Genomic DNA, 57,100 nt, shown 5'->3' with positions numbered 1-57,100 from the left:
GATCCATCGAGCTGCAACAAGCGCTCATGCACCTGGCTATCCTGAACGCGATGCCAGATCTCATGGGTAGAAAAACTACCGTTACGTTCGTAGATAAACGTGCCCTGGTAGCTTTGCTGCCCTGCCCGCCCAAGGCGCTTCAGCCAATCCTGGCCTTCGTCGGCTTGGGCAGGAGCTGCAATCCAGCCACTGAGCAAAAGCGCAAGGAGCGGTATGGCTCGCATAAAGCTCCTTAGCGGTTTAGCGGTTTTCCAGGTTTGCAGCGCGAGCGTAAGGCAATGCACTTTCAGTGCCTTTTACCGCAGACTCCTGAGCGTGTTGACGCAGGTAGCCAGGCAGACGCTGGTCCTGCCAGCCGGATTGCCCTTGAAGCACGCCATTGGCCATCGGACCCGGAGCGTCAGAACTTTCCTTATAGCCGGCCAGTACAGCCGGACCCTTGACCTGCGGACCAGCCATGACCGGTTGCTGGGTTTGCTGAGCCAGTTCGGCACCGGCGATCTCATCCTGGTTGTACAGGCGTACACCAGCCAGTACGGCCACAGTTACCGAGGCAGCGACTGCGAGGCGACCCAGGCTACGCCAAGGACCACGTGCAGCTTTTGCCGGAACGGCTTCATCGGCCAGCGCAGCAGAAACGGCCGCAGCAATATCCAGACGAGGGATTAGTAGATCCTTGTGCATCACCGCCCGAGCGACTTGGTAACGAGACCAGGTATCACGGGTTTCGGCGTCATCAAATGCATTGAGCACTCGACGAAGTTCCAGTTCATCCGCTTCGTTATCCATCACTGCGGACAGCGATTCCTGCAGGGCATCACGACTCATGGCGGTTCCTCTCTTGGCTGTCGCCGCTGTCTTTAGTTTTCCTGCAACAACGGCTGCAGGGCTTTATCGATGGCTTCCCGAGCCCGGAAAATCCGGGAGCGTACGGTCCCCACCGGACATTGCATGACGCTCGCAATGTCCTCGTAACTCAGACCATCGAATTCACGTAAAGTTAACGCCGTACGCAAATCTTCTGGCAGTTGCTGAATAGTGCGATGGACAGTGCCTTCGATCTCGTCGCGCAGCAATGCACGCTCCGGCGACTCGAGATCTTTGAGGCCGTGATCACCATCGTAAAATTCTGCATCTTCCGAACTCACATCACTATCTGGCGGGCGACGACCGCGAGAAACCAGATAGTTCTTCGCCGTGTTGATGGCGATGCGGTACAGCCACGTGTAGAACGCACTGTCACCGCGGAAATTACCGAGTGCACGGTACGCCTTGATAAAGGCTTCCTGTGCAACGTCCTGCGCTTCATGGGTGTCGTGCACAAACCGCACGATCAACCCGAGAATTTTGTGCTGGTATTTCAGCACTAGCAGATCAAATGCTCGCTTGTCGCCGCGTTGAACGCGCTCAACAAGCTGCTGATCCTCTTCCTGGGTTAGCATGAACACTCCTCGTTGTACTTGAAGGAGGCTTGCATAACTAAACGATCAGGCTTGCAAACATAGACTAGGACTTTTCGCAAAAGTTCTCCCCCTTCAAGCAAGTTTCCGGTGGGCTCTGTTTTGGCACACACGAAAAACGCAGCGCGGGCATAGCCGGCTGCGTGAATAATCTTGTCGCCGGTTTTCTGACGCTCCCATGCTCCAGGCCAATCAGTAAAACCAACGTTTTCCCAGCTTTCGGGCATCCTGTAATGGAGTCGGGAGGGATGTAAAAGTTCCCATATCGATACCGGACCGCCTCATCAAAGCCGTGCAGTTCGTTCACCGTAGTCTCACAATGCCACGAATGCCCGGCTATTGTGCCGATAGCCCCCTCTATATACTAGTGGGCCGTGTGACCCTTTGATTCGCCGATCCAGGCGTCCTGTTTGCGCCACCCCTTCGGATCGCTTTTTGCGGAATCCCATAAATGAGCCAACAGTTTCAACACGATGTCCTGGTGATTGGTAGCGGCGCCGCAGGCCTGAGCCTTGCGCTGACCCTGCCGAGCCATCTGCGCGTAGCCGTACTGAGCAAGGGCGACCTGGCCAACGGCTCGACATTCTGGGCCCAGGGCGGAGTTGCCGCCGTGCTGGACGACACCGACACAGTGCAATCGCACGTTGAAGACACCCTCAACGCCGGCGGCGGCCTGTGTAATGAAGAAGCGGTGCGTTTCACCGTCGAGCACAGCCGCGAAGCCATTCAGTGGCTGATCGACCAGGGCGTGCCGTTTACCCGTGATGAGCATGCGGGCAGTGATGACGGCGGTTTCGAGTTCCACCTAACCCGTGAAGGCGGCCACAGCCACCGGCGTATCATCCATGCCGCCGATGCCACCGGCGCCGCGATCTTCAAGACCCTGCTGGCCCAGGCCCGGCAACGGCCGAATATCGAGCTGCTGGAGCAACGGGTCGCCGTCGACCTGATCACCGAAAAGCGCCTGGGCCTGGCCGGCGAGCGTTGCCTGGGGGCCTACGTCCTCAACCGCGCCAGTGGTGAAGTCGATACCTATGGCGCACGCTTCACCATCCTGGCGTCAGGGGGCGCCGCCAAAGTCTACCTCTACACCAGCAACCCCGATGGTGCCTGTGGAGATGGCATCGCCATGGCCTGGCGGTCGGGCTGCCGGGTGGCGAACCTGGAGTTCAACCAGTTTCACCCCACCTGCCTGTATCACCCCCAGGCCAAGAGTTTCCTGATCACCGAAGCCCTGCGGGGTGAAGGCGCACACCTGAAGCTACCCAACGGCGAGCGCTTCATGCAGCGCTTTGACCCACGCGCCGAACTGGCACCACGGGATATCGTGGCCCGCGCCATCGACCACGAGATGAAGCGCCTGGGCATCGATTGCGTCTACCTGGACATCAGCCACAAACCTGCCGACTTCATCAAGACCCACTTCCCGACGGTCTACGAACGCTGCCTGGCCTTCAATATCGATATCACCAAGGGGCCGATACCGGTCGTTCCGGCAGCGCATTACACCTGTGGCGGGGTGATGGTCGACCAGCGAGGCCGTACCGATGTGCCCGGCCTGTATGCCATCGGCGAGACCAGCTTCACCGGCCTGCACGGTGCCAACCGCATGGCCAGCAACTCGCTGCTCGAATGCTTCGTCTACGCCCGCTCCGCAGCCGCCGATATCCTCGAACAAATGCCGCGCATTCCGGTACCGGCCGCCCTGCCCCGCTGGGATGCCAGCCAGGTCACAGACTCGGACGAGGACGTGATCATCGCCCACAACTGGGACGAGTTGCGGCGCTTCATGTGGGACTACGTGGGGATCGTGCGCACCAACAAGCGCTTGGCGCGGGCGCAGCATCGTGTGCGGTTGCTGCTGGATGAAATCGACGAGTTCTACAGCAACTACAAGGTCAGCCGTGACCTGATCGAGTTGCGCAACCTGGCCCAGGTCGCCGAGCTGATGATCCGCTCGGCCATGGAGCGCAAGGAAAGCCGAGGCCTGCATTACACCCTCGACTACCCGCAGATGCTGCCTGAGGCCCTCGACACTATCCTGGTGCCAGCCACCTACGGCGACTGAACTTCAAGCGCACCCGCAGGCGCCGATGGACATCGGCGGCCTGCGAACCACGCGGTACGCACACCGAGCGCACCTGCCACTCCCCCGGCAACCGGTAGCGCAATACCACGATCAGCGGCAACGCCAGGCTGTCAGGGCACAACTGTACTGCGTGCCAGCCGTGCGCCGCGCTCCACAACTGCCAGCCATCGGTATTGCGGCGCAGGCCACGAACCGACGAACGGTGGGTCAAGCGAATATGGCGCGGCAGCGCCCACAGGGCATGGGCCAGGCACGCCAGCACACCGAGTGCAGCCATCGAGAAAGGTACGACCAGCAGGCACAGCGCAACGAATGCAAGCAACTGGGCAAGGAGATACGCCGCCAGCAACAGCCCGCAGGCCTGCCAGCGGCATTCGAAGGTATTACTTGGGCTGGACACGATCCAGGATCATCCGGACCATGCGCTGCAGCTCCGGATCTTCCGATTCAGCACGCTCCATGAACCAGCCGAACATGTCCTGGTCTTCGCAGGTCAGCAGCCGGACGTAGAGGTCGCGATCCACCTTATTGAGAGTGGCGTAAACCTCTTTGGTGAAAGGCACCAGCAACACATCCAACTCCAGCATGCCGCGACGGCTGTGCCAGTACAGGCGATTGATTTCTACATCTTCGACCATGGAGCGCTCCTCAAATAGGGCGCAAGTATACAGGCCCACGCCCCTCGGAACAGTCGGCTTTGGTCGGGCTTATGAAACTACCCATTTAGCGGGCGCCCCTCTATGATGCACCCATGACTTTCCAACTGCGATGACCCATGGCTGACTCTGCTTTCTTCTGCCCCCTGTCCCACGAAGGCGTCCTGGCCGTTCGCGGCGCTGACGCGGCCAAGTTCCTCCAGGGGCAACTGACCTGCAACCTCAACTACCTCAACGATACCCACGCCAGCCTCGGCGCGCGCTGCACCCAAAAGGGGCGTATGCAGTCGAGCTTCCGTATCGTGCTGCAAGGCGATGGTGTGCTGCTGGCCATGGCCAGCGAACTGCTGGAGCCGCAACTGGCGGACCTGAAGAAATACGCCGTATTTTCCAAGTCCAAGCTCACGGACGAAAGCGCCGCCTGGGTCCGCTTCGGCCTGGCCGACGCCGATCAGGCAATCGCCAGTCTCGGCCTGGATTTGCCGGCCGAGACCAACAGTGTGGCGCGCCATGAAGAACTGCTGGCCATTCGCGTCTCCCCAGGCCGCGCCGAACTCTGGGCGCCCGCCGCGCAAGCCGAATCCCTGCGCACCCAACTGGCCGCCACCCTTGCCGAAGGCGATCTCAATGCCTGGCTGCTGGGGCAGGTGCGCGCCGGCATCGGCCAGGTCATGGCCCAGACGCGCGAGTTGTTCATCCCGCAGATGCTCAACCTGCAAGCGGTCGGTGGCGTAAGTTTCAAGAAAGGCTGCTACACCGGCCAGGAAATCGTCGCCCGCATGCAATACCTGGGCAAACTCAAGCGCCGCCTGTACCGCCTGAGCCTGGACGGCGACGCATTGCCCGAGCCCGGCACACCACTGTTTGCGCCCAGCCATAACAGTGCCATCGGCGAGGTGGTGATCGCCGCCCGGGCCGACGAAGGGATTGAACTTCTGGCGGTACTGCAAGCCGAAGCAGCCGACAGTGGCGATGTGCATTTAGGTACGCTGGAAGGCCCAGGCCTCACGTTACTCGACCTGCCCTACCAACTGGACCGTGATCGCGAGATCCAGCGTTAATCGCCATACCCTTTTGCAGCACCCTAGAGAGCATGAATGAACAAACTGGCGGAAAAAGTCCAACAGGCGTTGGTGATGGCCATCGATAACGATGACCTGGTTCTGCCCACGTTACCGGAAGTGGCCCTGAAAATTCGTCAGGCCGCCGAAGACCCCGAAGTCAGCATCAGTCATTTAAGCAAAGTCATCAGCCGCGATACCGCCCTGACGGCGCGGCTGATCAAGGTCGTCAACAGCCCACTGTTGCGCGCCACCCAGGAGGTCACCGACCTGCACACCGCCATCACGCGCCTGGGCACCAACTACAGCAGCAACCTGTCGATTGGCCTGGTGATGGAGCAAATCTTCCATGCCCGCTCAGACGTCGTCGAACAGAAGATGCGTGACGTCTGGCGCCGCAGCCTGGAAGTGGCGGGCGTCTGCTACGCCTTGTGCCGCAACCACAGCCAGCTCAAGCCGGACCAGGCGGCACTCGGCGGGCTGGTGCACCAGATCGGCGTACTGCCGATCCTGACCTACGCCGAAGATCACTATGAACTGCTCTCGGACCCGGTCAGCCTCAACCATGTGATCGATAGCATCCACCCGCTGCTGGGGGACAAGCTGCTGCGGGGCTGGGACTTCCCGGAAATGCTGGTGAGTGTGCCTGCGCACTACCAGGACCTTGAGCGCGACTCGGCCAGCCTGGACTATGTCGACCTGGTGCAAGTGGCCGTGCTGTATTGCCACAAGAACACCAACCATCCCTTGGCCCACACTGCGTTGTCGAACTTGCCGGCGTTCAAGAAGCTGCGCATCGACCCGCTCAATGAAGCGGTGCGCACCGAGCTGGACGAAGCGCGCTCGATGTTCTACTGAAACCCCACCGCCCCGGTAGCAGCCGGCGGCATAGGTATGCCAGCAGATAGGGCTGTTGTGGCGAGCGGGCTTGCTCGCGAAAGCAGTGGGTCAGTCAACATCAATGTTTGCTGAGCCGACGTCTTCGCGAGCAAGCCCGCTCCCACATTTATTCTTCGCTGCTTTAAGCATTGCGTTCACTTAACTGAACGGCAGTAGGGCTTGCCACGGGGAAGTTCATCAGTTTCTGAACGTTGTGTAGATACTCAGCCCGCGATAAAACTTACCCGTACCTTGAGCCCTTTGAGCTCGCCATCATGCAGGCTGATCTGGGCCAGATGCGCACGGCAGATTTCGCCGACGATCGCCAACCCCAGGCCTGAACCCGCGCCCTGCTGGTTACGCCGATAAAAGCGCTCGAACACCCGATCCCGTTCGTCCAGCGGAATGCCCGGGCCATCATCCTCCACTTCCAGCACCGCTGGCGCCGTGACCCGCAGGATCACGTTGCCACCGGATGGCGTGTGTGCCAGGGCGTTATCCACCAGGTTGCTCAACAGCTCGTTCAGCAAGGTCGGCTCGCCGCGCAACCACACCGGCTGATCCGCCTCCAATGCCAATGCCACGCCGCGGGCGTGGGCCAGAGGCGCCATGGCCATGCCCAATTCACGGGCCAGTTGACTGAGGTCGAGCAACTGCGCCCCCCCTTCAGCAATCGCCCGCGCACCGTTTTCGATGCGTGCCAGGGACAGCAATTGATTGGCCAGGTGGGTCAAGCGATCCGTACCTTGCGCCGCCGTCTCCAGGGTGCTGCGCCAGATCGCCGGTTCCTCGGCGCGCAGGCCCAACTCCAGTCGAGCCTTGAGCGCGGCCAGTGGGGTGCGCAATTCGTGGGAAGCATCGGCGATAAACTGGGCCTGGCGCTCGAACTGCCCACGCAGGCGTTCGGTAAAGTGATTCAAGGCCCGCACCAGCGGCCCAAGTTCGTGCTGCACTTCAACCAACGGCAGCGGCCGCAGATCATCCGGCTGACGTTCTTCCACCGCCGTGCGCAAACGCTCCAGCGGGCGCAGCGCTGCACTCACCGCAAACCACACCAGCAGCAAGGCGCCGATGGCCAGCATGCCCAGGCGCAGCAGGGTGTCGGCCATCAGGCTGCGGGCCATGCTGACGCGGGCTTCGTCGGTTTCGGCCACACGGATTTCGGCCATGCCATTCATGTTCGGCTCCGACACGGCCTTGAGCAGGCTCACCACCCGCACATTCTGCCCCTGGTACTTGGCGTTATAGAAACGCGCCAAGGCCGGATAATCGTCGGTGCGCGGTGTGCCGGGTGGTGGCCCTGGCAGGTGTTCGTAGCCGGAAATCAGCTTCTGGTGAATGTCATTGACCTGGTAATAAATCCGCCCGGCGCTGTCATAGGCGAAGGTGTCCAACGCCACGTAGGGCACATCGGCGCTGAGAGTGCCGTCGCGCTGGGACAGGCCGGCAGCGATGGTCCGCGCCGAGGCCAGGAGCGTGCGGTCGTAGGCCGTGTCTGCCGCCTCGCGACCATTCCAGTAGGCGCTCAAGCCACTGGCCAGCATCAGCACCACCAACAGCAATGCCAGGTTCCACAGCAGGCGCCAACGCAGGCTGCTGTGCTTACGCATCGCGGGCTTCCAGCAAGTAGCCGAGGCCGCGGAAGGTGACGATGGCGACCGGCTGACCATCGAGTTTCTTGCGCAAGCGGTGCACATAGATTTCGATGGCATCGGGGCTGGCCTCCTCATCCAGGCCGAAGACCTGGGACGCCAGTTGCTCCTTGCTCATGACGCGGCCAGGGCGGGCGATCAGCGCCTCGAGCACCGCCTGCTCGCGTGAGGTCAACGTCAGCAATTCACCGCCGAGGGTGAAGCGCCGGGTTTCCACGTCATACACCAGCACGCCACAGGTCTGCTGGCGCTCGCCACCCAGCACGCTGCGGCGCAACAGCGCCTTGACCCTGGCTTCCAGCTCGGTCAGCTCGAAAGGTTTGGCCAGATAATCATCGGCACCCAGGTTGAGGCCATGCACCCGATCCTTTACATCGCTGCGGGCGGTAAGCATCAGCACTGGCAGATTTTTCCCACGGGCCCGCAGGCGCGCCAGCACCTCGAAACCATCCATGCGCGGCAAGCCCACATCGAGAATCGCCACGGCGTATTCCTCGCTGCTCAGGGCCAGGTCCGCCGCCACGCCATCGTGCAACACATCCACCGTCAACCCCGTGCTCTTGAGCGCCTGAGCCACACTTTCGGCCAGTTGCAGATGGTCTTCAACGAGCAGGACACGCATGGATTTGTACCTCGTTAAGGGGTGACCGGTGCCACCCTTTGTTTACCAACTCGCGGCGCAGTTTACAGCCGCGGCCTGTGCTGTGAAGCCCGAAAACATTGAAAGGACGCTGAAAGGTTAGTGAAAGGTTCGCCCATTAGCATCCGAAAACGGACGGTTACACCTTCCGAGCTATTTCACCCATAGCGCCCGAAAAACGCCTCGAAGCGTTTTCGTCTCATAAGAACAATAACGGAGTGCATCACGATGCTGTCGACACAGCCCCAGGCTTGCCCGCCTGTTCGTTTTTCCCGCATGACCCACACCGCCCTCGCCAGTGCCGCTGCCCTTGCCGGCTTTTCGCCGCTCAGCCAGGCTGCCTTCTTCGAAGACAGTAGCGCGACCCTGGAAACCCGCAACATGTACTTCAACCGCGACTTTCGCGACGGTACCAGCGCCCAGCAGTCCAAGCGCGACGAGTGGGCCCAGGGCTTCATGCTCAACCTGCAATCAGGCTACACCGACGGTACTGTCGGTTTTGGCGTGGATGCACTGGGCATGCTCGGGGTCAAGCTGGACTCCAGCCCGGACCGCACCGGCAGTGGCCTGTTGCCCACCCACGATGATGGCCGCGCCGCTGACGAGTACTCCAAGCTGGGCCTGACCGGCAAAGTGAAAATCTCCGCCACTGAGCTGAAGATCGGTTCGCTGATCCCCGAGTTGCCAATCCTCAAGGCCAACGACGGGCGCATCCTGCCGCAGACCTTCAACGGCGGCCTGCTGACCTCCAAGGAATTCAAGAACCTGACGTTCACCGGCGGGCGCCTGGACAAGGCCAAAGACCGCGACGACAGCAACTACGAGGACATTGCCCTCAACAACAAGAACGGCCGCTTCCTCAGTGGAGCCACCGGCAAGCACTTCAACTTCGGCGGCGTGGACTACAAGTTTGCCGAGAAGATCACCGGTAGCTACCACTTCGCCCAACTGGACGACGTGTATCGCCAACACTTCCTCGGCGTGGTCGCCTCCACGCCCATGGGCCCGGGCACCTTCGGCACCGACCTGCGCCTGGCCATCAGCGATGACACCGGCAGCGCACGCGGCGGCAGCATTGACAACAAATCCCTCAACGGCATTTTCAGCTACGCCCTCAACGGCCATAAACTGAGCGCCGGCTACCAGCACATGTCCGGTGACAGCGCATTCCCGTATGTGGATGGCAGCGACCCATACCTGGTCAACTTTGTGCAGATCAACGACTTTGCCGGCGCCGAAGAACGCTCCTGGCAGGCACGTTACGACTACGATTTTGCCAAGCTGGGGATCCCCGGCCTGAGCTTCATGAGCCGCTACCTGTCCGGTGACAACATCAAGCTCAAGAACGGCGACACCGGCAAAGAGTGGGAACGCAACACCGAAATCAAATACGTGGTGCAAAGCGGCGCGCTCAAGGACGTGGCCGTGCGCCTGCGTAACGCCACCTACCGCTCCAACTACTCGGCCCGGGACGCAGATGAAGTGCGCGTGCTGGTCAGTTACAGCGTCGCACTGTGGTAACCCTGAAAGTCTTACCCCCAATAACAACAATGACGGAGTTCCCCATGTCCTCATCCCTGCGTAAATTTGCCCTGGCCGCCGGCTGCATGTTGTTGGCAGGCCAACTGCTGGCCGCCGGTGAACCCAAGCGCCCGGAATGCATCGCCCCCGCCTCCCCTGGCGGCGGTTTTGACCTGACTTGCAAGCTGGCGCAAAGCGCACTGGTCAACGAGAAGCTGCTGAGCAAGCCGATGCGCGTGACCTACATGCCTGGCGGCGTGGGTGCGGTGGCCTACAACGCCGTCGTGGCCCAGCGCCCTGCCGATGCCGGTACGTTGGTGGCCTGGTCCAGTGGTTCTTTGCTGAACCTGGCCCAGGGCAAGTTCGGGCGTTTTGATGAAAGCGCAGTGAAATGGCTGGCGGCGGTTGGCACCAGCTATGGCGCGATTGCGGTAAAAGCCGATTCGCCCTACAAGAACCTCGATGATCTGGTACAAGCCCTGAAGAAAGATCCGAGCAAAGTGGTGATTGGCTCCGGCGGCACCGTCGGCAGCCAGGACTGGATGCAGACCGCCCTGATCGCCAAGGCCGCCGGGATCAACCCCCGTGACCTGCGTTATGTGGCCCTCGAAGGCGGCGGTGAAATCGCCACTGCCCTTCTCGGCGGTCACATTCAGGTGGGCAGTACCGACATCTCCGACTCCATGCCACACATTCAGAGCGGCGATATGCGCCTGCTGGCCGTGTTCGCGGAAAACCGCCTCGATGAGCCGGAAATGAAAGACATTCCGACCGCCAAGGAACAAGGCTACGACATCGTCTGGCCAGTGGTGCGCGGTTTCTACCTGGGGCCAAAAGTCAGCGATGAAGACTACGCCTGGTGGAAAGCGGCCTTCGACAAACTGCTGGCCTCCGAGGACTTCGCCAAACTGCGTGACGAGCGCGAACTGTTCCCCTTTGCCATGACCGGCCAGGAGCTGGACACCTACGTGAAGAAACAGGTGGCTGACTACAAAGTGCTGGCCAAAGAGTTCGGCCTGATCCAGTAATCGCCCCCTGTCATGTAATGCCGCTGTAGGAGCGAGCTTGCTCGCAAAGAACGTGAGAGCGCCGTGTCAAACCAGATGAGCTGCGTTTTCGTTGACGTTTTTCGCGAGCAAGCTCGCGCCTACAAAGGTGGCCTTGGAGTTTTCCATGCTCTTACAACGCATTTTCGCTGCCGTGATGTTACTGGCCTGTATCGGCCTGGCGCTGATGGCCTGGCCGTATCAGGCGGCCTTTTCCTACGAGCCCGTAGGGCCTCGGGCCTTCCCGCTGTTGTTGATCGGGCTAATGGGGCTGGCACTGCTCTACATGCTGATTCGCCCGCAACCGACCAAACACACCGACGATGAACCGCCGCTAGACCGCCCGACCCTGATCAAGATCGGGATCTGCGTGGCCTTGCTGCTGGTGTTTGCCGGCACTTTCGAACCCCTGGGTTTCATTCTCAGCAGCACGCTGATCGGTATCCCGATGGCACGGCTGTATGGCGGGCGCTGGTTACCCAGTGCGGTGATCATCACCTTGATGAGCATCGGCCTTTATCTGCTGTTCGATAAAACCATGGACGTGCCACTGCCCCTCGGTCTGCTCGACGTTCTGGAGAACTGATATGGATACTTTTGGCTATTTGGGCCAGGGTTTCGGCGTCGCGCTGAGCCCCTATAACCTGGTGACCGCATTGTGCGGCACCCTGATCGGTACCGTGGTCGGCCTGTTGCCGGGCCTGGGTCCGATCAACGGCGTGGCACTGTTGATTCCCATCGCGTTTGCCCTGGGACTGCCGCCGGAGTCGGCGCTGATCCTGCTGGCAGCCGTGTACCTGGGCTGCGAATACGGCGGCCGGATCAGCTCGATCCTGCTCAACATCCCGGGCGAAGCCTCCACCGTGATGACTACCCTGGACGGCTACCCGATGGCCCGTAAAGGCATGGCCGGCGTGGCGCTGTCGTTGTCTGCCTGGAGTTCGTTCATCGGTGCGTTTATCGCCACCTGCGGCATGGTGCTGTTCGCACCGCTGCTGGCCAAGTGGGCGATTGCCTTCGGTCCGGCGGAATATTTCGTACTGATGGTGTTTGCGATTGTCTGCCTGGGCGGCATGGCCGGTGACAAGCCGCTGAAAACCTTTGTCTCGGCGTTGATCGGTCTGTTCCTTGCCTGCGTGGGCATCGACGCCAACAGTGGTGTGTACCGTTTTACCGGCGACAACATCCACCTGACCGACGGCATCCAGTTCGTGGTGTTGGTGCTGGGACTGTTCTCTATCAGCGAGATCCTACTGCTCCTAGAGAAAACCCACCGTGGCCAGGAAGCAGTGAAAGCCACCGGTCGCATGATGTTCAACGTCAAGGAAGCCTTGTCGGTGTTGACCGTGAACCTGCGTTGCGGTGTGTCGGGCTTCATCATCGGCGTACTGCCAGGTGCCGGCGCGACCATGGCCTCGGCCGTTGCCTACATGACCGAGAAACGTATCGCCGGCGCCAGCGGTAAGTTTGGCCAAGGCGACATGCGTGGCCTGGCCGCTCCGGAAACCGCCATCGGCGCTTCTGTCTGCGGTGCCATGGTGCCGATGCTAACCCTCGGCGTTCCAGGGTCGGGCACTACGGCGGTGATGATCGGCGCCCTGTCGCTGTACAACATCACGCCAGGCCCGCTGCTGTTCCAACAGCAACCGGATATCGTCTGGGGCCTGATCGCTTCGTTGTTTATTGCCAACATCATGCTGGTGATCCTCAACATCCCGATGATCCGCATCTTCACCCGCATCCTTGCCGTGCCGAACTGGGCACTGGTGCCGGTGATCGCGATCATCACCGCGATTGGCGTCTACGCCGTGCACGCCACCACCTTCGATCTGTTCCTGATGATCGCCATCGGCATCTTCGGCTACATCCTGCGCAAGTTGGACTTCCCGCTGTCGCCACTGCTGCTGGGCTTTATCCTCGGCGGCCTGATGGAGCAGAACCTGCGCCGTGCGTTGTCGATTTCCAATGGTGCACTGGAGATCCTGTGGTCCAGCCCGATCACCTTCAGCATCTGGGTACTGACCACCATCATGCTGCTCGTGCCATTGCTGCGTATCTGGCGCAAGCGCTCCTTGCAGCGTCGCGCTGTGGCCGATGTCTGAAGTCACCTTTAAACAATGGTGGGGAACACCGCTGGTCGGTCTGGCCGGCGGTTACCTGGCCAGCCTGGTCGGCTGGCCTTTGCCGTATATGGTCGGTTCGTTGCTGGCGATCATCCTGGTGCGCTGCCTCACGCCCTGGCAGTTGGGCGAGATTCCCGGCGGGCGAAAATGTGGCCAATGGGTAGTGGGCATCGGCATTGGCCTGCACTTCACCCCGTTGGTGATCGAGCAGGTGATGAGCCACTTTGGCCTGATCTTCTTCGGCGCGCTGGTCACCAGCCTGTCGAGCATTGTCGGCGTGTGGTTGATGCGCCGCAGCGGTGAAGACCGTGCCACGGCGTTCTTCTCGAGTATGCCGGGCGGTTCCGGTGAGATGGTCAACCTCGGCGCGCGTAACGGCGCGGTGCTCAGCCGCGTGGCAGCAGGCCAGAGTCTGCGGGTGTTATTGGTGGTGCTGTGCGTACCGGCGATCTTCAAGTATTTGCTGGGCGGCGGCGCGCCGCAATTTCACCCGGCCCCCGTGGATTGGGCATGGCTGGCCCTGCTGTTTCCCATTGGCGCCCTGGTCGCCTGGGGCTGGCAGCGTCTGCACCAGCCCAACCCTTGGTTGTTCGGGCCGTTGCTGGTCAGCGCCATCGCCAGCATCACCTGGGACTTGCACATTGGCCTGCCCGAGGGCGGCAGCCAGATCGGCCAATGGTTGATCGGTAGCGGCCTGGGTTGCCACTTCAACCGGCAGTTCTTTCGGCGGGCGCCAGCATTCATGGGCCGCACCTTGATCGGCACAGTGCTGACCATGTTGATCGCCACCCTGGCGGCGGTAGGTTTGAGTGCGCTGACGCAGTTGGATCTGCGCTCGCTGACGTTGGGCATGATGCCCGGTGGAATTGCCGAGATGAGCCTCACGGCCGAGACCTTACAACTGTCGGTGCCGTTGGTGACGGCGATGCAGGTGATGCGGTTGTTGTTTGTGCTGTTCCTGGCGGAACCGCTATTCCGCCACTGGAACCGCCAGCCGGACACCGTCTAAAACCTGGCACAACCCTAATGTGGGAGCGGGCTTGCTCGCGAAGGCGGTGGCTCAGTTGATAAATACTTGACTGACCCACCGCCTTCGCGAGCAAGCCCGCACAATCCCGCTATCACATCCTTTGGTGTTGGTCCTTAGATGGGCGGCAACCGCCACTCGATCGGCGTCTCGCCATTCTGCTCAAGAAACTTGTTCGTCCGGCTGAAATGCCCGCAACCCAAAAACCCGCGATACGCCGACAATGGCGACGGATGCACCGAAGTCAGCACCAAATGCTTGGTCGCATCAATCAGCTTCTGCTTGCCCTGGGCATGGGCGCCCCACAGCAGGAACACCAGGTGCGGCTGATGCTCGCTGACCACCTCGATCACCCGGTCAGTGAAGAACTGCCAGCCCTTGCCCGCATGGGCGTTGGCCGTCGCACGCTCCACGGTCATGGTGGTGTTGAGCAGCAACACGCCCTGGTCGGCCCAGCTTTGCAGGCAGCCATGGTTGGGAATGTCGATATTGAGGTCGCGCTTGAGCTCTTTATAGATGTTGAGCAGCGACGGCGGCGTCGGCACGCCCGGCTGCACCGAGAAGCACAGGCCATGGGCCTGGCCCGGGCCGTGGTAGGGGTCCTGGCCGAGGATCACCACCTTGACCTTGTCCAGCGGCGTGGAGTTGAGCGCATTGAAGATCAGCGGGCCCGGCGGGTAGATCTCTTTGCCTGCCGCATGCTCCTGGCGCAGGAACTCGCGCAACTCGTTCATGTAGGGCTGCTCGAACTCCTCGCGCAAGGCGTGTTTCCAGCTCGGTTCGAGTTTGATACGGTCGTCGGAAGTCATCAGAAACACATCATGTAAAAAGAGTGGGCGAACCCTAGGAAAGCCCACCCCACTTGTCAATTGATCTGACGCAGAACCGGCGCTTTCCCACGAAGGGATCATACTCAACGTTCAATTTACCGATTGAGGTCATGATGAATCTGCACTTCGAAGAGCTCACCGGCACAGATGGGGCCCGTATCGGCATCGCCAGCCTGGATGCGGAAAAGTCCCTCAATGCCCTCTCCCTCCCGATGATCCTGGCCCTGGGCGAACGCCTGGACCGTTGGGCCCGGGATCCGCAAATCGTCTGCGTGCTGCTGCGCGGCAACGGCCCCAAGGCATTTTGCGCCGGCGGCGAAGTGCGCAGCCTGGCCCAGGCCTGTCGTGAGCAGCCGGGAGCAGTGCCGCCGCTGGCCGCACAGTTTTTTGCGGCGGAATATCGTCTCGACTATCGCTTGCATACCTACCCCAAACCACTGATCTGCTGGGGCCATGGCTATGTGCTGGGCGGTGGCATGGGGTTGCTGCAAAGCGCAGCCATCCGTGTGGTCACCCCCAGCAGCCGCTTGGCCATGCCGGAAATCAGCATCGGCTTGTACCCGGATGTTGGCGCCAGTTGGTTCCTCTCCCGACTGCCCGGCAAGCTCGGCCTGTTCCTCGGCCTGACCGGCGCCCAGATGAATGGTCGCGATGCCCTGGACCTGGGCTTGGCCGATCGCTTCCTGCTGGATGAACAACAGGACGAAATGCTCGAAGGCCTGTTGCAGTTGAATTGGCAGGAGCAGACGGCGATGCAACTCAACAGCCTGTTCAAGGCCCTGGCCCAGGAAGCCGTCAGCCAGCAGCCCGCGCCGCAGTGGTTGCCACGACGCCAGCAAATCGACGAATGGCTGGATGTGGGCGATGTGCGCTGCGCCTGGCGCGCATTGAGCCAATTGCGCGAGCATGCCGACCCGTTGTTGAGCCGGGCCGGCAAGACATTGAGCGAGGGCTGCCCGCTGACCGCGCATCTGGTGTGGGAGCAGATCCGACGGGCGCGCCACTTGTCGCTGTCAGAGGTTTTCCAGATGGAGTACACCTTGAGCCTCAATTGCTGTCGGCATCCGGAGTTCAGTGAAGGGGTACGGGCACGTCTGATCGACAAGGATCAGCAGCCCCACTGGCATTGGCCGGATATCAATCGCATTCCCGAAGCCGTGGTCGAGGCGCACTTTCACAAGGCCTGGGAAGGACGGCACCCGCTGGCGGATCTGTCTGACGTGTAACAGAGACAGTCAGCCAAAAAAACGGCGCATTGCGCGCCGTTTATAGCAATAGCTGATTACCGGTGCCCGCCACGGCCCCGGCCATGATCGCCGCCACGGCCGTCTCCTCGACCATGACCACTGTAACCTCGATGATCACCCCAACCCTGGCTCGGATAGGGCCGGTAACCCGCCCTTGGCCCTGCTTGATAGTAACGGGGCGCCGGCTGGTAATAACGAGGTGCCGGGTAGTAGCGCGGTGGCGGTGCGTAATAGCCGCGCCGATACTGGTAAGACGGACCGCCGCCGTAGTAATAGACCGGCGCGGGCGCGGTATAGACTTCGGATCGGTAGTAGCTGGAACCTCCATCGTAATAAGGTACACAGGCAGAAAGGGTCAGACCGAGCACAGCGCTGAGGAGCAATCGACGATACATGGCGGCCTCCTGGACCGCGGAAGAGCACACACCAGCGACGCTGGAGGGCGACAAACAGCTTTCGCTGAATGACGAAATATCTGACATCAAAAACAGAATCTGGTGCGATCTGGACATAGATTGATACATCTGTGGCGCAATAAACCGCTCGGGGCTGTATCGTGCCAGGTATACCGGTTTTCACCGCAATCTCGACTGAACCACGCTTGAACCGACCAATGACCACTCCCACACTTTGCCCGGCCTGCGGCGCCCGCAACGACTGCGCCCTGGCCGACCCGCGCACCGCTGACCGCGCCTGCTGGTGCTACAGCGTCACCATCGATTCCAAGGTGCTCGAAGCCCTGCCCGTGGCGCTTCGCAACAAGGCTTGCCTGTGCCCGCGCTGTGCCCAGGTCGATGCCCGATTGCGCGGGGCCGAGCCCCAGTAATGCGTATCGACCGATTTCTCAGCAACCTGCCGCGCTTCAATCGCCAGCAGGTGCGCCTGCTGCTGGCTGAGCGGCGGATCCAGGTCGATGGACAGCCGGTCAACGATCCGCGGCATGACGTTCGCGAGTTCAGCCGTGTGGAGTGTGATGGGCAACTCCTGCAAGCCGGCAAACCCGCACGGTACTTCATGCTGCACAAGCCGCCTGGCTGCGTGAGTGCCACCGTCGACCCGCAACACGCCACCGTCCTCGACCTGCTGGATGAACCCGACAAGGGCGACCTGCATATCGCCGGCCGCCTGGACTTCAACACCACTGGCCTGCTGCTGCTGACCAATGATGGCCAGTGGTCGCGACGCCTGACCCAGCCTCAGACCAAGCTGCCCAAGGTCTACTACGTCGAGACCGAACAGGAGATTGGTCCGGACTATGCCGCAACCTTCAGCGCCGGCCTGTACTTCGCCTTCGAGAACCTGACCACCCAACCGGCCGAGTTGCAGGTGCTGAGCCCCAAAAGTGCGCGCCTGAGCATCATTGAAGGGCGTTATCACCAGGTCAAGCGCATGTTCGGGCACTTCAACAACAAGGTCACGCGCCTGCACCGCGAGCGCATGGGGCCGCTGGTGCTGGATGAACAGCTCGCCCCCGGCCAGTATCGGCCGCTGACCGAGGCTGAAATCTGCCAGATATGACCGTTGGGCCGGTGATCGCCAAAATCCCAGGGCGAAACTGGCGACCTGGCCCGCCTCCTGCTTGAATCAAAACGCCAGCCGCAATCTGACTGGCAAGTCACAGCCTCTTCCAAGAAACACATTGCCTGCCCGCACTCCTAGGATTGCGGGTGTTGCAGGCAAGCTGCCCGCCATAACAACACCCGTCGGCCAGTTTCATCGGACCGACATGGGCCTCCCTTCCAGGCGTATGCCTACCTGTCACAAAGCTCGTGCAGAGTGATCTGCGCGCACCACCCGCTTGCCAGGAGTCTTACGACATGAGGCCAGAAATCGCTGTGCTGGATATACAGGGTCAGTATCGGGTTTACACGGAGTTCTATCGCGCGGACGCTGCTCAAAAGACCATCATCCTGGTCAACGGCTCCATGGCCACCACCGCGTCTTTTGCCCAGACCGTGAAAAGCCTGTACCCACAGTTCAATGTGGTTTTATACGATCAGCCCTACGCCGGTCGCTCCAAAGCCCACAACCGTCATGAGCATATGGTGACGAAGGAAAGTGAAGGCCAGATCCTTCTGGAACTCATCGAGCACTTCGCCGCCGAACATGTGCTGTCCTTTTCCTGGGGCGGCGTTGCCACCCTCGTCGCCCTTGCCCAGCGGCCTCGGCGAGTGGAAAAGGCCGTCATCAGCTCGTTCTCCCCGGTGATCAACGCGCCGATGCGCGACTACCTGGAGCGCGGCGTCGACTACCTCGGCAGCCTTGACCGCCACAGCGTCGGGCATCTGGTCAACAGCACCATCGGCAAACACCTGCCGCCGCTGTTCAAGCGCTTCAACTATCGCCACGTCAGCACCCTGGCCGAGCACGAGTATGGGCAGATGCACTTCCACATCAGCCAGGTCCTCAACAGCGACCGCCAGTGCTACCTCAAGGCGGCGCGGCAGATCGACATTCCGGTGTTGTTCTTGAATGGTGAATGGGACGAATACACCAGCGCCGAGGATGCCCGGCTGTTTGGCCAACATGTGGCCAAAAGCAGCTTTGGCACCATCCAGGCCACCGGACATTTCCTGGATATGGAGCACAAGGCCGCGTGCAACGACAGCCGACAGGCATTGATGAGCTTTTTGAAACCGGAACAGTCGGTGAATCGACTGCGGTATCACCAGGGGCAGGCTGTGCATGCACTGGCAATTTAAAGGCCGGACCCTGGGCGGGTATGACGCTGTGTCACTGCCCAGGGTTGGCTGAAAGCTTGGACGGACGCTCGCAACTTGCACATTTTTCAAAGAAAAACTTCAAATCGCCGCGCACATCTGGTACAAAGTCAGCCGCTTTGAGCGGGTATAGTTTAGTGGCAAAACGAAAGCTTCCCAAGCTTTAGTTGAGGGTTCGATTCCCTCTACCCGCTCCACATAGTTGTGTTCCCACAGCCAATCCTTTTTGGCGGGGAATGAAAAAAACCGGCTCATGACGCCGGTTTTTTTACGCCCGAATTTTACCCATCAATCCCCGGCTGCTTAGCCGCCCCTACCCGTAAAACCGTGCAATACCTCCATCCGGCAGCCCCGGCATTCACTCTTACACTTCTTGAACGACCTACCGCTGCCGTTTGGTAGGTAGAGTGTTGATAATTTCTTTTCAGTGGTTATAGTCACTACCAACACACCACAAGGAGGTGATGTGGATAGCCGATACTTGATAGGCCATATCGTCGCAGACGGCTGGTACCTGGCACGCGTCAGGGGCAGCCATCATCATTTCAAACATCCAACCAAGCCTGGGCTGGTGACTATTCCCCATCCCAGGAAAGAGCTGTTGGACAAGACCGCCAAGAGCATTTTGAAGCAAGCTCTGCTCGGTTGAGCGCTCCAGGGAGAATCACGAACATGCTGTATCCGATTGCAATTTCAACGGGTGACGACGACCACGCCTGGGGTGTGGAAATCCCCGACATCCCTGGGTGTTTCTCTGCCGGCGATGACCTGGATGACGCCATGGCCATGGCGCGGGAGGCCATAGAAGGTCACTTCGAGCTTCTGGCGGAGGATGGCGCGCCCATTCCCAGCGCGCAAAAAGTCACCCATCACGCGGCCAACCCTCTGTACGCCGGCTGCATCTGGGCGGTAGTGGACATCGATGTGACCAAGTACCTGGGCAAGGCGCAAAAACTCAACATCACCTTGCCGGGCTATCTGCTCAACCGAATTGATGAATACGTGCTGCATCACCCGGAAGAAAAAAGCCGCTCCGGGTTCCTGGCTTCGGCAGCGCTGAAAGTGCTGCAGCAAGAGCGGTGACACTAGCGAATTTGACCGCAAGAAACGTAGTTCCCGCAGGAGCGATGAGCGCTAAAGTACAAGCCCGCCTGCTAAATGGTCCGTCCAACAAGGAGCCCGCTCGTGCCGTGTGAATACAAACTCATGCCCTCCCCCGTCGGCCAATTGACCCTGGTCGCGCGCAACGGCAAGCTCGCCGCCATCTTGTGGGAAACCGAGCGCGCTAACCGCGTGCGCCTGGGCGAGTTGGTGGAGGTCAGCGACAATCCAGCGCTGCTGCAGGCCGAGCGCCAGTTGAATGAGTATTTTGCCGGCACCCGCAACCGCTTCGATCTGGAGCTGGATTTCGAAGGCACCGAGTTCCAGAAAAAAGTCTGGGCCGCACTGTTGACCATTCCCTTCGGTGAAACCCGCAGCTACAGCCAGATAGCCATGCAGATTGGCAGCCCGAAAGCAGTGCGTGCGGTGGGGGCAGCCAATGGGCGCAATCCGATTTCAATCGTCGCGCCCTGCCATCGGGTGATTGGTGCGTCAGGCCGGCTCACCGGGTTTGCCGGTGGCCTGGAGGCCAAGCAGTACCTGCTCACGCTGGAGGATGGCGAGCCGACCCGGTCGCTGTTTTGATGACGCTATGGCTGGTCGGCCTTGGAGTCCTTCATTTGCACCGATGATTTGCTGCCATCGGCCCGGGCATGGGTTCGACCCGCACGGTTGACCCGCTGAACGCTCACACACCGTAAAAAAACGGCGGTTGGAATCAATCCAACCGCCGCTCTCAAGAAAGCACCCACCATCAACCGTCGCCGCGACGGCTCTTGCCGTAGGACGAAGCCAGCGCACGGGCTTTTTCCAGACGGGTTTCCAGTTTGGGCAGGGTTTCATCTACCAGCGCCTTGATTTCTGGCACATCCGACGCCGCGCCTTGCTGCTTGAACAGCGCGATTGCATCTTCGTTGGCCTTGACCTGCTGGGCCGTGTAGGCGGCGTCAAAAGAGTCGCCATCGGTCAACTCAGGCATCAGGCTTTCGGCCTTGTCGACGATCTTGTCGCGAGGCGCCACCGGCAAGTCGAGTTTTTTCGCAATGGCCGCCAAATGCTGATTGGCCAGGGTCCGTTCGTTGATGACCTCGATGGTGTAGTCCTTGATTTCCTGGGACGAGGTCTTGGCGTGGGCCATGCGGCTGGTTTCGATATCGGCCATGCCCTTGGCCGAGGCTTGCTCGATGAATTCGGCAGGCCCTTGGGCGAAAGCATTGCTGGCGCCGAGGCCCAGCAGCATCGCGAAAGTGGCGGTGCGTAACCGGATAGCCATGCGGCTCATGATGGGTTCCTCCAGGTAATAAATACATGCCGGGGAACGAGCCCCGTCCTGAATCTGAATTTTCAGGGCGGCAAAGGTTTAGAAAAAACTCGCTAGTGCGACGAACGGTCGTATGGACTCAGGAGGTTTTACTGCCCAGCAAGCCCCAAGTCAGCAACTCGGCCCGGCTCGACAGCAACGCAGTGAATGTGGCCCAGTATGCCAACGGCAGGAAGCTTCCTCGGGGCCCCTCTAGGAAACTTCCTACAAATCGACAGGACACTTCCTTTTCAAGTTCGGACTATTGCTAGTCATTATCACCGCCTTCGCTCCTGCATGGCAGTTGATAGGCATGGCTCCGCCCCGCATCCTCGTTTTGGAAAGCCAACGATTCAAACGCAGCGTTCTGATCAAGATGCTTGATCGGCTGGGCTTGCCAGCTGTGCTTCAGGCTTGTGACGGCGAACACGCCATGGCGCAATTGCAGGCGGGCGGCGGGGTCGACATCGTGCTCTGTGACGTAGCAGACAGGAGCCTTGACTGCCTGGAGTTCCTGCAGCGCGCCAGACAGGCAGGCTTAGCGCGTGCGGTTGTCTTTTGCAGTGAGTTACATCCCGCGTTACGCCGGGCGGTGGTCCATATGCATTGTCTTTCCGGTCTGCAAGTGTTGGGTGTGTTGACTCAGCCATTGCAGTTGCGCGCCCTGCGGCAGTTATTGCGCGGTTATTGCCGACGGCATATGCCATCGGTAAGTCCGTCGCTCTCCAAAGCATTACCCTCTGAGCAGGAGATTCACCAAGGCTTGGCATTGGGTGAGTTTCGTGCCTGGTTTCAGCCTAAATTCATGCTAGGCACCGGGCGCCTCGCGGGTGTGGAGGTGTTGGCACGCTGGGAGCATCCAACCAGGGGCGTGCTATTGCCGGCGGAGTTTCTGGCTGCCGTTATGGCCTACGATTTGATCGACCAGATGTTCATACAACTTCTTGAGCAAGGCATGAGCCTTCTGGGGGTTTTGCGCCGTCAGCAGACTCAGCTTGAACTGGCGTTTAACCTGCATGCCTCGCAATTGCTCAACAACGAGTTGATGGGGCATATCCAGCAGGCGTTGCTGCGCCATGGCCTTCCCGGCTCCACGTTGTTGTTCGAACTGGCGGAGAACGGCTTACTGGATATCTCACCGCGAATCCAGGAAAACCTGCTTCGTCTACGGATGCTCGGCTGCGGCTTAGCCATTGATGATTTTGGCATGGGCTTTTCATCGCTCAAACTGCTCTGCCAACTGCCCTTCAATCAACTTAAACTCGACGGCGAGTTCGTTCGCCATATTGGCGAACCGCTCAGTCGGGCCATGGTCGCCAGTACGTTGGCATTGGCTCGCTCGCTGGACATGAGCTTGGTGATCGAAGGCATTGGCACTCAGCGCGCCCATGAGGGTGTATTGGCCCTGGGATGTGAAATCGGGCAGGGATTTTACCTGGCCCGGCCAATGGCGGGCCATCGGTTGCTGGTGTGGCTTGAAACACACCTTGCCGGTCAGCGCGCGGGGCTGGATAACGCCTGAGATATTCCGGATATTCTCTACACTTGAATCGAGCTCGTGTATTTTGAGCTTCGTATCGAACGATCACTTTTTCCACTGTTTTATTTACGCGACGGGCGTATGCACCATCGGCGCATTCCGGTGTGTCTCGCAGAGGTAGTTATGTTTAAAGCGTTAGTTGTGGACGATCACCCTTTTATTCGATCTTCGGTCAAAATGCTCTTGAAACAGGAGCATTTCGACGTCGTTGCCGAAGCCGACAACGGGGCAGACGCGGTGCAGATGGCGCGCGAGCACGAACCCGACCTGATCGTTCTGGATATCGCCATGCCCAAGTTGGACGGGCTGGAAGTCATTGCGCGCATCTGCGCACTGGGCCTCAAGTGTAAGATCCTGGTTCTGACCTCCCAATCGCCGCTGTTCTACTCAATGCGTTGCATGAAAGCCGGTGCCGCCGGCTATATCTCCAAGACCAATGACCTGAATGAACTGATTAAAGCGATCAAGGCGGTTATGGACGGATATACTTTCTTCCCCAACTTGGCCAACAGTTCGGTGCGCCGCAGTGATGTCGAAACCACCGACTTGGAATTGATCCAGAGCCTCTCTGATCGTGAACTGACGATTTTGCAACAGTTGTCCCAAGGGTTGAGCAACAAGGAAATCGGTGACGCCATGCTGCTAAGTAACAAGACCGTCAGCACTTATAAAACGCGCTTGATCGAAAAGCTCAATGTCAAGTCTGTGGTCTACCTCGCTGACTTTGCTAAACGTAATAACCTGATCTGATGAACCTGTTCTTACGTAAGTGGATAGCGCTACTGGTACTTGGCATTGCGCTGAACGGTACGGTCCTGGCGGACTCGCCGGTTGGCACTTTCCAAGTGCTGGGCCGCTCCGGTGTCGATGGTTACCATGCTGTGCTTACCGAGGCTGACTGGAGCTGGCTGCGCAGCAAGAATGTATTGGTCCTTGGCGATTCCAGCCCCGACTATGCGCCCATGGGCATGGTCAACAATGGTCGGGACTATGAAGGTGTGACGGCTGATTACGCGCAGCTATTGAGTGAACTATTGCGCGTCCAGGTGCAGGTACGCCGATATGCCACGCGTGCCGAGGTGATCGACGGGCTCAAGCGCGGGGAGGTGGATTTTCTGGGCATCGCAAACGGCTATGAGGCCGCCGATGCCGGCCTGTTGCTGTCGACCGCCTATGCCGAAGACATGCCGGCATTAGTGACACGATTGGGCGAGAGCCAGGCACTGTCCCCTGACCTGGCGGGCAAGAAAATCGCGATGCAGTATCACTACCTTTCACCCGAAGCGGTAAAGACGTTTTACCCCAAGGCTACCTTGCAACTGTTTCCCTCCACCTTGAGTGCCATCGGTGCGGTGGCCTTCGGCAGCGCCGACGTGTACCTGGGCGACGCCCTCAGCGCTAATTTTCTGATCAACAAGAATTATTTGAACAATGTGCAGTTGGCTGACTTCTCCCAAATAGAAGCCAGCAACTTCTCGTTTGCTATGACCCACGACAATACGCGGATACAACGCGTGCTCAATAGCGCGCTGGCGGCGATTCCGATCAGCGAACGCATGAATATCCAGCGACGCTGGAGTGCCGGTGGCAGCAGTATGCCCGGGCGTACTGCATTGCACTTCAGCGCCAGTGAACAACGTTGGATGGATGCGCATCCGTCGGTGCGGGTAGCAGTTGACGACAGTTTCTTGCCGCTGTCGTTCTTCAATGAAGAGGGCGAGTTTCGCGGTATCAGTGCCGATGTGCTTGCGAAGGTTTCACTGCGCACCGGTTTGAAGTTCGAAGTGCAGCGTGCGGTTTCAGTGTCCGACATGGTTGATAAAGTGCGTGCGAATGAGGCCGACCTGCTGATTACGCTTACGCCAAGTACTTTGCGCGAGGGGGTGCTGCGCTTTACCCGGCCCTACCTGAACACCCCGTATGTGTTGGTCAGTGGCACCTCCCCCTCTAGCCCGAGCACTCTGGACGAGATGGCGGGCAAACGGCTGGCAGTGATACATGGCAATCCGGTACGGGACCTGGTGATCGAGAACTACCCAAGTATTAAGCTGGTGGAGGCGCGTAACGCCCAGGAAGTGATGGCGCTGGTTGCCGATGGCAAGGCGGACGCGGGAGTCAATTCGTTGATCATCGCCCGCTACATGATCGCGCGCGATCACCGGGAGCAGCTACGCATCACCAGCACCGTGGGCACGCAACTGGCACGCACGGCGTTCGCCACCTCTCGCGGTTCCCTTGAGCTGTATTCGATCCTGGAAAAAGCCTTGCTCAGCATCCCGCCCGAAGAGCTGGATGAAGTCACCAACCGCTGGCGCAGCGACATTGCCGTGGATGACAGCTACTGGCTTCGCAACCGCACGGTGATCCTTCAGGGGTTCGCCCTGGCAGCCTTGCTGTTGCTGGTGGCAATGGTGTGGATCGCTTACCTACGCAGGCTGATGCACACGCGCAGGCAGGCCGAAATTGCCCTGAGTGATCAATTAGAGTTCATGCGCGTGCTGATCGATGGCACGCCGCACCCCATCTATGTGCGTGATCGCCAAGCGAAGTTGGTGGTGTGTAACAGCGGCTACCTGAGTGTCTTTGGCGTCGAACGCGAAGCTGTAATCGGCAAGACTGTGATGGCCGGCGTACTCAGTAACCCCAGCGAGGCCGCTAGCTACCATGAGGACTATTTGCAGGTCATGGAAGAAGGCGTTCCCTGTGTGCAGGACCGTTGCCTGACGATGGGCTCGGGCCAGGTCCTGATGATCTACCACTGGATGTTGCCGTACCGAGGCAGTGACGGTGAAGTCAACGGAATGATTGGGGGCTGGATCGATATCAGCGAACGCCAGCACTTGCTGGAGGCCTTGCGTGAGGCCAAGGAGCATGCCGACGATGCCAGTCGCGCCAAGACCACCTTCCTGGCGACCATGAGCCACGAAATCCGCACACCAATGAACGCGATCATCGGTATGTTGGAGCTGGCGCAAAAAAAAGCCGATCAAGGTTACATGGACCGAGTTTCCATCGAGGTGGCCTCCAACGCTGCCCACGGGCTGCTGGACCTGATAGGTGACATCCTCGACATCGCGCGCATCGAGTCTGGGCGACTGTCCCTGGCGCCGGAGCGGGCCAATCTGCTGGTGCTGGTCGAGTCAGTGGCACGCATCTTCGAGGGCTTGGCACGGCAAAAGCAACTACGGCTGATCCTTGACCTGGACGCCACGCTCAACTGCCAGGTCCTAGTGGACCCGCTGCGCTTCAAGCAGGTCGTCTCCAACTTGCTGAGTAACGCCATCAAGTTTACAGCGGTGGGGCAAGTACGATTAAGCATCAGCGCGGAGCCGAGCCGCAATGATGAGCGCTTGGCGCTTTGCCTGAGGGTAGAGGACAGCGGCAGTGGTATTTCCGTTGACGACCAACAACGCTTGTTTAACCCGTTCAGCCAGGCCAGCAACCACGCGCAGGCGGCTCGCAGTGGCTCGGGCCTGGGGCTGATGATCAGTCGTACTCTGTGCGAAATGATGGGCGGCACCCTGACCTTGAGCAGTGTGTTAGGGCAAGGCACTCAGGTGGAGGTCCGTATCGCTTTGCCAACCCTACTGCCGGTTGATGAGCCCGCACCATCCTCAGCATTGGCGACTCAACCGGTCCAGGTACTCAATATATTGGTGATCGACGATTACCCAGCCAATCGCTTGTTGCTGACCCAGCAACTGAGTTTTCTCGGGCACCAGGTAAGCGACGCCGCAGACGGCGCCCATGGCCTGCGTGCCTGGCGCAGTCAGCATTTCGATGTGGTGATTACCGACTGCAGCATGCCGATCATGAACGGTTACGAACTGGCACGGGCCATACGTGATGAAGAGCGCAGCAATGGGATTGCACCAGGGATGATTCTCGGCTTGACCGCCAACGCCCAACCTGAAGAGAAGGACCGCTGCCTGGAGGCGGGCATGGATGACTGCCTGTTCAAGCCGATCAGCCTCAACGACCTCAATGCTCGATTGGCGTCCCTGATACCCGCCAACGCGGTCGCTCCCTTAGAGCAAGAGACGCCGCCACCGACCATCGACGGCATCGACTTGACCAGCCTGATACACCTGAGTCGTGGTGATGACGCTGCTATCAGAAACCTGTTGCAAGACCTGGCAACCAGCAATGAACAGGATATGGCGCAACTGATCCGGTTGTTTACCCAGCATGACCTGAGCGGCTTGAGTGATCTGGCACATCGCGTCAAAGGCGGTGCGAGGATTATCCAGGCGCATGCCTTGATCGAATGTTGCGAGGCGCTGGAGGCCGGCTGCAAAGGGTTGAACTCCGCAGTCCTGACTGACGCGGTCGATGCGCTGCAGCAAGCGATGGAACAACTGGGGCAGCGGCTGGAGATCTTCTTGGCCTGATACTCACTGCACCTTGAAAAAGCCGCCTCCACGATGCGGCTTTTTTATGGTTCTTCACGGAATCCCGGGAAACACAGAAACAAGAACGCCGATTTGATTGATGATGTTCGTGCGAGCAAACACATCTAACAAACCGGCGTTCTTATGCGCGATATTAATACTTTCCTTCCCTTTTGGGAGGGCTTTTCTATCGTCACGATCAAGCCTGATGGTGACGACCTCCAGATCGATCTGACACCCAACGCCAACCGATTCCCGTCCTGTGGCGTGTGCCAGAAACCCTGTTCAGCCACGCATGAGTATTGCAAGCGAGTCATTCGCGATTTGCCCATTCTCGGTCACGCAGTTCGCCTGAACGTTTTGCTCCGGCGCGTTGGTTGTCGCGACTGTGGCAAACGCATGGAAGCTGTCAGTTGGTTGGATCGCTATGCCCGCATGACGCGGCGTCTGGCAGAGGCGGTCATTCAAGCCTGTGAGCGTCTTCCCACGCTACACGTGGCGCAGATGTTCGGACTGCATTGGGACACCGTTCGGTTGCTAGAGCGTCGAGCCTTGCAAGCGGCATTAAGTGCCCTGCCGAAGGCGCAACCGCGACGTCTGGTGATGGATGAGTTCGCGCTGTTCAAAGGTCATCGTTACGCGAGTGTGGTGCTGGATGCGGATACGCGGCGGGTGCTGTGGATCGGCGAAGGCCGCAGCCGGGCGGCGGTCAGACCCTTTTTCGAAGAACTGGGGCCAGAGGGTTGTGCTCGAATCGAAGCGGTGGCGATGGACATGAACACGGCCTTTGATCTGGAAGTTCGCCAACATTGTCCAAAAGCGCGAGTGATCTATGACCTGTTCCACGTGGTGGCCAAATATGGCCGAGAGGTGATTGATCGAGTCCGTGTCGATGAAGCTAACCGGCTACGTCATGACAAGCCCGCTCGAAAGGTCATCAAACAAGCGCGATGGCTGTTGCTACGCAACCCGGAGAACCTGAAAAAAGCCGGAGCAGCAGGTTCACTTGCATGATTTGCTGGCGGCCAATCAATCGTTGATGACGGTCTACTTGATGAAGGCTGAACTCAAAACGCTGTGGTCGCCGAGTACTGCCTGGGACTGGAGATCGGCCTGGAAGCAATGGTTGCGTCACGCCCATGAAAGCGAGATACCTGCTCTGATCCAGTTCGCCAAAAGGCTGAAAAACTACTGGAGAGGCGTCATAAGCCGAGTTCGCTGGCCGATGCACACGGGGCAGTTGGAAGGAATAAACAACCGAATAAAGGTCATCAAGCGCATGGCGTACGGCTACCGGGACAGCGAATTCTTTTTCATGAAGATCAAGAGCGTCTTTCCCGGTAATCCGTGAAGAACCTTTTTTATTGGGCAGGTGGCAAGAGTCAAAATTCCGCTAGGAATTTTCCTACAAACCGCAGGGATGGATACTACTTGGGTGATCTGCTCCTCAAGGGAAGATGTATCTGTCGCACAAGACATGTGTTGTGTTAGTTGCTCACCCGCTTCGGCGTTTAGCAGCCCAACAAGGCTTGGCGATGGTGTTCATAACCTTCCCTTTGGAGCTGTACCATGAAAGTTCAAGCACTCACCCTCGCTGCTCTGTTTTGCGCAACCGGCGCCCAGTTCGCCACTGCGGCTGATGGCACCATCAATTTTGCCGGCGAACTGCTCAACCAGACCTGCACCATCTCCGTTGGCGGTGTGGTCAGCCCAGCTGTCGCCACCGTCACGCTGCCGACCATTTCCAACAGTTTGCTCGACACTGCCGGCAAGACCGAAGGCCGTACGGGCTTCGATGTCACGCTCAGTGGTTGCACCGGTACGGCAACCACCGCAGCCGCATTCTTCAACTCTGGCTCAACTGTTGATCCTGCCACCGGTAACCTGAACAACACGACCGGCACCGCCACACTCGTTCAGTTGCAACTGATCGACGCCGTGACCGGTAACGCCATTCAGGCAGGCAACACCAACCAGAAGACCAACACCACGCGTAACACCCTGGCTTCCGGCGGCGTGCGTATGGACTACGCCGTGCAGTACTTCGCCACCGGCGCAGCCACCCCTGGCACCGTACTCAGTTCTGTGACCTACAACATCGACTACCAGTAAGCCGCTTTCACGTCGGCGCACCGTGATCCGGTACGCCGATGTTTGCCAGGTGAGGAGTGTTATGTCTCGCGTGAAGAATGTTCGTTTCAGTGCCTGCTTGATCCTGGCCTCACTGGTCTGCTCCCAGGCCATGGCCGGAGTAGTGATCACAGGGACTCGACTGGTATACCCAGCCAGCCAGAAAGAAATTACCGTCAAGCTCAACAACAACGGAATGAAGCCGGCCCTGGTGCAAGCCTGGGTCGACACTGGGGATGTGCAGTCCAGTCCCACCAGCTCCAAGGCGCCGTTTGTGCTATCGCCGCCCGTCTCCCGTATCGATCCAAACAAAGGCCAGAGCCTGCGCTTGATGTTCACTGGTGCGCCGTTGCCTGCCAGTAAAGAATCAGTGTTCTGGTTCAACATTCTGGAGATCCCACCCAAGGCCGAAGGCCCGATGGAAATGAATGTGCTGCAAATGGCCTTTCGGTCCCGGATCAAGATTTTCTACCGCCCCGACGGCCTTCCAGGTTCGCCCAGCGACGCGCCACAACAGGTGCAATGGAAAGTGATTGCCGACGGTGCGGGTTATGCCTTGCAAGCTTTCAACCCAACGGTCTACCACGTGTCGTTGGTGGAGCTGGCCTTAGTCGCGGGTACCCAGCGTTACGAGGCTGACGGCGGCATGGTCGGTCCGGGCGAAAGCACCCTGTTCACCTTGCCGGCGCTCAAGTCTGTGCCGGGCGCTTCGGCACAGGTCGAGTTCAACGCCATTAACGATTACGGTGCACTGGTGCCGACCAAGCAACCGCTTAAGCCCTGATCGTCACGCGATCGTTCCTGCGCACGAGTACCTTATGACGACTATTCCACGCCTGGGCGATTGCCCGCAGGTGCAACCTCGCTTTGCCCTCAATCCAGTGACAGCGATGATCGTCAAGGCCCTGGCACTGTTGCCGGGCGCGATGGTCGCGCAAGGGGCATGGGCCGAAGACGTGCAGTTCAACGACGCCTTTTTGCCTGAAGACTCCCGCAGCCTGGACCTGACCCAATACGAGAAAGGCAACCCGGTGCTGCCTGGCGAATATCGGGCAGACATGGCGATCAACGGCAAGTTGGTGACTCGTCAGGATATTCGTATTAATGCTGCTGAGGACGGGAGCGACCCGGTGGTCTGCTTCAACCCAAGCATGTTGGAACTGCTGGGTGTGGACATGCACAAGCTGTCGCCTGAAGCCATGGCAAGCCTGGAAAGCGGGGCGCCGTGCCTGGACATTGGCCAGTTGATCGACAGCGCCACGGCCAGCTTTTCGCCGTCCACCCAGTTACTGGACATCAGCATTCCGCAAATCGCCCTGCGCCGGGATGCCAGGGGCTATGTCAGCCCGGAACTGTGGGACCGGGGCGTCACTGCCGGCACCCTTAGCTACACCTTCAACGGCAACCACAACAGAACCGACTTCGGCAACTACGACTCGGCTTACCTGGGGCTGAACGCCGGCTTGAACCTGGGTGACTGGCGCTTGCGACATAACGGCTCGATGAGCTGGCAGAAGGAAACAGGGCAGGACTACCAGACCCTCAATACCTACGCGCAGCGTGACGTCACCAGCTTGCGCAGCCAACTGACTGTGGGCGAGTCCAATACCAGTGGCGAGATCTTCGACACCCTGGCGTATCGCGGTGTGCAGCTGGGTACGGACGATCGCATGTTGCCTGAATCCCAGCGCGGTTATGCGCCGGTGATTCGCGGTATTGCCCGCACCGGTGCACGGGTAGCAGTCCGCCAGGCCGGTAATCTGCTCTATGAAACCACCGTGGCGCCAGGCGCCTTTGTGATTGATGACCTGTATTCCACCGGCTACGGCGGCGACCTGGACGTGACGGTCTATGAAGCCGACGGCAGTGAACAGCGTTTTATCGTGCCTTACGCCGCCGCCGCACAACTGCTGCGCCCTGGCACTTCACGCTACAGCCTCACGGCCGGTGAGACCCGCAACAACTTCACCTCGAACCAGGCAAGGTTGGTGCAGGGCACCTACCAGTTGGGTTTGAGCAATATCTTCACCGGTTACACCGGCGCACAAGGCAGCGACGATTACCGCTCGCTGCTGGGCGGCCTGGCATTCAGTACGCCGATCGGCGCGGTATCGATAGACGTCACCCAGGCGCAGACCCAATTCAAAAGCGGCCAGGACAGCGGCCAAAGCGTACGCATGAGTTACAGCAAAAATATTATCAGCACCGGCAGTAACTTTGCCGTGGCCGCCACGCGGTTCTCCACAGAAAAATACCTGGATTTCAGCAATGCAACGTTACTGCTGGATGCTGAGCGCAATGGTATCGACACCAGCTTCTACGCTCGCCCACGCAGCCGGTTGTCGCTGACCGCCAACCAGAGCCTTGGGCCTTGGGGCCAAGTGGCGTTCAGCGGTTTCTCACAAGACTACTGGAACCAGCCGGGTCGGGATGTGCAGTACCAATTCAGCTACAACAAGCAGGTTGGGCGGGTCAGCTATGGCGTGAGTGCCAACCGCAGTCGGGTCGGCTTAGGGGAGATGGATAACAGCCTGCTGTTCACTATGAGCATGCCGCTGGAGTTTGGCTCCTCGACCAACCAACCCCAATTGTCGACGCGCTTACTGCGCGATACCAACAGCCAGTACAGCGAACAAGCGACCCTCAGCGGCACTGCCGGCGAGGATCGCCAGTACAGCTACAGCCTGACCGGTGGCCATGAAGGCGCTACCGGCTCCAACAGTACGTCGGTCAATGGTCAATACACCGGTTCCAAAGCCTTGGTCGGCGCGACAGTCAGCCGTGGCGAGGGTTATGACAGCCTGTCCCTGAATGCCAGCGGCAGCGTGGTCGCCCACCCCAACGGGGTGACGTTCACGCCATATCGCGGCGAAACCTTGGCGGTGGTCACGGCCGAAGGCGCTGAAGGGGCCAAAGTGGTCGGCTTTCCTGGCCTCAAGCTCGATGGCCGTGGCAATGCCGTGGTGCCGTACCTGCGCCCTTATGAGTTGAACGAAGTGGCCATTGACCCGTTGGGCACCTCGTTGAACATCGAGCTCAATGAAACCAGCCAACAAGTGGCGCCGCGCGCCGGTGCGGTGGTGGCCCTCAAGTACGGCACTCGCAATGGCCAGGCACTTTTACTCAATGTGACCCTCGGCGATGGCAGCCCATTGCCGTTCGGTGCCAGCGTGATGGATGACCGTGGTGTGTCGGTGGGCGTGGTCGCTCAGGGCGGTCAGTTGTATGCCCGAGTCAAGGAGGATGCCCGCAGACTCTTGATCAACTGGGGTAATCAGGCCGGTCAACAGTGTGCATTGCCATTACCTCCCGGCACCAACGACGGCAAGCAACTACGGCAGGTAGATGCCGTGTGTGCGGTCGTTCAATCTGATAATCGCGTTGCTTCTGTAAATAGCGCTCAGGAGAAAAGGTGATGAAAGCTATACAGGTGTTGAAAGCGGGTGCGGCATTGGCGGGGCTATGGCTGGCGGCAGGGGCCGCGTTTGCTAACTGCAACATCAACGCCGGCTCGACCAAGATGGTACGGACCCAACCACTGCTTGGGGGGAATCTGACGGTTGGGCGTGACGTGCCGCTGGGAGCAGAGATCTATAGGCAAACCTTCACCCCCGTTAGCGGACTCGTTGTGGGCTGCACTGCGGGGCTATACAGCATCGAGACCAAGCGCTCGCTGTCGTCCACGCCGTTACCCTTGGCCAATTGGACGGGTACGCCCTTCCCGGGAAAGATCTATGAAACGGGCGTCAAGGGGATTGGTGTCGCGATCTGGTATGGCCCCAATGCCATGCCAACGTCTAGCTTCGGAACCAATTGCGGTGGCGGAACAAACTTTTGTAACTGGAATATCAGCTCCACGTTGGTCTTTGACCTCTCGTTTATCAAGATCGGAGACGTGAGTGCGGGCACGATCCAAGGCGCTTTATTGCCTACGATGGTGCAAAGCTTCATAAGCTCTAACACCGTCGAGATCGAACAGGTCAACTTTTCCGGAAGTATGAATATCGTTTCGCGCACCTGCTCGACACCGGACGTCAACGTGCCGATGGGCAGTCATATGCTCAGTGAGTTCTCCGGGCCTAACACTTTTACGCAGTGGAAGGATTTTTCAATCGCTCTGAACAATTGCCCGGCCTTCAACGGGTATTACCAGGCGAGCGGCCCGCGTTGGGCCAGTGACGGAACCGTCAGCAACCTCGACTCGCGCAAGAATAACGTGCTGCAAGTACGCCTGGATCCGACCCGCACGCCTCTCAATGCGTCGCTGGGCATCCTGAGCCTCAACCCCAGCGCGCCAGGCGATGATCCCGCCGCCACAGGGGTGGGCGTGCAAGTGGCAGATAGTCACGGAACGCCACTGCCGCTGTCCACCCTGCGTGCCAGTGGCATCACCACGCGCGCCGAAGAAGGTGCCAGCTACAGCATCCCGCTGAAGGCTCGGTACCTTCAGACCGAAAGCAGCATTACCGCCGGCCCGGCAAATGCCACGGCCACGTTCACCATCAATTACTACTGAGCCCCTGGGCGGATGCTCGGAAATTTCCTACAGGATTTTGGGTGTTTTCACGCGAATTGCTTCGATCAATTACGCACACTCCTCCCCTCCCATTAGCAAGCGAGAGAGCCGTCATGTCCTTCACATCGCTCCGGGTGTTGGTACTCGAAGACCACCTTTTCCAGCGTTCCGTGGCCGTCAACCTGCTCAAACAACTGGGCTGTGGCGAGGTCCTGGAGGCGAGTAACGGCACCGAAGCCCTGGCTGTGCTGCAAGGCGTTGGCGCTGTGGACGTGGTGGTCTGTGACCTGCAAATGGAGGGCATGGATGGGCTGGAGTTCATTCAACGCATCAGTGCGCACGGCCAGGTCGGCGCAATCATCGTCAGCAGTGGGTTGCCGGGGGATGTGCGCCGTGCCGTGAGCCAGATGGGCGCCTTGCTCGGCGTCAACATGCTGGGCGATACCGGCAAACCGTTGCAGATAGAAACGTTGCAGCCATTGCTTGAGCGGGTCCTGAGCACCAGTTGCGAAGTGCCTCAACCACAGCCGAGCCTGGAACTGGCCGACGAGCAACAGGTGCGGCGCGCCATTCTCGATCAACAACTGCAAGCCTATTACCAACCCAAGTTCGATTTGCACAGTGGCGCAGTGTTGGGAGTGGAGGTGCTTGCTCGCTGGAACCATCCCTTCCAGGGCGTGCTGTCACCGACGGTGTTTCTGCCGGCGATGGAGCGAAGCGGCCTGATGGACGAGTTGTTGTTTTGCCTGATGCAACAAGCGCTGGTCCTTCAACGGCAGGCCTTGAACCTGGGAATAGCTCTGGACTTGGCCTTCAACCTGCAAGCGGCGCAATTGATCGAGGTGGAGCTGACCGCTCACATTAAAAGAATCCTCACTACCCACCAGACGCCCTGCGCAAGTGTGACGTTCGAGCTGACTGAAAGCGGATTGCTTGAGGTGCCGGCGGTTTCCCTGGAGAACCTGGTGCGTTTGCGCATGATGGGCTGTCGCTTGTCCATCGATGATTTCGGCGCCGGATTCTCTTCGCTGCAGCGCTTGTGCCAGTTGCCGTTCAACGAAATAAAACTCGACGCGGAGTTCGTCCGTGGCCTGCTGCACGAGCCGCGCTGCCGGGCGGTCATAGGCAGTACCCTGGCCCTGGGGCAGACCCTGAGCATGTCCGTGGTGATCGAGGGCATTGAAACGGCCGAACAGCATCAAGCGTTGCTGGCATTGGGTTGCACCCAGGGGCAGGGGTATTGGCATGCACGGCCCATGAATGGCGCCGACCTGCTGCGCTGGTTGCAGCGCAATGCCGGGCGGCCTGTATCCAGCAACCATGCTGGAGGCCATCGATGATTAACAAAGCGCTGCGCATCATGATTGCCGACCCCGAGCATGCTCAGCGCCTGCGCCTGGAGCGCGATTTCAATCGCCAGGGCTATTACGCCATTGCGCCGGTTCCGAGCCTGGAAGACCTGCTTAACTTGGTGGAGTACGGCGATCGCGGCTTTGACCTAGTGCTGATCAATGGCAGCCTTGTCGGCAGCGAGGGTTTCAACCTGCACGATTTCTGCCTGGACCATCCCTTGATGGGGCAGGCGCTTATCTACGACCTGCCGCCACCGCAGTTTGCGACCTTGAGTGCTATGCGAAAGCTCTCAGATGCCAGCTAACGTCACAGTTGCGCCTTGGGCAGAAGACTTAATGCCGCTTGCAAGGCTTGACGTTGTAGCAACCGAACGGTGTCCCAATGCAGTCCGAACATCTGCGCCACGTGTAGCGTGGGAAGACGTTCACGGGCTTGAATGACCGCCACTGCCAGACGCCGCATCATGCGGGCATGGCGATCCAGCCAACTGACAGCCTCCATGCGTTTGCCACAGTCGCGGCAACCAACACGCCGGAGCAAAACTTTCAGGCGCATCGCATGACCGAGAATAGGCAAATCACGAATGACTCGCTCGCAATACTCATGCGTGGATGAACAGGATTTCTTGTAGTGCATCGGGCGTTTTTTATCGGGTGCTGAAAAAGGGTGTGTTACGCACTAGAGGGTAACCGCTCCGGTTATGGCGGCTACGCGAGCACGCCCTGCACTTGCGCGATCAACCACTGCAAGGCGCTGTCCCCGCCGCGGCGTTTATGCCAGGCCAATACAAAACCGAAGGACGGAATATGAAACGGTGGCGGCACCACCAGCAGATGCCGTTGATCGATGTTCCGCAGCCCCTGTGAGGATACGGTAAGGATCAGATCGGTGCCCTGGATCAGCTGCGGCGCGACGCTCCAATGCGGCAGGCTGATCGCCACATGCCGCCGCTCACGGATCGCGGTCAGCGCCCGTTCGATTTCCGGGGTGCCACTGCCACGCATTTCCAGCAGCACATGGGGCCGCGCCAGGTAGGTGGGCAAGTCGAGCACACCACCAGAGGGCAAACTATCGCGGTCCACCAGGCAGGCGTAGTGCTCTTGGAACAATGGCGTGCTGCGCAACTCGCCCGGCAGGTCGGGGAAGACCCCGGCTGCCAGGTCGATCTCGCCACTGAGCACCCCTTCCTGCATGCCTTCGCGACTGGCGTGGGTGACGGCCAGATCAATCCCCGGCGCCTGCTCGCGTAGCGCCCGCACCAGCCCGGGCAACAGCAACGCCGCGCCGTAATCAGACATGGCCAGGCGAAAGGTGCGCCTGGCCGAAGCGGGCTCGAAACGGTTCGGCGCCAGCAGCGACTGCACCTGGGCCAGCGCATCGGCCAAGGGCGCAGCCAGTTCCAATGCGCGAGCGGTGGCGACCAGGCCACTGCCCTGGCGCACCAGCAACGGGTCGCCCAGCAGATCCCGCAATCGCGCCAACGCATGGCTCACCGCCGGTTGGCTCAGGTGCAGGCGCTCGGCGGCGCGGGTGACGTGCTGCTCGCTGAGCAACGCGTCGAGGATCACCAACAGGTTAAGGTCGATACGGCGCAGATCATTCATATCGTGCATGTTCAGCATAAGAACTTGGAATTTAAATCTGCGCGACGAATACCGTAGAGTCCAGTAAAACCTTTGGGAGATTGATCATGACCACGTTGCATTGGCTGGGCTTGTTACTGTTGGCGGTGATTGCCGGGGCGGTGGTGCCGTTTCAGAGCGCGATCAACGCTAACCTCGGGCGCGGCCTCGGGCATCCGCTGTGGGCGACCCTGGCCTCGCTGCTGGTGAGTATCCTGGTTTTGCTGCCGGTGATCCTGGCTTTACGGTTGCCGCTGCCAAGCCTGGGTTTTATCAGCAAGGCGCCGCTGTGGATGTGGACTGGCGGCGCATTTGGCGTGTGTTTTATCTCCCTGGCCCTGGTCCTGCTACCCAAACTCGGGGCTTCGGGGTTTATCGCCCTGGCCCTGAGCGGGCAGGTCCTCGCCTCGTTGTTACTTGATCACTTTGGCTTGTTTGGTTTGGTAGAGCGGCAACTGACAGCACCCCGTTTGCTCGGGGTGCTGATGTTGATCGGTGGGGTGGCGTTGATTCAGTTCAGTGCCGCGCCCGCCAAGGCATTGGCCGCTGCGGGTTAACCCCGGGCCATCAACGCCGCTCGGCGGCCAGGCGGTTGATATGGGCTGGTTCGATCACCGGTTGCGGCGCGCCATGCCGGACCACCGCCAGCATCGCCCGCCCCACCGTCTCGGTACTGACCACCCAGGCCGGCCGCACGCGGCGCACCAGCGATAGCAGCGGCCCGATCAGGGTGTAGACCGTCTGGTAAAGCCGGGTTTTCGAACGCACGCCATGCAACGGCTGGATAATCCCCGGACGGAACAGGTAAACCGCCTTGAACGGCAGGCGCAGCAAGGCATTCTCGGTCTTGCCCTTGACCCGCGCCCACATCACCTTGCCCCGCTCGGAGCTGTCGGTGCCCGTGCCGGACACATACACAAAGGTCATCTGCGGATTGAGCCGCGCCAGGGTGCTGGCGGCGACCAGGGTCAGGTCGTAGGTCTGGCGGGTGTAGGAGGCTTCATCCATCCCCACCGACGACACCCCCAGGCAAAACAGACAGGCATCAAAGCCTTGCAGCAAATGTTCCAGGGGTTGGAAGTCGAACATATCGGCGTGCAACACCTGATGCAGCTTGCCATGCTCCTGGGTCAACGCCGTGCGCCCCACCGCCACCACTTCCTGCACATCAGCGGCCAGTAGACACTCACGCAACACGCCCTGGCCGACCATGCCGGTGGCGCCGAATAGCAGAACTCTCATAAGGGTGGGCCTCGGTGGCAAGCTTCAAGTTAAGAGCTGTACGAAGTGTTCAGGTTAACAGCTTGTCGCTTGAAGCTTGCCACTGCTGGACTCAAAACGCGCTGCGGAAAATCTCCTCGATCTGCCGCTGATCAGCGCGCCGCGGGTTGGTCAGGCCGCACGCATCCTTGAGGGCATTGGTTGCCAGCAGTGGGATGTCTTGCAGCTTGGCCCCCAGTTCACGCAGGCCAGCCGGGATGTCGACATCCTGGGACAGGCAGCGGATCGCCGCGATGGCCGCCTGCGCGCCCTCTTCGGGGGTGGCGTGTTTGTCGGCCACACCCAGGGCGCGGCCGACATCGCTCAGGCGCGCCGCGCTGACGCTGGCGTTAAAGCTTTGGACATGGGGCAGCAACACCGCATTGCACACGCCATGGGGCAAGTCGTAGAGGCCGCCCAGTTGGTGGGCCATGGCGTGGACAAAACCCAAGGAGGCGTTGTTAAAGGCCATGCCCGCCAGAAATTGCGCGTAGGCCATGTTTTCCCGGGCCGCCATATCGCTGCCGTCGCGTACCGCCAGGCGCAGGTTGGCACTGATCAGTTCGATCGCCTTGATCGCGCACGCATCAGTGATCGGGTTGGCGGCAGTGGAAACATAGGCTTCGATGGCGTGGGTCAGCGCGTCCATACCGGTGGCGGCGGTCAGGCCCTTGGGCATGGCGACCATCAGCGCCGGGTCGTTGACCGACAGCAATGGCGTGACGTTACGGTCGACGATGGCCATTTTCACGTGGCGGGTTTCGTCGGTGATGATGCAAAAACGGGTCATTTCGCTGGCAGTACCCGCGGTGGTATTGATCGCCACCAGGGGCAGTTGCGGCTTGCTCGATTGGTCGACACCTTCGTAGTCGCCAATGTGCCCGCCATTGGTGGCACACAGGGCGATGCCCTTGGCGCAGTCATGGGGCGAACCACCGCCCAACGACACCACAAAGTCGCAGCCACTGGCCTGCAGCAACGCCAGGCCGTTCTCGACGTTTTCCACGTTGGGGTTGGGTTTGGCGCCGTCATAGATCACCGAGTCGATGTCCTGCATCGCCAGTTTCTCGGCAATCATGCTGGCCACGCCCGCCTTGGCCAGGCCGGCGTCGGTGACAATCAGCGCCTTGCGAAAACCGTAGTTGCGGATCGCGTTCATGGCTTCGTCGAGGCAGTCGATGCCCATGATGTTGACGGCGGGAATGAAGAAGGTGCTGCTCATGATGAATCCTCGGGGATGCGTTGATGCCTACAGCATCAACCCCACCCGCCTGCGGCATCTTGACCAAGATCAACGCCCGCCCGTGATAAAGTCACCGCCCAGCCGTTTTTGAGTAGACCCGCCGCAATGAAGGATTTCCAGGATATCGACGCCACCCTTGAAGACTGGAACGCACTGCGCAGCAGCACCACCTTCTCCGCCATCCTGATCGGCAACGGTGCCAGTCGTGCGGTGTGGGAAGATTTTGCCTACGACTCGCTGTTTGAAAACGCGCGCACCGTCGAAGAGAAGCCCTTGAGCGCCTCTGAATTGAGCGTGTTTGACGCGATGCAGACCCGCAGCTTCGAGCAGGTCCTGGGCGCCCTGAAAACCACCAGCCGCGTCAACAAGGCCCTGGCCGTCAGCTCCGCCGCGCCGCGCAATCGCTACTACGCGATCAAGGAAGCGCTGATCAATAGCATCCACGCCGTGCATATCCCCTGGCGCCTGGTTCAGCCGTCGACCCTGGCCACGATCAATCAGGAACTGGCGAGCTACAAGACGGTGTTCACCAGCAATTACGACCTGCTCAACTACTGGTCGATCCTGCACACGCCCGGGATTGACGACCTGTTTCGCGGCCCCGATTCACGCTTTGACCTGCGCGATAGCGCTACCGCCGCGACGCGCATTCTGTACCTGCACGGTGGCCTGCACCTGGTGCGCAACCTGGACGGCTCGGCGCGTAGATTGCCGTCCACCGACAGCACGTTGCTCAGCAGTTTTGCCATCAACAACACGATCAAGACCCTCGACGATGTGCCGCTGTTTATCAACGAAGGCCCGAGCAGCGAGAAGCTCAAAAGCATTCGCAGTTCGGATTACCTGTCGTTCTGCTATGAGCAGTTGCTGGGGCAGGCAGGCGCACTGTGCATCTTTGGCCATCACCTGAGCGAACAGGATGGGCACTTGGTGGAGGCGATTCGTCGGTCGCAGATCAAGACCCTGGCGATCTCGGTATTTGGCCGCAGCGACGGGTTTATCCAGCAGCAAAAGCGTCGGTTTGCCGCGCTGTTTGAGGGGATGGAAGTGGAGCTCAGGTTCTTTGCGGCGCGCAGCCATGCGCTGGGCAAGCCGGCATTGTCGGTGCCGGTCGAGCACTGATCCCAGCCTCACTGGAGACCCCATGTGGGAGCGGGCTTGCTCGCGATAGCGGTGGGTCAGACGCTGGATGTGTTGAATGACACACCGCTTTCGCGAGCAAGCCCGCTCCCACATTGGATCGCATAGGCCTATAAATTCACGGAGACAAATAGCAATAGTTCTCGATATCATTCGCGACTTTTCTGCAGCGTGCTGCGTCAAGAAGGATATCCATGTCTCGTTTCAAGCCCGACCCGTTGTCGGCCGACGCCTTTCGCGGATTTTATGCAGATATCCTGCATTACCTGCGCAAACGCACGGACAACGCCAGCGACGCGGCGGACATGACCCAGGATGTCTTTACCCAATGGCTGGACTACAACGACCGGACCAAGGTCGAGCAGCCACGGGCCTTTCTGTTTCAGATGGCACGCAACCTGTTGCGTGACCATTGGCGCAAACAAAAGGTGCGGCACAGCGTCCACCCTGCACAGGCCGAATGGCACGCCGAGCCTGTCATCGACGAGCAAAACGATCCCATGGCCGCTGCTCAACGCCTCCAACGCCTGGAACAGTTGAAAGAAGTCCTCGCCGAACTCTCGCCCCGCAGGCGAGAAGCCCTTATGCTGCACCGCTTCGAAGGCCTGAGCCAGGCGCAGATCGCCGAGCGCATGGGCGTTTCGATCAGCATGGTGGAAAAGCACATCGCCTTTGCCCTGCTGCACTGCAAGCAGCGACTTCAAAAAGACCCGGGCAAGGAGCAGCCAGAATGACCCGCTTGAGCAACCGCGACGGCCACGGAATTGATGAACACGACACCATCGATGCCCAGGCAGCCAGTTGGTTTGCACGCAATCGCAACGAAGTTGGCACGCAGGACCGCAAGGCCTTCGCCGCCTGGCACGCCGTGCCGGCCCATGCGCGCGCCTACGCCGAATTCGAACAGTTGTGGGCCGATCTTGGCGAACTGCAGCAATTGAACAAACCCGTGCCCTTGCCCACGCGCAAGCCCGCGCCCTGGCGTCCGGCGCTGGCGGTGGCTGCCGCGCTGGTCTGCGCTTTGCTCGCCAGTAACCTGGGCGCCCCGCGTGGGCTCTATCACACTGAGGTCGCGGCGCAGGACAAAGGCATGCGCACCCTGGCCCTGCCGGATGGCAGCACCTTGTACGTCAATGCCAGCACGCGGTTGCGGGTGGACTTCGATGCCCACCGCCGCGTGATCCACCTGGACCATGGCCAGTTGTACGTGGAGGTGGCGCCCGACAAGGAACGACCACTGTTCGTACGCGCTGGCGAGGCCGACGTGCGGGTGGTGGGCACCGCGTTTGATGTACGTCGCGGTCAGCGACAACTGGTGGTCAGCGTGGCCCACGGGACAGTCGCCTTCGCCCCCGACCAGAAAGCCAGCGCCATCATGCTCGGCGCCCAACAACGGGCGACCTACAGCTACGCCAAGGGCTCCATGCAACAACAGACTCTGGCGGCGGGCGAAGTCGCCGACTGGCGCAGTGGGCACTTGTCCTTTCGTAATCGTGAATTGGCCAGCCTGCTGGATGAGCTGAGCCTGTACCGGCCCAAGGCCGTGGTGTTGGCCGATGGCCCAGTGGCGCACCTGAAGGTTTCCGGCAATCTTGATGTCAATGACCCGGACGCGTTGCTCAACGCACTGCCTGCCTTGCTGCCGGTGAAAACCGTGCCCCTGGCCGACGGTAGGATCCGTATCGAAGCGCGCAAATAACACCACTTGAGAATATTTTGCATTCGCATGTGAGGATTTTTTTTCCTGCCGCGTCTTCCTCAGGTCTGCGTTTGATACGCATGCCTTTTTGGCTATTTAGCCGCCTTGGGGGATTTCATGTTTCGCGCGCCTTGCCTTGCCCTGCACCTGTTTCTTCAACCGACACTCATCGCCACCTGCCTGGCCGTCAGCCTCACGGCCCAGGCCGAGTCGTTCAAGCTGCAACTGCCCGCCCAACCCTTGGCCATGTCCCTGAGCCAAGTGGCGCAACAGGCAAAAATCCAGCTGCTGTTCGACGAAGACCTGCTCAAGAATATCCAGGCGCCCGCGATCAACGGTGACTTCACCCCCGAAGTGGCGATCCGCACTCTGCTCAATACCGGCGCGTTCACCCTGATCAAAGTGGGCAACACCTATGTCGTGCGCCCCGAGGAAAGCCGCACCACCAACAGCACCAGCTTACAACTGGACGCCTTGAGCGTGATCGGCACCGGCAACGAAGTCGATGCCAGCACCGTCGGCCGCTCGACCCTGTCCCAGGCCGATATCGACCGCCTGCAACCCAACAACATCGCCAGCCTGGTGCAGACGCTGCCAGGGGTGACCATGGGCGGTTCGATGAAACCGGGCGGGCAGATCATCAACATTCGCGGGATGGGCGAGGCCGAAGACGTGCCGATGACCGTCGATGGCGCGGCCAAAAGCGGTTTCGAGCGCTATCAGCAAGGCACCGTGTTTATCGAGCCCGAGATGATCAAGAGCGTCGAGGTGGAAAAAGGCCCGCACTCGGCCTTCACCGGCAACGGTGGGTTCGGTGGTACGGTCAACATGGTCACCAAGGATGCGCCGGACCTGCTCAAGGACGGGCGCAACAGCGGAGCGATGCTCAAATACGGGTATGCCAGCAACGACCACGAACAGGTCTACACCGGCGCCGTGTATGGCCGTACCGAGGACGGGCGCATCGACGCCCTGGCCTACCTGACCAAGCGCGACGGCGGCGACATGAAGCTGGCCGACAAGCGCGACTACAACAGCAAGGACTACCCGATCAACCCGCAGCGCCTGCCCAACAGCGCACAAGATGTGGACGGTCAACTGTTCAAATTGAACATGTACCTCACCGATGAGCACAGCCTCGGTTTCTCCTACTCCCGAGCCAACAGCGAACGCTGGACGCCGTTCTCGGCCAGGAGTTACCCATCGCCACCGCGCAAGGACGATATCGACCGCTACGGTTACAAGGGCGCTTTGAAACGTTTTTTGGCCAACCGCACCACTGTCGACACCACCTGGTCGGGCAAGTATGAATACCAGCCCCTGGACAACCCGTTGATTGACATGAAGCTCAGCTACTCGGAGTCCAACACCGACCAGACCGACGAGCGCGACGCCACGGCCGTCATTGCCCTGTCGAGCGGCGGGCGCAAAATGGACACCGCCTACACCGACAAGATTCTTGAACTGCGCAACATCAGCCGCTTCAACACCGGCCCGCTGGACCATGCCTTGACCACCGGGGTGCAGGTCCGCAAGCACATCCGCGACACCGAAAGCTGGATGCCCGGCGCCAAGTACGAGACGCCTGAGTACAACTACGGGCATTTCCAGCCGGCGTTCATGCCCCACGGCAAGGTCGACACCAACGCGTTCTACATCCAGGACGCGGTAACCCTGGGCGACGTGACCATCACCCCATCCCTGCGTTATGACCACGTGCTCAACCGTGGCAAAGCCAACGATGCGCCGTACTACAGCAACCCCGATCCGGCCTACGGCCATGACTACGGCGACCGCACCTATGCCGGCTGGTCGCCACGCCTGGCGGTGTTCTGGAAAGTCACCCCGGACGTGGTGATGTTCGCCAACTGGAGCAAGACCTGGCGCGCGCCGGTGATCGACGAACAATACGAAGTCCAGGGCCTGGGCAGCCGCACCTCCACCAGCCGCAACCTCGACCCGGAACGCATCACCGCCATTACCGTGGGTAACGTCACCAGCTTCGCCAACGTGATTGCCAGCGGCGACAGCCTGCAACTGCGCACGACGCTGTTCCACAACAAGATCGAAGACGAGATTTTCAAGGCCACCGGCCTCGGCTGCCAGCAACAGAACTACATGGAAGGCTCCATCGCCAAGGTCTGCACCGACGCAGCGTCGAAGACCAACTACCGCAACGTCGGCAGCATGACCATCAAGGGCTTCGAGCTCGAAGGCTACTACGACTCGACCTACCTGTTCGGCTCCCTGAGCTACTCGTGGGCCACCGGCAAGCGCGAAAACCCCTACACCAACCCGTGGGCGACCGACATCCACGTCTGGGCCCGCGACATTCCACCGGCCAAGTGGGTTGCAGTATTGGGGACCAAGATTCCCGCTTGGGATGCGCAAATGGGCTGGCAAGGCCAGTTCGTGCGCAAGACCGACCGCCTGCCCAGCGACAAGTATTCGAGCGGCCTGAGCAGTAGCTTCGGCGACAGGTTCTACGACCAGTACGCCAACGCCAGCTACGATACCCAGGGCCTGTTCGCCAAATGGACGCCGCAACAGGCGTACCTCAAGGGCACCGAAGTCAACGTCACCGTCGACAACCTGTTCAACCGCAGCTACATGCCCGCCTTGAGTGGCGACAGCGCCACCAGCGTCGGGCGCAATGCCAAGATCAGCGTGACCCGGTTCTTCTAATCCCCTGCGCCTACAGGAACTGTACGGTTCAATCTGCACCCAGCTGTAAGCCCGCGTCCTGCGGGCTTTGTGGCTAGATGAGCAGCATCTTCCAGCCCATTCGATCCGGGTGCTCCCATGAGTTCGCGCGAAAACACCGGCATGGCCCTCGGCCTGCTCGGCGTCGTTATCTTCAGCCTGACCCTGCCCTTCACCCGCATCGTGGTGCAGGAAATCCATCCGTTGCTCAATGGCCTGGGCCGCGCCTTGTTCGCGGCGGTGCCAGCAGCCTTGCTGTTGCTGTGGCGCCGCGAAGCCTGGCCGACCTGGCGCCAGGTGCGCGGCCTGAGCCTGGTGATTGCCGGCGTGATCCTCGGCTTCCCGGTGTTGTCGGCCTGGGCCATGCAAACCCTGCCCGCCTCCCACGGCGCCCTGGTCAACGGCCTACAGCCTTTGTGCGTGGCGTTGTACGCGGCGTGGTTGTCCCATGAGCGTCCGTCAAAAGCCTTCTGGGCCTGCGCGGCGCTGGGCAGTGCGTTGGTGCTCGGGTATGCGCTGATCACCGGCGCGGGCAGCATCCAGGCCGGTGATTTGCTGATGCTTGGGGCAATTGCCGTGGGTGGCCTGGGCTATGCCGAAGGCGGTCGATTGGCCAAGGAGATGGGCGGCTGGCAGGTAATCTGCTGGGCGTTGGTGCTATCGACGCCGCTGTTGATCGGGCCGGTGACCTATCTGGCGCTGCAACACGAAGGCGCCATCTCGGCCCGCACCTGGTGGGCGTTCGGCTACGTCTCGTTGTTCTCGCAGTTCCTGGGGTTCTTTGCCTGGTACGCCGGGCTGGCCATGGGCGGAATCGCGCGGGTCAGCCAGATCCAGTTGCTGCAGATCTTCTTCACCATCGCCTTTTCCGCGCTGTTTTTTGGCGAGCACATCGAGCCGATCACCTGGCTGTTTGCCTGTGGAGTGATCGTGACGGTGATGCTGGGGCGCAAGACGGCTGTGCAGCCAGCGCCCTCTCCCAAGCCGCATGCAATCTAAATGTGGGAGCGGGCTTGCTCGCGAAAGCAGTGGGTCAGTCAATACATACGGCGACTGACACAGCGCTTTCGCGAGCAAGCCCGCTCCCACATTTTTGGTTCTGCGTGGTGCTCAGGGCAGGTAATTATCGGCGCGCAGCAGGGTTTCCAGGCAGTGCTCGCTGATCTGGTAGAACGCCTTCAATTCGCGGATCTTCTCCAGCAACTGCGCATTGTCCAAAGGCTCGGCACGCTTGACCGCCAAAATCATCTTGTTCTTGTTGGTGTGGTCCAGGGAGATGAACTCGAACACCTTGGTCTCATAGCCACAGGCTTCCAGGAACAACGCGCGCAAGCTGTCGGTGACCATTTCCGCCTGCTGGCCCAGGTGCAGGCCATATTGCAGCATCGGCTTGAGCAGCGCCGGGCTCTGGATCTGCAAGCGGATCTGTTTGTGGCAGCACGGCGAGCACATGATGATCGACGCCCCGGAGCGGATGCCGGTATGAATCGCATAGTCGGTGGCGATGTCGCAGGCATGCAGGGCGATCATCACGTCCAGCTCGCTGGGCGCCACGCTGCGCACATCACCGCACTTGAACACCAGCCCCGGGTGTTCCAGGCGGGCGGCGGCGTTGTTGCACAGGGTCACCATGTCTTCGCGCAACTCCACGCCCGTCACCTGGCCTTCGGCCTTGAGGGTGTTGCGCAGGTAGTCATGGATGGCGAACGTCAGGTAGCCCTTGCCCGAGCCAAAATCCGCGACCCGCACTGGCCGGTCCAGTTGCAAGGGGGATGAGGTCAGCGCATGGCTGAACACCTCGATGAACTTATTGATCTGCTTCCACTTGCGCGACATCGCCGGGATCAGCTCGTGCTTGGCGTTGGTCACGCCCAGGTCGGCAAGAAAGGGCCGCGTCAGGTCAAGGAAGCGGTTTTTCTCGCGGTTGTGCTCGGCCGACGGCGCTTCACGCAGTTGCTGGGGTTTGCTCTTGAACAGCGAGCTTTTGTTCTTCTTGCTGTATTCCAACTGCGCTTCGTCGGTCAACGACAACAGGTGCGCGTTCTTGAACGAGGTCGGCAGCAGCTCGGCAATCAGCGCGACGCCGTCGGCCAGGGCGAAGTTCTTGGTGATATCGCGGGTCTTGTAGCGATAGACAAAGGACAGGCATGCCTGCTCCTTGACCGTGACTGGCTTGATGATCAGGCGTTGCAGGTCAACCTCATCACCCACGTACTTGGCCAGCACCAGTTTGATAAAAGCGTTCTGCTCAAGACTTGCGCGCAGCAGTTCGATGAACTGGGCGTGATGATCCGGCGCGGGGCTGGCAGGTGTAGGGGTGACAGACATGAACAAAAAACGCCTCGGGCAGGGAATGCCGGGCATTTTAGGGGGGATGGGGGGCTCAGGGCACGGAGTAATTTGCCCAACGGTCAGCGCGATTCAAAATGTGGGGGGGGCTGGCTTGTGTGGGAGCTGGCTTGCCTGCGATGCGGCCACCTCGGTGTGTCAGTCACACCTCGGTGATGCTATCGCAGGCAAGCCAGCTCCCACAGACGGCAGCCCCCCACAGGTTACTTGAGGACGATCAGCCGGTTGGGCAGTTCGTTACGGGTGTGGGTCTGCGGCACATGCACCTTGAGCAGTTCGCCACAGGCCTCGATGCAGGTGATAAACCCGCTCAACGTCTGCCCCTGTTTCACCTGCTGGGTAAACGTCTTGACGATGGCATCCCAACTGCTGTCATCCAGGCGCTGGGAAATCCCGTCATCCACCAGGATCTCCACGTAACGCTCGGCCTCGCTGACAAAAATCAGTACCCCGGTACTGCCCAGGGTGTGGTGCAGGTTCTGCTCCAGGAACTGCCGGCGTGCCAGGTTCGACGCGCGCCAATGTCGCACCGAGCGCGGGATCAGGCGGGTGGTGATGGCCGGCAGGCGGAACACCAGGCACAGCACAATGAACGTCGCCCATTGCGCCAGCAGCAGCGTGTGCATGGTCAACCAGCCCGACAGGTAATGCACGATCCCCGGCACCACCAACGCCACCACACTGGCCCACAGCAGCGGGATGTAGGCGTAGTCGTCGGCGCGGGCGGCGAGCACGGTCACCAGTTCGGCGTCGGTCTGTTGCTCGACCCTGGCGATCGCTTCGGCCACTTGGCGCTGCTCGTGTTCTGTCAGTAAAGCCATGGTTGTAGATGCTCTTTAGTTATTGTCATTACCAGCCACCCGAAGCCCCGCCGCCGCCAAAACCGCCACCGCCGCCCCTGAAGCCACCGCCCCCGCCGCCACCGCCGCCACGCCCACTGCTGCTGAGAATCGCCAGCAAAATGGCGCCTACCGGCAGGCCCATGCGATTGCACAGCCACAACACCACCAGCAACAGAATGAACAAACCGATGGAAAACACCGGGTTGTCCTTGGCGAAGTTAGGGTCAGCCACATGGGCCGGCACGGCCAGCGGCTCGCCGCCAACCACCTGGATCATGGCGGCAACGCCGTCGCTGATGCCTTGGGTGAAATTGCCCGCCTTGAACTTGGGCGCAATTACCTGGTTGATGATCACCCACGACTGCGCGTCGGTCAGTACGCCTTCCAGGCCGTAGCCCACTTCGATGCGCAACTGGCGCTCGTCCCGGGCCACGATCAACAGCGCGCCGTTGTCCTTGCCCTTCTGGCCGATACCCCAGTGCCGGCCCAGTTGATAACCGAAGTCTTCAATGGGCAGGCCTTGCAGGTCGGGCACCGTGACTACCACTATCTGGTCGCCGCTGGTTTGCTCCAGCGCCTGCAATTGCTGGCTCAGTTGCGCGCGCACCGGCGGGTCGATCATCTGCGCGTTGTCGACCACCCGCCCGGTCAGCGCCGGAAAATCCGGCGCCGCCTGGGCAGTCAGGCTCACGGCCAGCAGCAGCGCTGCCAGCCACCCAGCACGCAGGGTCATCAGAATTTCACTTGTGGCGCTTTATCGGCATCGGCACTGGTGGCCTCGAAGTTGGCGCGCACCGGCAAGTCGCTGTACATCACGCTGTGCCACAGGCGGCCAGGGAACGTGCGGATCTCGGTGTTGAAGGCCTGCACAGCGGCGATAAAGTCGCGACGGGCCACGCTGATGCGGTTTTCGGTGCCTTCAAGCTGCGATTGCAGGGCCAGGAAGTTCTGGTTGGCCTTGAGGTCCGGATAGCGCTCGGACACCACCATCAAGCGGCTGAGGGCACCGCTCAGGCCTTCCTGGGCTTGCTGGAACTGCTTGAGTTTTTCCGGGTTGTCGAGGGTGCTGGCATCGACCTGGATCGAGGTCGCCTTGGCCCGCGCTTCGATCACGGCGGTGAGGGTGTCCTGCTCATGGGCAGCGTAGCCCTTGACCACTTCCACCAGGTTGGGGATCAGGTCGGCGCGCCGTTGGTACTGGTTCTGCACCTGGGCCCAGGCCGCCTTGACCTGTTCGTCCAGGGTCGGGATCTTGTTGATGCCGCAACCGCTCAGCACGCTGCTGATCAGTAGCAGGGCCGCGGCTTTCCAGCCCCATCGAATAGTCTGTGCTGCTTGCATGGTGTGTCTCCTGACCAACCTTATGGAATTTGACGACTGACCCTATACATCACGCGCTTGGGGCATAATCGGCCACTACTGGATTACATCGAGCCAATCAGCTAAAAGATGCCCTTCTTTATGGATAGTTCATAAAGAGCCAGAAGTGTGCGGTATTTATCCACACAACACCCGAACAACAATAGTCGCTCCCCACATTTTGGCCGAGCAGTGTTTACGTGACGCTGCGCAGTACGCCGAAAAAGGATATTCATGAAAAAGCTGTGTTTGCTGGGCCTTGTTGCCACTCTGGCCAGTCACTCCGTCGTTGCCGAGACCAAGCCCGCTGCGCTTAAGGACAAGGACGCGTTCGTCAGCGACCTGCTCGGGCAGATGACCCTGGATGAAAAGATCGGCCAATTGCGCCTGATCAGCATCGGCCCGGAAATGCCGCGCGAGATGATCCGCAAGGAAATCGCCGCCGGGCGCATTGGTGGCACATTTAACTCCATCACCCGCCCGGAAAACCGTCCGATGCAGGACGCGGCCATGCGCAGCCGCTTGAAGATCCCGATGTTCTTCGCCTATGACGTGATCCACGGCCACCGCACCATTTTCCCGATCAGCCTGGCCCTGGCCTCGAGCTGGGACATGGACGCCATCGGCCGCTCCGGACGCATTGCCGCTAAAGAAGCGGCGGCAGACAGCCTCGACATTACCTTCGCGCCAATGGTCGATATCTCCCGCGACGCCCGTTGGGGCCGCACCTCCGAAGGCTTCGGCGAAGACACCTACCTGGTGTCGCGCATCAGCGAAGTGATGGTCAAGGCCTTCCAGGGCCCGAGCCCGGCCCAGGCCGACAGCATCATGGCCAGCGTCAAGCACTTCGCCCTGTACGGCGCGGTGGAAGGCGGGCGCGACTACAACGTGGTCGACATGAGCCCGGTCAAGATGTACCAGGACTACCTGCCGCCCTACCACGCCGCGATCAAGGCCGGCGCCGGCGGGGTGATGGTGGCGTTGAACTCGATCAACGGCGTGCCCGCCACCGCCAACACCTGGCTGATGAACGACCTGCTGCGCAAGGAGTGGGGCTTCAAGGGCCTGACCGTGAGCGACCACGGTGCGATCTTCGAACTGATCAAGCACGGCGTCGCCAAGGACGGTCGCGAAGCGGCCAAGCTGGCGATCAAGGCCGGCATCGACATGAGCATGAACGACCAGCTCTACGGCAAGGAATTGCCAGGGCTGCTGAAATCCGGCGAGATCGAGCAAAAAGACATCGACAACGCCGTGCGTGAAGTACTCGGTGCCAAGTACGACATGGGCCTGTTCGCCGACCCGTACCTGCGTATCGGCAAGGCCGAAGATGATCCGGCCGACACCTATGCCGAAAGCCGCCTGCACCGCAGCGAAGCCCGCGACGTCGCGCGGCGCAGCCTGGTGTTGCTGAAAAACCAGAACGACACCCTGCCCCTGAAGAAATCCGCGACCATCGCTCTGGTCGGCCCGCTGGCCAAGGCGCCCATCGACATGATGGGCAGTTGGGCCGCCGCCGGTAAACCTGCGCAATCGGTCACCCTGCTGGACGGCATGAACGCGGTGATCGGTGAAAAGGGCAAAGTGATCTACGCTCGTGGCGCCAACATCACCAGCGACAAGGCGGTGGTGGACTACCTCAACTTCCTCAATTTCGATGCCCCGGAAGTGGTGGATGACCCACGCTCGGCCCAGGTGCTGATCGACGAAGCGGTCAAGGCCGCGAAAAACGCCGATGTAGTGGTGGCCGCCGTGGGCGAGTCCCGTGGCATGTCCCACGAATCATCGAGCCGGACCGACCTGAACATCCCGCAAAGCCAGCGCGACCTGATCACGGCCTTGAAAGCCACGGGCAAGCCGCTGGTTCTGGTGCTGATGAACGGCCGGCCGCTGTCGATCCTCGAAGAGAGTCAGCAAGCCGATGCGATCCTGGAAACCTGGTTCGCCGGCACCGAAGGCGGCAATGCGATTGCCGACGTGCTGTTCGGTGACTACAACCCGTCGGGCAAGCTGCCGATCACCTTCCCACGCTCCGTGGGGCAGATTCCGACCTACTACAACCACCTGACCATTGGCCGGCCATTCACGCCGGGCAAACCGGGCAACTACACCTCGCAGTACTTCGACGACACCACAGGCCCCCTGTATCCATTCGGTTATGGCCTGAGCTACACACGCTTCAGCCTGTCGGACATGGCGCTGTCGTCCACCACCCTGAACAAAACCGGTAAGCTGGACGCCAGCGTCACCCTGAAAAACACCGGCAAGGTGGATGGCGAAACCGTGGTGCAGCTGTACATCCAGGACGTGGCGGGCTCAATGATCCGCCCGATCAAGGAACTGAAGAACTTCCAGAAGATCCTGCTCAAAGCCGGTGAGTCGAAGGTGGTGCACTTCAGCATTACCGAGGATGACCTGAAGTTCTACAACACCCAGCTCAAGTTCGCGGCCGAACCTGGCCAGTTCAATGTGCAGATCGGCCTGGACTCCCAGGACGTGCAGCAGCAGAGTTTCGAACTGCTGTGATTTGAAGCGGTATGTGGGAGCTGGCTTGCCTGCGATGGCAACACCTCGGTGGCACTGATAGACCGAGGTGCCGCCATCGCAGCATAGGTATCTACACAACTTTGCCGCAACGCTTAAATCCAGGCAGATAGCGCAGTTGTGGCGAGCGGGCTTGCCCCGCGCTGGGCTGCGAAGCAGCCCCAATAAGCCGAATGCGTTGTACCAGATACACCCCAGCGGCTGGTTTTGGGGCTGCTTCGCAGCCCAGCGCGGGGCAAGCCCGCTCGCCACGGGGGAGTTCGTCAGTTTCTGAAAGTTGTGTAGATACTTATGGCCATCGCAGGCAAGCCAGCTCCTACAATTGATTGCGGTGTGCTTCCTACCCTCTTCGATCCAGCAGATTGACCACCAACCGGTCAATCCAGCCCCACACCCGCTGCTTCACCCGCCGCCACAACGGTCGGGCCTTCCATGCCTCCAGGCTGACCGCCTGGCTCTGGGCAAAATCGCGCTCGAAACTGCCCACTACCGCCAGCGTCAACGCCGGGTCCAGCGCTTCCAGGTTGGCCTCCAGGTTGAAGCGCAGGTTCCAGTGATCGAAATTGCACGAGCCGATGCTCACCCAATCGTCCACCAGCACCATCTTCAGGTGCAGGAAACAGGGCTGGTATTCGAAGATCTGCACCCCGGACTTGAGCAGGCGCGGGTAATACCGGTGCCCGGCGTAGCGCACCGAAGGATGGTCGGTGCGCGGCCCGGTCAGCAGCAGACGCACGTCCACACCGCGCCCGGCCGCACGGCGCAGGGCCCGGCGTACACCCCAAGTGGGCAAGAAGTACGGCGTGGCCAGCCAGATACGGCGCTGGCCGCTGTTCAGGGCGCGGATCAGCGATTGCAAAATGTCTCGATGCTGGCCCGCGTCGGCATACGCCACCCGCCCCAGGCCTGGGCCGGTTGCTGGCACTTTGGGCAAGCGCGGCAAACCAAAATGCGTGGCCGGCTTCCAGGCACGGCGGTGGTCGTTGACCCGCCACTGGCGGTCGAACAGGGCTTGCCAGTCGAGCACCAGCGGGCCGCTGATTTGCACCATGACTTCGTGCCACTCACAGGTGTCCTGCCCTGGCGTCCAGAACTCATCGGTGACCCCGGTGCCGCCCACCACGGCGATGCTCTGGTCGACCAGCAACAGCTTGCGGTGGTCGCGATAGAGGTTGCGCATCCAACGGCGCCAACGCAGGCGATTGTAGAAGCGCAGCTCCACCCCGGCCTCGGTCAAGCGGCGCCGCAGGCCCAGGGTAAAGGCCAGGCTGCCGTAATCATCGAACAGGCAGCGCACCTGTACCCCGCGCTCGGCCGCGTGCACCAGCGCCTTGACCATCTCCTCGGCACAGGCGCCCGCCTCCACCAGATACAGCTCAAGCTCCACCTGGCGTTCGGCGCGGGCGATCGCCACCAGCATCTGCGGGAAAAAGTTCGGGCCGTCGATCAGCAATTCGAAGCGATTGGCGCTGCGCCAGGGGAACACCGCGCCGCTCATGTCAGCGCGCCGTGAAAATCAGCACCGCACCCACCGGCACCGACAGGCTGATCGCATCCAGGCCGGCAGCCTTGCGCAAAGTCTCTATGCCAGAGAGCAAGTCAAAATCCTTGGCGTGCAACACCAGCGGCTCCAGGGTCACCACCTGGAAACGCCGATCATCCAGGCGCGTCGCCAGTAGTTCGGCGTTGTAGGTCTGGGTCTTGCCATGCAGGGTGACCGATAGCGGTAGGCGCAACTCCAACTGCGCGCCGGTGGCCAAGTCGTTGATAGGTTGCAGGTTGATTTGTGCGTTGATCAGCGCATCGGGGTGGGTCTTGATCTGGAACAGGTCGTTGCGCATGCGCTCATCGCGTAACGGGATGCCGCTGTTGATCGACTCCAGCTCCACCTCCAACTGCGCCGCGCCGTTCTCGTCGACCTTGCCGTGCAGCACCAGGAAGCGCTGGACTTCAGACAGGTCAGTGTTTTTGGTGGTGACGAACGACAGCCTTGAGGATTCGTTATCCAGGTACCAGGCGGCCTGCGCGGGCACGGCGGCAGCGGCCAGCAGCAAGAGCGCCAGGGGCTTGAGGATGGATGTGTTGAACATTGAACACTCGCACGGAGAAAAACCTGCCCGAACATTAACTGGCCGGCTTGCCGCACGCAATCTAACGGCCCCGGCAATTTAAATGTGGGAGATTCTATGTTGCAGGTAAACCCTGCAACCTTAAGTTCGGCTGGTATTCGCTCTGGTTTTTCATCAGCGCGAATGCCACTCGGCAGAGCTTGCGGGCGAGGATCACCAGGGCTTGGGTCTTTGCCAGTCCCCCGGGCTAGGTAGGACTCGTAGTACGGTTTCCAGGTCGCAGATCGGCTAGCGGCCATCGCTGCGTTGTGAGCAAGGCGCCGCAACTCTGAATCGCCCTTTTTACTCAAGTGCCGAGGGCCGGCCTTTTTTCCGGAATCTTTTGGTCTCAGATCCATCCCCAAGAAAGCGATGAATGCATCGCCATTGGCGAACTGACCGCGCATGAAGGCTGTCGCTAGACCAGTAGCCGTAAGATCACCCACTCCCTCAATGGCTTTGCAGCGCTTGATATTTTCGGTGATGCCCGCCTCTTTACTGACCTTGTGCAGCAACTTCTGAATGACCTGCTCAGCTTGTTTGAAGGACTTTAACTGCTGGGCCAACTCGTCTTTCAAAAGCGGTTCGCCTGACCAGCTCAGTGTAAGGCTTACACGCAAGTTGATAAGCTCTGCACGTCGGTGCAGCAAGCTTTTCAATAACTTGTAAGCCTGCGGAGGTGGACTCCAGAGCCGTAGCCGTTTCTGCTCGCTGCTCAGGTAGCGCGCTAATAAACGTGCATCACAAGGGTCGGTTTTCGCCCGCTGGCCAATGCTTTCGCGGTAATGGCTCAACCGATAAGCGTCTACAACGTAAACCCGATGTCCTATTTCATGGGCGAGTTCAGCTGTGTCCAAGTGGTAAGTGCTGGTGGCTTCCAGGGCAATTGAGCTGTTGGCAGGTAATGTGTTGAGCCAGCGACCAAGAGCATCGCGGTCGTTGGCAATGGCTTGAGTGGCGTTGAGGTCTTCGCGGTAGGCAACGATTTCGGCCTTGGCCACATCGATACCCACAACCGTTGGTGAAGTAAGGATTGTCATAACTAATCCTCGGAGCTAGGGTTTAAGGGCTTGTCGGGGTCTATCCCAGCGCTGGCTTGCCTCTATTGTCGGTTTTCCCGATGAATTCCTTATCGGCGCTTAGGGTAGAAAGGGCGGGACGAGAAGTCTCCCACGGTCCGTACTGGCTAGAGTCGGAATCGGGCTTTTAGTCGCCGCCCACCCCTTCAAGTCTAAACATACAAGCGGGCTTGCCCGCGATAGCAGAGGGTCAGTTAATAGATAGTTGACTGACCCACCGCTATCGCGGGCAAGCCCGCTCCCACACAAGCCCGATCCGGCGTCAGGCCAGTGCGTGCTGCACGCCTTGCACGGTCGCCTCCAGGCTAGCCAGATGCAGACTCAACACCCGCTCCACTGGCGCCTGGTGCATCGGCCAATGCAACGCCATGCTCCCCACCAACCGCCCGTTGGCCCGTACCGGCAACGCCACCGCACGGATCAGAAATGGCAAGCGCACCGGATACTCCCAGTACCCTTCGGTACGCTGGCCAAACCCCTGGTGCTGGGATTGCTCGCAAGCACGGTACTGATCGTCGGCCGGCACATGCTCGCGGCTGGCCAGGCGCTGGACTTCATCGGCAGCCAACTCGGCCAGGCACGCCTTGCCCATGGCCGAGTGGAACAGGCTGGCATGCTGGCCGACGATCTGGCAGTTGTTGGGGTACAGCTTGCGCAGCACCGTGGGGATCGCGCTTTCCATGACTTCCAGGCGCTCGCCGTCGAAGTTCGACAAGTCCGCCACCAACCCGGTGCGTTCGCTCAGTTCCAGCAGCCACGGCGCCGCACATTCCACCAGGCGGCGCTTGAAGCGTTGCTGGGTATCGCCGAACAAGCGCTGGGCGCTGATGCGATAACGCCGGTCGCTCAGGCCACGGTAGATCCAGCCCTGCTCCTGCAAGGTCAGCAACATCCGCGACACCGTCGCCTTGGGCAAGCGCGTCAGGTAATGCAGCTCCTCAAGCCCCAGGGCCTGGTGCTCGCCGAGCAACTCGATGATGGCCAGTGCCCGCTCCACTGAGCGCACAGTACCTGTGTCGGCGTTGCTGCCCATGGCTTGATCTCCCGGTTGCTGATGGATGATCGAATTTCACAGCAAGATACAGGCCGCCCTCCCCTCAGGCGTTCGCCCTCAAGCATTGCGGAGGGCTGCGCTGGACCCAATGCGTCAGTTGCTCATGGGCGTAGGCCAGTTGCAGTACGGCGCGATCCGCCTGGGCCGGGCCGATGATTTGCAGGCCCATGGGCAAGCCTTAGGGGTTGAAGCCCACCGGCACACTCATGCTCGGCAGGCCGGCCAATGTCGGGCCGATCACTACCTCCATCCAGCGGTGATAGGTGTCCATGGTTCGCCCTCCAACGACACGCGGCCAGTGCTGTTGTGCATCGAAAGGGAACACTTGGGCACTGGGCAACAGCAGAAAATCGTAACGCTCGAACAACTTGGCCAGGGCGCGGTACCACTCGCTGCGCGCCAACGAGGCCTGATAAACATCCGCCGCGCTCAAGCCCAGGCCGCCCTCCACTTCCCACTGCGCTTCAGGCTTGAGCAACCCACGTTTTTGCGGGTCGGCATACGCCGCCCCCAGCGCGCCCTGCACCAGCCAATGACGATGCACCAGCCAGGTGTGCCACAGGCGCTCCATGGAAAAGTCCGGCTGGCAGCCTTCCACTTCGCAGCCCAACGCACTGAAATCGCCGAGGGCGGATTCACACAAACTCAGCACGCCATCGTCCATCGGCAGATAGCCGTTGTAGTCCCCCAGCCAGCCCAGGCGCGTACCCTTGAAATCACGGGCCAACGGCGCGCCGAATACGCTCGGATCGTCCTTGAGCGACAACGGCACCCGCGCATCGAAGCCCGCCTGGATGCTCAACAACCGCGCCACAT

The 57,100-nt window shown here is 60.3% G+C and carries 51 protein-coding genes, 1 tRNA gene and 4 pseudogenes (2 of these 56 running past the window's edge); 33 read left to right on the top strand and 23 right to left on the bottom strand.

Annotated elements, in window-relative coordinates; all coding sequences use genetic code 11:
• The 3 genes in view from JTY93_RS06575 to rpoE are tightly spaced (at most 32 nt apart) and all read right to left on the bottom strand, a layout consistent with a single transcriptional unit that may run on beyond the window.
• On the bottom strand, positions 1–224 hold the 5' end (the start) of the coding sequence (locus JTY93_RS06575; RefSeq protein WP_205478210.1) for a MucB/RseB family sigma factor regulatory protein. 733 nt of this gene lie to the left of the window's left edge; 224 of the gene's 957 nt are visible here — the first part of the coding sequence; the start codon lies at positions 222–224; the stop codon falls past the left edge of the window.
• 16 nt (positions 225–240) lie between these two features.
• Positions 241–828, bottom strand: coding sequence for a sigma-E factor negative regulatory protein (locus JTY93_RS06570; RefSeq protein WP_169993581.1), 588 nt, complete (start codon positions 826–828; stop codon positions 241–243).
• A gap of 32 nt (positions 829–860) precedes the next feature.
• On the bottom strand, positions 861–1,442 hold the full coding sequence (gene rpoE / locus JTY93_RS06565; RefSeq protein WP_003172477.1) for an RNA polymerase sigma factor RpoE/AlgU: 582 nt from the start codon (positions 1,440–1,442) through the stop codon (positions 861–863).
• Between the two features lie 469 nt (positions 1,443–1,911).
• Between rpoE and nadB the strand changes: the two genes are divergently transcribed.
• Complete coding sequence (gene nadB / locus JTY93_RS06560; RefSeq protein ID WP_205478209.1) at positions 1,912–3,528, top strand: L-aspartate oxidase; 1,617 nt, start codon at positions 1,912–1,914, stop codon at positions 3,526–3,528.
• On the opposite strand, the gene JTY93_RS06555 is transcribed toward nadB, so the two are convergent.
• On the bottom strand, positions 3,497–3,949 hold the full coding sequence (locus JTY93_RS06555; protein ID WP_205478208.1) for a hypothetical protein: 453 nt from the start codon (positions 3,947–3,949) through the stop codon (positions 3,497–3,499). The two genes, nadB and JTY93_RS06555, sit on opposite strands and share 32 nt — an antisense overlap.
• Complete coding sequence (locus JTY93_RS06550) at positions 3,933–4,187, bottom strand: FAD assembly factor SdhE (RefSeq protein WP_010212215.1); 255 nt, start codon at positions 4,185–4,187, stop codon at positions 3,933–3,935. The genes JTY93_RS06555 and JTY93_RS06550 overlap by 17 nt, the downstream gene beginning before the upstream one ends.
• 137 nt (positions 4,188–4,324) lie before the next feature.
• Between JTY93_RS06550 and ygfZ the strand changes: the two genes are divergently transcribed.
• Together ygfZ and JTY93_RS06540 are read left to right on the top strand one after the other, a co-directional pair.
• Complete coding sequence (ygfZ, locus tag JTY93_RS06545; RefSeq protein ID WP_205478207.1) at positions 4,325–5,266, top strand: CAF17-like 4Fe-4S cluster assembly/insertion protein YgfZ; 942 nt, start codon at positions 4,325–4,327, stop codon at positions 5,264–5,266.
• Between the two features lie 36 nt (positions 5,267–5,302).
• A complete protein-coding gene (locus JTY93_RS06540; RefSeq protein ID WP_205478206.1) occupies positions 5,303–6,124 on the top strand; it encodes an HDOD domain-containing protein in 822 nt (273 codons plus the stop codon).
• 245 nt (positions 6,125–6,369) lie between these two features.
• Here JTY93_RS06540 and tctE read toward each other — a convergent pair whose 3' ends face one another.
• Both tctE and tctD read right to left on the bottom strand, forming a co-directional pair.
• Positions 6,370–7,755 carry a two-component system sensor histidine kinase TctE gene (gene tctE / locus JTY93_RS06535; protein ID WP_065943869.1) on the bottom strand — a complete coding sequence of 462 codons (1,386 nt, stop codon included), beginning with the start codon at positions 7,753–7,755 and terminating at the stop codon, positions 6,370–6,372.
• A complete protein-coding gene (tctD, locus tag JTY93_RS06530; RefSeq protein ID WP_029299087.1) occupies positions 7,748–8,419 on the bottom strand; it encodes a two-component system response regulator TctD in 672 nt (223 codons plus the stop codon). The genes tctE and tctD overlap by 8 nt, the downstream gene beginning before the upstream one ends.
• 246 nt (positions 8,420–8,665) lie before the next feature.
• Here tctD and JTY93_RS06525 point away from each other — a divergent pair, with 246 nt between their 5' ends.
• The 5 genes from JTY93_RS06525 (at position 8,666) to JTY93_RS06505 (ending at position 14,136) form a co-directional block, all read left to right on the top strand.
• Positions 8,666–9,958: an OprD family porin gene (locus JTY93_RS06525; RefSeq protein WP_205478779.1), complete on the top strand. Its 1,293-nt coding sequence runs from the start codon at positions 8,666–8,668 to the stop codon at positions 9,956–9,958.
• Positions 9,959–10,002: 44 nt separating this feature from the next.
• Positions 10,003–10,986: a Bug family tripartite tricarboxylate transporter substrate binding protein gene (locus JTY93_RS06520; protein ID WP_205478780.1), complete on the top strand. Its 984-nt coding sequence runs from the start codon at positions 10,003–10,005 to the stop codon at positions 10,984–10,986.
• A 145-nt stretch (positions 10,987–11,131) separates the two neighbouring features.
• Positions 11,132–11,590: a tripartite tricarboxylate transporter TctB family protein gene (locus tag JTY93_RS06515; protein ID WP_205478781.1), complete on the top strand. Its 459-nt coding sequence runs from the start codon at positions 11,132–11,134 to the stop codon at positions 11,588–11,590.
• 1 nt (position 11,591) lies between these two features.
• Positions 11,592–13,106, top strand: coding sequence for a tripartite tricarboxylate transporter permease (locus tag JTY93_RS06510; protein WP_205478782.1), 1,515 nt, complete (start codon positions 11,592–11,594; stop codon positions 13,104–13,106).
• A complete protein-coding gene (locus JTY93_RS06505) occupies positions 13,099–14,136 on the top strand; it encodes an AbrB family protein (protein WP_205478783.1) in 1,038 nt (345 codons plus the stop codon). The genes JTY93_RS06510 and JTY93_RS06505 overlap by 8 nt, the downstream gene beginning before the upstream one ends.
• A gap of 134 nt (positions 14,137–14,270) precedes the next feature.
• On the opposite strand, the gene ung is transcribed toward JTY93_RS06505, so the two are convergent.
• Positions 14,271–14,966, bottom strand: a complete 696-nt coding sequence (gene ung / locus JTY93_RS06500) for a uracil-DNA glycosylase (RefSeq protein WP_166647838.1) — start codon at positions 14,964–14,966, stop codon at positions 14,271–14,273.
• Positions 14,967–15,097: 131 nt separating this feature from the next.
• Here ung and dspII point away from each other — a divergent pair, with 131 nt between their 5' ends.
• Positions 15,098–16,210, top strand: a complete 1,113-nt coding sequence (gene dspII, locus JTY93_RS06495; RefSeq protein WP_205478799.1) for an enoyl-CoA hydratase/isomerase DspII — start codon at positions 15,098–15,100, stop codon at positions 16,208–16,210.
• 56 nt (positions 16,211–16,266) lie between these two features.
• Here the strand turns inward: dspII and JTY93_RS28920 are convergent, their stop codons facing one another.
• A complete protein-coding gene (locus JTY93_RS28920) occupies positions 16,267–16,626 on the bottom strand; it encodes a hypothetical protein (protein ID WP_240344561.1) in 360 nt (119 codons plus the stop codon).
• Between the two features lie 218 nt (positions 16,627–16,844).
• On the opposite strand from JTY93_RS28920, the gene JTY93_RS06490 reads away from it, so the two are divergent.
• From JTY93_RS06490 to JTY93_RS06460, 7 genes are all read left to right on the top strand, one after another.
• The gene (locus tag JTY93_RS06490; RefSeq protein ID WP_205478785.1) at positions 16,845–17,057 is read left to right on the top strand and encodes a cysteine-rich CWC family protein; all 213 of its coding nucleotides are present in this window, start codon (positions 16,845–16,847) and stop codon (positions 17,055–17,057) included.
• Entirely contained in the window at positions 17,057–17,749 is a 693-nt protein-coding gene (locus tag JTY93_RS06485; protein ID WP_205478787.1) for a 16S rRNA pseudouridine(516) synthase, read from the top strand. Before JTY93_RS06490 ends, JTY93_RS06485 begins: the two co-directional genes overlap by 1 nt.
• 299 nt (positions 17,750–18,048) lie before the next feature.
• On the top strand, positions 18,049–18,933 hold the full coding sequence (locus tag JTY93_RS06480) for an alpha/beta fold hydrolase (RefSeq protein ID WP_205478789.1): 885 nt from the start codon (positions 18,049–18,051) through the stop codon (positions 18,931–18,933).
• A 141-nt stretch (positions 18,934–19,074) separates the two neighbouring features.
• Positions 19,075–19,148: transfer RNA gene (locus tag JTY93_RS06475), tRNA-Gly, on the top strand.
• 269 nt (positions 19,149–19,417) lie between these two features.
• Positions 19,418–19,600 (top strand): type II toxin-antitoxin system HicA family toxin, encoded by a 183-nt coding sequence (locus tag JTY93_RS06470; RefSeq protein ID WP_029299101.1) that lies wholly within the window; start codon positions 19,418–19,420, stop codon positions 19,598–19,600.
• A gap of 23 nt (positions 19,601–19,623) precedes the next feature.
• A complete protein-coding gene (locus tag JTY93_RS06465; protein WP_169993613.1) occupies positions 19,624–20,034 on the top strand; it encodes a type II toxin-antitoxin system HicB family antitoxin in 411 nt (136 codons plus the stop codon).
• A 102-nt stretch (positions 20,035–20,136) separates the two neighbouring features.
• Positions 20,137–20,637: a methylated-DNA--[protein]-cysteine S-methyltransferase gene (locus tag JTY93_RS06460; RefSeq protein ID WP_169993615.1), complete on the top strand. Its 501-nt coding sequence runs from the start codon at positions 20,137–20,139 to the stop codon at positions 20,635–20,637.
• Positions 20,638–20,806: 169 nt separating this feature from the next.
• Here JTY93_RS06460 and JTY93_RS06455 read toward each other — a convergent pair whose 3' ends face one another.
• Positions 20,807–21,334, bottom strand: coding sequence for a DUF4142 domain-containing protein (locus JTY93_RS06455; RefSeq protein WP_205478793.1), 528 nt, complete (start codon positions 21,332–21,334; stop codon positions 20,807–20,809).
• Positions 21,335–21,617: 283 nt separating this feature from the next.
• Between JTY93_RS06455 and JTY93_RS06450 the strand changes: the two genes are divergently transcribed.
• From JTY93_RS06450 to JTY93_RS06405, 10 genes and pseudogenes are all read left to right on the top strand, one after another.
• Positions 21,618–22,874, top strand: coding sequence for an EAL domain-containing response regulator (locus tag JTY93_RS06450; RefSeq protein WP_240357273.1), 1,257 nt, complete (start codon positions 21,618–21,620; stop codon positions 22,872–22,874).
• Between the two features lie 141 nt (positions 22,875–23,015).
• Positions 23,016–23,642 (top strand): response regulator transcription factor, encoded by a 627-nt coding sequence (locus JTY93_RS06445; RefSeq protein ID WP_205478795.1) that lies wholly within the window; start codon positions 23,016–23,018, stop codon positions 23,640–23,642.
• On the top strand, positions 23,642–27,283 hold the full coding sequence (locus JTY93_RS06440; protein WP_205478797.1) for a transporter substrate-binding domain-containing protein: 3,642 nt from the start codon (positions 23,642–23,644) through the stop codon (positions 27,281–27,283). Before JTY93_RS06445 ends, JTY93_RS06440 begins: the two co-directional genes overlap by 1 nt.
• 144 nt (positions 27,284–27,427) lie before the next feature.
• Positions 27,428–28,634, top strand: a pseudogene (locus tag JTY93_RS06435) (ISL3 family transposase).
• Positions 28,635–28,852: 218 nt separating this feature from the next.
• Positions 28,853–29,395 (top strand): fimbrial protein, encoded by a 543-nt coding sequence (locus tag JTY93_RS06430; RefSeq protein ID WP_169999458.1) that lies wholly within the window; start codon positions 28,853–28,855, stop codon positions 29,393–29,395.
• 61 nt (positions 29,396–29,456) lie between these two features.
• On the top strand, positions 29,457–30,197 hold the full coding sequence (locus JTY93_RS06425) for a fimbria/pilus periplasmic chaperone (RefSeq protein ID WP_205478976.1): 741 nt from the start codon (positions 29,457–29,459) through the stop codon (positions 30,195–30,197).
• 34 nt (positions 30,198–30,231) lie between these two features.
• Positions 30,232–32,829, top strand: a complete 2,598-nt coding sequence (locus JTY93_RS06420; protein ID WP_311136233.1) for a fimbria/pilus outer membrane usher protein — start codon at positions 30,232–30,234, stop codon at positions 32,827–32,829.
• On the top strand, positions 32,829–33,929 hold the full coding sequence (locus JTY93_RS06415) for a fimbrial protein (RefSeq protein WP_205478959.1): 1,101 nt from the start codon (positions 32,829–32,831) through the stop codon (positions 33,927–33,929). Before JTY93_RS06420 ends, JTY93_RS06415 begins: the two co-directional genes overlap by 1 nt.
• Positions 33,930–34,042: 113 nt before the next feature.
• Complete coding sequence (locus JTY93_RS06410; RefSeq protein ID WP_205478957.1) at positions 34,043–35,269, top strand: EAL domain-containing response regulator; 1,227 nt, start codon at positions 34,043–34,045, stop codon at positions 35,267–35,269.
• The gene (locus tag JTY93_RS06405) at positions 35,266–35,586 is read left to right on the top strand and encodes an ANTAR domain-containing protein (protein ID WP_205478954.1); all 321 of its coding nucleotides are present in this window, start codon (positions 35,266–35,268) and stop codon (positions 35,584–35,586) included. The genes JTY93_RS06410 and JTY93_RS06405 overlap by 4 nt, the downstream gene beginning before the upstream one ends.
• Positions 35,587–35,594: 8 nt before the next feature.
• Here the strand turns inward: JTY93_RS06405 and JTY93_RS06400 are convergent.
• Together JTY93_RS06400 and JTY93_RS06395 are read right to left on the bottom strand one after the other, a co-directional pair.
• Positions 35,595–35,909, bottom strand: a pseudogene (locus tag JTY93_RS06400) (ISL3 family transposase); the annotation flags it as partial.
• An 80-nt stretch (positions 35,910–35,989) separates the two neighbouring features.
• Positions 35,990–36,895 (bottom strand): LysR family transcriptional regulator, encoded by a 906-nt coding sequence (locus JTY93_RS06395; protein ID WP_375373166.1) that lies wholly within the window; start codon positions 36,893–36,895, stop codon positions 35,990–35,992.
• 77 nt (positions 36,896–36,972) lie between these two features.
• Here JTY93_RS06395 and JTY93_RS06390 point away from each other — a divergent pair, with 77 nt between their 5' ends.
• Positions 36,973–37,461 carry a DMT family transporter gene (locus tag JTY93_RS06390; RefSeq protein ID WP_205478938.1) on the top strand — a complete coding sequence of 163 codons (489 nt, stop codon included), beginning with the start codon at positions 36,973–36,975 and terminating at the stop codon, positions 37,459–37,461.
• 10 nt (positions 37,462–37,471) lie between these two features.
• Here JTY93_RS06390 and JTY93_RS06385 read toward each other — a convergent pair whose 3' ends face one another.
• Positions 37,472–38,146, bottom strand: a complete 675-nt coding sequence (locus JTY93_RS06385; protein WP_205478937.1) for an NAD-dependent epimerase/dehydratase family protein — start codon at positions 38,144–38,146, stop codon at positions 37,472–37,474.
• Between the two features lie 91 nt (positions 38,147–38,237).
• Positions 38,238–39,386, bottom strand: coding sequence for an L-threonine dehydrogenase (yiaY, locus tag JTY93_RS06380; protein WP_169999466.1), 1,149 nt, complete (start codon positions 39,384–39,386; stop codon positions 38,238–38,240).
• Positions 39,387–39,512: 126 nt separating this feature from the next.
• Between yiaY and JTY93_RS06375 the strand changes: the two genes are divergently transcribed.
• From JTY93_RS06375 to JTY93_RS06355, 5 genes are all read left to right on the top strand, one after another.
• Complete coding sequence (locus tag JTY93_RS06375; protein WP_205478936.1) at positions 39,513–40,529, top strand: DUF4917 family protein; 1,017 nt, start codon at positions 39,513–39,515, stop codon at positions 40,527–40,529.
• Between the two features lie 212 nt (positions 40,530–40,741).
• Positions 40,742–41,281, top strand: coding sequence for an RNA polymerase sigma factor (locus JTY93_RS06370; protein WP_205478935.1), 540 nt, complete (start codon positions 40,742–40,744; stop codon positions 41,279–41,281).
• Positions 41,278–42,246, top strand: coding sequence for a FecR family protein (locus JTY93_RS06365; protein ID WP_205478934.1), 969 nt, complete (start codon positions 41,278–41,280; stop codon positions 42,244–42,246). The genes JTY93_RS06370 and JTY93_RS06365 overlap by 4 nt, the downstream gene beginning before the upstream one ends.
• Before the next feature lie 117 nt (positions 42,247–42,363).
• A complete protein-coding gene (locus JTY93_RS06360) occupies positions 42,364–44,931 on the top strand; it encodes a TonB-dependent receptor (RefSeq protein ID WP_205478926.1) in 2,568 nt (855 codons plus the stop codon).
• A 117-nt stretch (positions 44,932–45,048) separates the two neighbouring features.
• Positions 45,049–45,948 (top strand): DMT family transporter, encoded by a 900-nt coding sequence (locus JTY93_RS06355; protein ID WP_205478925.1) that lies wholly within the window; start codon positions 45,049–45,051, stop codon positions 45,946–45,948.
• A 111-nt stretch (positions 45,949–46,059) separates the two neighbouring features.
• On the opposite strand, the gene JTY93_RS06350 is transcribed toward JTY93_RS06355, so the two are convergent.
• The 4 genes from JTY93_RS06350 to JTY93_RS06335 form a co-directional block, all read right to left on the bottom strand.
• Complete coding sequence (locus tag JTY93_RS06350) at positions 46,060–47,277, bottom strand: class I SAM-dependent methyltransferase (protein ID WP_205478924.1); 1,218 nt, start codon at positions 47,275–47,277, stop codon at positions 46,060–46,062.
• Between the two features lie 224 nt (positions 47,278–47,501).
• Positions 47,502–48,119: a TPM domain-containing protein gene (locus tag JTY93_RS06345; protein ID WP_169999292.1), complete on the bottom strand. Its 618-nt coding sequence runs from the start codon at positions 48,117–48,119 to the stop codon at positions 47,502–47,504.
• A gap of 28 nt (positions 48,120–48,147) precedes the next feature.
• On the bottom strand, positions 48,148–48,876 hold the full coding sequence (locus JTY93_RS06340; protein WP_371923397.1) for a TPM domain-containing protein: 729 nt from the start codon (positions 48,874–48,876) through the stop codon (positions 48,148–48,150).
• On the bottom strand, positions 48,873–49,481 hold the full coding sequence (locus JTY93_RS06335) for a LemA family protein (protein WP_029297013.1): 609 nt from the start codon (positions 49,479–49,481) through the stop codon (positions 48,873–48,875). Before JTY93_RS06335 ends, JTY93_RS06340 begins: the two co-directional genes overlap by 4 nt.
• A 252-nt stretch (positions 49,482–49,733) precedes the next feature.
• Here JTY93_RS06335 and bglX point away from each other — a divergent pair, with 252 nt between their 5' ends.
• On the top strand, positions 49,734–52,025 hold the full coding sequence (gene bglX, locus JTY93_RS06330) for a beta-glucosidase BglX (protein WP_205480870.1): 2,292 nt from the start codon (positions 49,734–49,736) through the stop codon (positions 52,023–52,025).
• A gap of 358 nt (positions 52,026–52,383) precedes the next feature.
• Here bglX and JTY93_RS06325 read toward each other — a convergent pair whose 3' ends face one another.
• From JTY93_RS06325 to JTY93_RS06305, 5 genes and pseudogenes are all read right to left on the bottom strand, one after another.
• The gene (locus JTY93_RS06325) at positions 52,384–53,541 is read right to left on the bottom strand and encodes a phospholipase D-like domain-containing protein (RefSeq protein ID WP_205480938.1); all 1,158 of its coding nucleotides are present in this window, start codon (positions 53,539–53,541) and stop codon (positions 52,384–52,386) included.
• A gap of 1 nt (position 53,542) precedes the next feature.
• Positions 53,543–54,133, bottom strand: coding sequence for a YceI family protein (locus tag JTY93_RS06320; protein ID WP_205480940.1), 591 nt, complete (start codon positions 54,131–54,133; stop codon positions 53,543–53,545).
• Between the two features lie 94 nt (positions 54,134–54,227).
• Positions 54,228–55,191: pseudogene (locus tag JTY93_RS06315) on the bottom strand (IS110 family transposase).
• Positions 55,192–55,492: 301 nt separating this feature from the next.
• Positions 55,493–56,263: an IclR family transcriptional regulator gene (locus tag JTY93_RS06310; RefSeq protein ID WP_029297019.1), complete on the bottom strand. Its 771-nt coding sequence runs from the start codon at positions 56,261–56,263 to the stop codon at positions 55,493–55,495.
• Positions 56,264–56,327: 64 nt separating this feature from the next.
• Positions 56,328–57,100 (bottom strand): annotated as a pseudogene (locus JTY93_RS06305) (amidase) (it continues 670 nt past the right edge of the window).

The sequence above is a fragment of the Pseudomonas hygromyciniae genome, from assembly GCF_016925675.1.
GTDB classification, from domain to species: domain Bacteria; phylum Pseudomonadota; class Gammaproteobacteria; order Pseudomonadales; family Pseudomonadaceae; genus Aquipseudomonas; species Aquipseudomonas hygromyciniae.
Note: the sequence above shows the minus strand (reverse complement) of the source record. Positions and strands in the feature narration are given on the sequence as shown.

Bases quoted from the DNA above. Each gene is read 5' to 3' on its own strand.
- JTY93_RS06515 (WP_205478781.1), top strand. From the start codon at position 11,132: ATGCTCTTACAACGCATTTTCGCTGCCGTGATGTTACTGGCCTGTATC.
- JTY93_RS06445 (WP_205478795.1), top strand. From the start codon at position 23,016: ATGTTTAAAGCGTTAGTTGTGGACGATCACCCTTTTATTCGATCTTCG.
- JTY93_RS06350 (WP_205478924.1), bottom strand. From the start codon at position 47,277: ATGTCTGTCACCCCTACACCTGCCAGCCCCGCGCCGGATCATCACGCC.
- JTY93_RS06355 (WP_205478925.1), top strand. From the start codon at position 45,049: ATGAGTTCGCGCGAAAACACCGGCATGGCCCTCGGCCTGCTCGGCGTC.
- JTY93_RS06310 (WP_029297019.1), bottom strand. From the start codon at position 56,263: ATGGGCAGCAACGCCGACACAGGTACTGTGCGCTCAGTGGAGCGGGCA.
- yiaY (WP_169999466.1), bottom strand. From the start codon at position 39,386: ATGAGCAGCACCTTCTTCATTCCCGCCGTCAACATCATGGGCATCGAC.
- JTY93_RS06385 (WP_205478937.1), bottom strand. From the start codon at position 38,146: ATGAGAGTTCTGCTATTCGGCGCCACCGGCATGGTCGGCCAGGGCGTG.
- JTY93_RS06395 (WP_375373166.1), bottom strand. From the start codon at position 36,895: ATGCACGATATGAATGATCTGCGCCGTATCGACCTTAACCTGTTGGTG.
- tctE (WP_065943869.1), bottom strand. From the start codon at position 7,755: ATGCGTAAGCACAGCAGCCTGCGTTGGCGCCTGCTGTGGAACCTGGCA.
- JTY93_RS06425 (WP_205478976.1), top strand. From the start codon at position 29,457: ATGTCTCGCGTGAAGAATGTTCGTTTCAGTGCCTGCTTGATCCTGGCC.
- JTY93_RS06365 (WP_205478934.1), top strand. From the start codon at position 41,278: ATGACCCGCTTGAGCAACCGCGACGGCCACGGAATTGATGAACACGAC.
- nadB (WP_205478209.1), top strand. From the start codon at position 1,912: ATGAGCCAACAGTTTCAACACGATGTCCTGGTGATTGGTAGCGGCGCC.
- JTY93_RS06510 (WP_205478782.1), top strand. From the start codon at position 11,592: ATGGATACTTTTGGCTATTTGGGCCAGGGTTTCGGCGTCGCGCTGAGC.
- JTY93_RS06320 (WP_205480940.1), bottom strand. From the start codon at position 54,133: ATGTTCAACACATCCATCCTCAAGCCCCTGGCGCTCTTGCTGCTGGCC.
- tctD (WP_029299087.1), bottom strand. From the start codon at position 8,419: ATGCGTGTCCTGCTCGTTGAAGACCATCTGCAACTGGCCGAAAGTGTG.
- JTY93_RS06550 (WP_010212215.1), bottom strand. From the start codon at position 4,187: ATGGTCGAAGATGTAGAAATCAATCGCCTGTACTGGCACAGCCGTCGC.
- JTY93_RS06570 (WP_169993581.1), bottom strand. From the start codon at position 828: ATGAGTCGTGATGCCCTGCAGGAATCGCTGTCCGCAGTGATGGATAAC.
- JTY93_RS06465 (WP_169993613.1), top strand. From the start codon at position 19,624: ATGCTGTATCCGATTGCAATTTCAACGGGTGACGACGACCACGCCTGG.
- JTY93_RS06415 (WP_205478959.1), top strand. From the start codon at position 32,829: ATGAAAGCTATACAGGTGTTGAAAGCGGGTGCGGCATTGGCGGGGCTA.
- JTY93_RS06455 (WP_205478793.1), bottom strand. From the start codon at position 21,334: ATGAGCCGCATGGCTATCCGGTTACGCACCGCCACTTTCGCGATGCTG.
- JTY93_RS06420 (WP_311136233.1), top strand. From the start codon at position 30,232: ATGACGACTATTCCACGCCTGGGCGATTGCCCGCAGGTGCAACCTCGC.
- JTY93_RS06490 (WP_205478785.1), top strand. From the start codon at position 16,845: ATGACCACTCCCACACTTTGCCCGGCCTGCGGCGCCCGCAACGACTGC.
- JTY93_RS06345 (WP_169999292.1), bottom strand. From the start codon at position 48,119: ATGGCTTTACTGACAGAACACGAGCAGCGCCAAGTGGCCGAAGCGATC.
- JTY93_RS06390 (WP_205478938.1), top strand. From the start codon at position 36,973: ATGACCACGTTGCATTGGCTGGGCTTGTTACTGTTGGCGGTGATTGCC.
- JTY93_RS06360 (WP_205478926.1), top strand. From the start codon at position 42,364: ATGTTTCGCGCGCCTTGCCTTGCCCTGCACCTGTTTCTTCAACCGACA.
- JTY93_RS28920 (WP_240344561.1), bottom strand. From the start codon at position 16,626: ATGTATCGTCGATTGCTCCTCAGCGCTGTGCTCGGTCTGACCCTTTCT.
- JTY93_RS06430 (WP_169999458.1), top strand. From the start codon at position 28,853: ATGAAAGTTCAAGCACTCACCCTCGCTGCTCTGTTTTGCGCAACCGGC.
- JTY93_RS06405 (WP_205478954.1), top strand. From the start codon at position 35,266: ATGATTAACAAAGCGCTGCGCATCATGATTGCCGACCCCGAGCATGCT.
- dspII (WP_205478799.1), top strand. From the start codon at position 15,098: ATGAATCTGCACTTCGAAGAGCTCACCGGCACAGATGGGGCCCGTATC.
- JTY93_RS06375 (WP_205478936.1), top strand. From the start codon at position 39,513: ATGAAGGATTTCCAGGATATCGACGCCACCCTTGAAGACTGGAACGCA.
- JTY93_RS06505 (WP_205478783.1), top strand. From the start codon at position 13,099: ATGTCTGAAGTCACCTTTAAACAATGGTGGGGAACACCGCTGGTCGGT.
- JTY93_RS06410 (WP_205478957.1), top strand. From the start codon at position 34,043: ATGTCCTTCACATCGCTCCGGGTGTTGGTACTCGAAGACCACCTTTTC.
- JTY93_RS06540 (WP_205478206.1), top strand. From the start codon at position 5,303: ATGAACAAACTGGCGGAAAAAGTCCAACAGGCGTTGGTGATGGCCATC.
- JTY93_RS06525 (WP_205478779.1), top strand. From the start codon at position 8,666: ATGCTGTCGACACAGCCCCAGGCTTGCCCGCCTGTTCGTTTTTCCCGC.
- JTY93_RS06335 (WP_029297013.1), bottom strand. From the start codon at position 49,481: ATGCAAGCAGCACAGACTATTCGATGGGGCTGGAAAGCCGCGGCCCTG.
- JTY93_RS06440 (WP_205478797.1), top strand. From the start codon at position 23,642: ATGAACCTGTTCTTACGTAAGTGGATAGCGCTACTGGTACTTGGCATT.
- ygfZ (WP_205478207.1), top strand. From the start codon at position 4,325: ATGGCTGACTCTGCTTTCTTCTGCCCCCTGTCCCACGAAGGCGTCCTG.
- bglX (WP_205480870.1), top strand. From the start codon at position 49,734: ATGAAAAAGCTGTGTTTGCTGGGCCTTGTTGCCACTCTGGCCAGTCAC.
- JTY93_RS06370 (WP_205478935.1), top strand. From the start codon at position 40,742: ATGTCTCGTTTCAAGCCCGACCCGTTGTCGGCCGACGCCTTTCGCGGA.
- JTY93_RS06520 (WP_205478780.1), top strand. From the start codon at position 10,003: ATGTCCTCATCCCTGCGTAAATTTGCCCTGGCCGCCGGCTGCATGTTG.
- JTY93_RS06485 (WP_205478787.1), top strand. From the start codon at position 17,057: ATGCGTATCGACCGATTTCTCAGCAACCTGCCGCGCTTCAATCGCCAG.
- rpoE (WP_003172477.1), bottom strand. From the start codon at position 1,442: ATGCTAACCCAGGAAGAGGATCAGCAGCTTGTTGAGCGCGTTCAACGC.
- JTY93_RS06480 (WP_205478789.1), top strand. From the start codon at position 18,049: ATGAGGCCAGAAATCGCTGTGCTGGATATACAGGGTCAGTATCGGGTT.
- JTY93_RS06325 (WP_205480938.1), bottom strand. From the start codon at position 53,541: ATGAGCGGCGCGGTGTTCCCCTGGCGCAGCGCCAATCGCTTCGAATTG.